Genomic DNA, 52406 nt, shown 5'->3' with positions numbered 1-52406 from the left:
TCGGCCAGGTCCTCGGCCTCGAACACCAGGTCGGTGCCGAACGGGGCCTCCTGGCCGGCCACCTTGATCGTCAGGCCAGTGATCCCGAACCCGGGCGCGAACCAGCGCTTCTCGTAGTACTCGCGGTAGTTGGGCAGGAAGCTCTTGGGCACCACCCCCAGCACACGCCCGCGGTGGATCACCACGGCGCAGTTGTAGAGCCGGCCGGTGTGGACCACCGGCGCGCCCACCAGCAGCACCGGCGCAAGCTCGCGGCTCGCCGCCGCCAGGCCCGCCAGTTCGGCGTCCACCCGCTTCAGCAGGGCGTCCTGCAGCAGCAGGTCGTCGATGGCGTAGGCGCTGATCCCCAGCTCCGGGAACAGCATCAGGTCGCAGCCGCGGCTGTGCCCCTCCCGCGCCAGCGCCAGGGTCTCGGCGGCGTTGAAGCCGGGGTCGCCCGGCGACACCCGCGGCGTGCACGCCGCCACCCGGACGAAGCCGTGGGTATGGATCGAGTAGAACGCCTTGGTCACGCGCGGCTCCGCTGCTGTCGCCCCGACTAACGCACGCCGCCGCGCCGGGCGCCATCACAGGCCTGAGGCGGGCGCTCCCCGGAAGGGGAAATGCTCACTGTGAGCATATAGCCTCGCCGGCAGCTGGCGCAAAGCGCGCCCGCCCCTACTCCGGCGCGCCGCGTGGAACCTCGCGGTACCAGACCAGCTGTTCGCTGGTGGCCAGCAGCTTGCCGTCGCGCCGCCAGTAACTGGAGCGCTCGTCCGACGTTCCGCCGCCGCCCGTGCGCCCCTCGTACTCCACCAGCAGCCAGTCACGGCCGGCCTCCGCCACCTCGGCGGCGGTGGCGTGCAGGTAGACGGTCAGCGACAGGGTCGTGGTCATCACCGTGTGACCCAGGGCGTAGAAGGCCCGTGGCGGCGAGTTGTCGGTCAGCATGCCCAGCAGCGGCTTGTCCCAGGGCCCCAGCCTGGGCCGCACCCAGGCGGTGGAATAGGAGCTGGCCTGCGGCTGGATGGGGAAGCTCTCGGCCGTCCGCCGCTCGAACGCCTGCGCCCCGAAGTGCCGCGCCCCGCCCGGGCTCATCGGCGCCGGCAGGCTCTCCGGCTCCGGCGCCTGCGGCATACGGGCGAACAGGAAGGCTGGCGTCGACGGCCGCCTGGCCATGGTCACGATCGCCTGGACGCTGACCCCCTCGGCGCCCGCCGGCCGCAGGTCCACCTCCCACACGCCCACCGAGCCGCCCTGGCGCAGCCGCCGGGTGCGCACCTCGATCTCGCCGGCGGTCAGGGCCGCCACATAGGTCAGGGTCACCGACAGCGGCTCGCCCGTGGCCTCCGGCTCGGCCGCCACCACGCTCAGCGACAGGCCGATGGGATAGCCGCCCCACAGCGGCCCGTTCGGGTTACGCCACTCCGGCCCGGCCACCGTCGTCCAGCGGCCTGCGCCTTGGGCGGTCAGCGGGAAAAGCTCTTCAGTCAGGTCGTGCGACGCGCTCATGGCCCGGGCTCTAGCGCGCCGACGCCCCGTCAGGGAAGCCGCTCGGCGCCGCCCCCGTCGCGGCGCTCGAAGGCGATCAGGTCGCCGGGCTGGCAATCCAGCGCGTCGCAGATCGCCTCCAGGGTCTCGAACCGCACGCCCTTGGCCTTGCCGGTCTTCAGGATCGACAGGTTGGCCAGCGTGATGCCCACCTTCGCCGCCAGCTCGGTCAGGGTCATCCGGCGCGCGTGCAGCATGTCGTCCAGCTTGATCAGGATGGGCATCAGATCATCGCCTGCAGGTCGCCCCGCAGACGCGCCCCCTCGCGGAACACCCCGGCGAGTACGAAGGTCAGCAGCACCGCCAGCCAGCCGGCCAGCGGGAACTCCCACTCCATGGGCGCTCCGCTGGCCCGGACCTGCGCCGCCAGCACCCCGAACCCCATGTGCAGCAGCTGGATCATCAGCAGGCACCAGGCCACCGCCCGCAGCCGCTCGGCGTTCTCCGGCACGAAGGGGTCGCCGTCGCGCACCGTCTCGGCCATCGCCAGCAGCCGGGTCAGCAGCGCATGCACCAGGGCGAACATCGGCGCCCCGACCAGCACCATGGCGCGCAGGGCCGGCAGCAGCCGCTGCACGTCCACACCCGGCATGTGGGTGCGGTAGTACTGAACGAAGAGGTCCTCGCGTACGAAGCTCAGCCCCAGCAGCAGGAAAAAGGCCGCGGCGGCGGCGATGTTTGCTCCGCGGCAGAGCCGCAGCAGCGCCCGGGTCAGCCCGAGGGTGGATCGAAGGGTTTCCGGCATCAGGGCCTCCCGCCCGACAAACTATTGTCCGACGATAAGTCGCTTACTGTGCGGCGGCAATTACTTTATTGTCCCACGATATCCTGCGCGGCCCTAACCGTCGAAGCCGACGAAGGTCGCCGCCTCGTCCACGCGCTTGCGCTCCGAGACCACGGCATTGGCCGGGAAGGTCTCGTCGGGCCAGCCCAGCGCGATGGCTTTCATGATCACCTGGTCCGCCGCGATCCCGGCGTGCTCGCGCACCACCGGCGACTGCATGATCCCCTGGCTGTTGATCACGCAGCCCAGGCCCCGCGACCAGGCCGCGTTGACCAGCGCATTGGTCACCGCCCCGCAGTCGAACGGGCTGTCGTCGCTGCCGTCCAGCGCGCGGTCATAGGTGACGATCACGCACACCGGCGCGTCGAACTGGCGAAAGCCGCGCATCACCCAGTCCTGCCGCCGCTCCGCGTCCTCGCGGGCGATGCCCATGGCCCCGAACAGCTGCTTGGCCACCGCCACCTGCCGCTCCCGGTGCGCGCCCGCGAAGGCCGGCCCCGTGCGGAACTCCCGCGACTGCGGCACGCCCGCCAGCATCCGCTCGGTGTTGCCCGCCCGGATGCGCGCCAGCGGCTCGCCGGTCACCACATAGAAGTTCCACGGCTGGGAGTTCATGGACGACGGCGCCCGCATGGCCAGCGCCAGGATCTCCTCGATCAGCGCCCGCGGCACCGGATCGGGCTTGTAGCCGCGGATGCTGCGCCGCCCCAGGACGACCTCGTCGTACTCCATGCCGCTCCCCCTTCGTGGGCCGCCCGCCGGCCCAGGCCCCCTGCCTAGCGTCCCCGCGCGCCGCCCGCCAGCGCCGGACGCGCCGCGCCTGACGCCCCGTCAGCGCCGGGCCGTCAGCTCTGACCGTCGGCGCTGAACCGTCAGCCGCCCTGCTCGTCCACCTCGATGATCACCGGCTTGCCGCGCGACAGCGGCTCCCAGCCGGCCGCCACGGCCGAGGCGATGGCGCGCGCCACCAGCTCCACCCGCACCTCCTGGGGCTTCATCTGCGGCGAGCCGAACCTGGGCCTCGTCCCCACCGGGAACTCCAGCACCGCCTCCCGCTGGCCCTCCGCATGGCGCACGGCGATCGCCATCCCGTGCCGCTCGGCCGGATCGCTCGACCACCGCGGGCTGCGCTGCAGCCGCCACACATAGGGCTCCCCGCCCACCTCGATCGGAAACTCATCCGCCTGCTTTCGCGCCATGGCCGACGAGTTAGCCCAGCCCGCCCCGCCAGGCCACCGTCAGCCGCGGGAGCTGGGTGTCGTCACCCGGACCCATTTGCTAAGGCTCCGGGCTCCGGGCCGTCCCAGCCATGTCGCCCCGGCGTCCAGGCGCGCTCCGGCTTGGTGCCCGCCAGAGAACAGGAAACCCGATGAGCTTCTCGCTGCACGCCGCGACCATCCCGCCCTACCTGCAGATCCTCGGCTCGGTCGCCCGCCTCGTGGACCGCGCCGAGGCCTGGTGCGCCGAGACCAACACGCCGGCCGAAGAGATCATCAACGCCCGCCTGATCGCCGACATGCTGCCCTTCACCTATCAGGTGAAATCCACCGCCGAGCATTCCATCGGCGCGGTCCAGAGCGTCCGCGAAGGCTTCGCGACGCCCAGCCTGGCGATGCCGCCTTCGACCTTCGCCGAGCTTCGCGACAAGGTCGCCGCCGCCCGCACAGACCTGGCGTCCCTCGAGCCCGCCGAGATCGACAGCTTCGTCGGCAAGCCCGTCCGCTTCGAGTTCAAGGCCCTGAAGCGCGACTTCACCGCCGAGAACTTCCTCATCGGCTACGCCCTGCCCAACTTCTACTTCCACGCCGTGACCGCCTACGACCTGCTCCGGGCGCGTGGGCTGCCCCTGGGCAAGCGTGACTTCCTCGGCGACCTGCCCGCGACGTCAGGGTAAGTCCGGCGGCCCCGCTGCGGACCGCCGCGAGAATCGTCGAAGGCCCCCTCAGAGCTCGCGAAGGGCGCGCGCAATGCGCCAGAAGCGGACATTGGCGCCGCGTCCAAAAACAGAACATTCAGCCTGCTTAGCGTGACGCCTCTCACCTGCTCCGGCCGACGTCAGCGGCGAGAGTGAGTGCGCGATCCAGGTTTCAAGCGGTCATGGGACACTCCCGTCGAAGCTAAGTTGCTCGCTAAGCGCCTCGCCGAGCTCCAGCCCGTCACGGATCAGCGCGTAGTAGGTGTGATGGGCCCAGCGATCGAAATCGGCGGGAACAGCGTCGGTCGGGACGGAGCGCTCGGCACCGAACGCCTCGGCGCGTCGGCGGACCCGCTTCAGAATCGGTTCGCGTCGCGGGTCAGAAAGGATCCGGACGGTGTACGCGTCGGCGGGACGATCGACGGTCACTTCGACTGTCAGAGCCACGTCGCCTCGTGCTGTGTCGCAGAGGGGGCTCGGAGCCTTCGCAACCCGAAGCGGACTCCCGTCCGCTCGACGCACGGCCCCGGCATCCCTCTCCCGCAGACTCTCGGAGAGAGCCTGGCGCACGCCGGCCGAGGCCACGCCTGGGGCGAGCTGGTGAACGGGCCCGGTTGTGGAGAAGCGCTCCGAGACGCAGAGCCTAGCTTCCTTCGAGAGATGAACCCTTGCGGGATTCAGAGGAGAGGCCGTCGCACAGCCGGCAGCCATCGCGCCCCAGGCGACGACACTCGCCATGGCAACAGCGCACCTGATGGGCCCTGGACCTGCAGGAAATGGGCGCAAAGAGCCTCCTTCCAGCCAGCAGCCGGCTTGGATGGACTGGTGGAACGCCGGCATGTGACTGCGGCGGATCCGGAGGACACGGCCAGCTTTGCCGCTGCGAGCGAGAACCCCTCAACACAAGCTTCAGTTGCGATCTCACACTGTGTGATGAGCAGCGGGAGGACTGTCAGCTGGGTTTGGGAGTCGACATATTCCGCTCAACTTGACGATGAGGTCGGCTAGCACGAACCCAGCTAGCAGGCGCCTGGTGATGGCTCACGCGGGCCGTCGCCAGACGCTATCGCCTGCGCCGGACCCACAGCTTCATAGTTGGCCGAGAGCTCCCAGGAGTCCCGTCATCTCCACAAGCGTCCCGACCTCGAAGAGGATGCCGTCACGCGTTGCGCGCCACATGATCCGCACACGACGCCCGGTGAATACGCCGCCCCAGGAAAGTTTCGCTTCACCGTAGACCTGGTCCCCGGTGGCGCCGACGTTCGTGATGCGTCGGACGTCAAAGCCTTCCTGGGCAAGGTAGGATTCCAGGCCCGCCTCGGGTCCGCCGATCGGGAAGGTCGCCAAGACACGCCGCCGCACGACCGTATCGTCGGTGGAGCTGTAGTTCGGCGGAAGATCGCCCGCCACCAATCGCGAACGCGGCTTGGCGGTGCAGGCGGTGGGCAGCGTCAGAGCGGGAGCTACAGCCACCAGCGCCACCTGCCGACGGGTCAGGGTCAAGGACATCGCCCTATCCTGCACGTCATGAGGGCGGATTGTGGCGCGTCTCTACAGAGCCAGGAGCGGACCTTCCGCCCGCGCGCGGCCACCTCACCCCACCAACAAAAACGGCCCCTTCCGGGGCCGCAGTCTCAGAGCCTGGCGCTCAATCGTCCCGGTGGACCCGTTCGCGGCGCTCGTGGCGCTCCTGGGCTTCCAGGCTGAGGGTGGCGATGGGGCGGGCTTCCAGGCGGGCTACGCCGATCGGCTCGCCGGTCTCCTCGCAGTAGCCGTAGGAGCCGTCCTCGATGCGGCGCAGCGCCTCGTCGATCTTGGAGATCAGCTTGCGCTGGCGGTCGCGGGTGCGGAGCTCAAGAGCCCGGTCGGTTTCCGACGAGGCCCGGTCGGCGAGGTCCGGGTGGTTTTCAGTCTCGCTCTGGAGATGCGTGAGCGTCTCGCGGGATTCCTTGAGGATATCCTCTTTCCAGTTCAGGAGCTTCTGCTTGAAGTACTCAAGCTGACGCTCGTTCATGAACTCCTCGTCCTCGGAAGGACGATACTCAGGCTTGTCTGCCAGCACTGCGGCCGCCTTCATGAAAACCTCAAGCCCCCCTAAAGAACCGAGACACGCGACGGGCTTATAACAAAGAGAACACCGGTTTCAATGACCCCGGATTCCAAAGCGTGATTACGCCGCACGCCTCGCCTGTTCAAGCTTGGCCATCTCGACCGCCGCCCGCACCTCGATTTCCTCCAGCACCGCCTCCAGCTTGGGGTCGTCCGTGGCGGCGCGCTCGTCCCGCAACGCGCGGGTGAGCCGCTCCAACTGATGCGCGGAGAGGTTGCCGTCAAGCAGGCTGACCTTGATCTCGTCCAGCACGTCAAGGATCCGCCCGGCCCGGGTGACCGCCCGGCGCTTGCGCTCCAGCGGCCCGCCAACGTCCTGCAGGGCCAGGAGGGCGTCGACGCCCATCAGGCTGGAGGTCGCCGAGACGCCCCGGCTCTCCGCCGGCCCCTGCGCCTGGCCGACGCCGGGCAGCCGGAAGCCGCTTCCCCCCGAGGGCCTGGCCTTCCCCGGCCCGCCCGCTTGGCTGATCCCACCTGGTCCGATGACCTTCATCCGCCCCGACCCACCAACACGGGCCCACTCCGGCCCACGGCGGCAGAGTCGCGCTGCGTCGCTTGCGGTATGGTTAATGCCGGGCAATTTCTGCCGGGGCCGCGGAGCGCCGGCCGCCCGGCCCAGCCTCACCGCTGAATTTCCTGCGCTTTTCGCCCCCGGCGCAGTTGGCACGGCTGTCGCAAGGCGCCGCCGGACGCAGCTTCACGGTTAACCATGATCCGCCTCCTCCGCCTTCTCGTCGCGACGCTCGCCGTGGCGGGCCTCTGCGCCCCGCCGGCCTACGCCAAGAGCCGCATCAAGGACATCGTCGAGTTCGAGGGCGTGCGCGAGAACATGCTGGTGGGCTACGGCATCGTGGTCGGCCTGAACGGCACGGGCGATGCGCTCCGCAACGCGCCCTTCACCAAGCAGAGCCTGGAGGCCATGCTGGAGCGGCTGGGGGTCAACACCCGCGACGCCAACCTCAACACCAAGAACGTGGCCGCGGTGATGGTCACCGCCAAGCTGCCGGCCTTCGCCGCGGCCGGGGCGCAGATCGACGCCACGGTCTCGGCGCTCGGCGACGCCAAGAGCCTGCTGGGCGGCACCCTGCTGGTCACCCCGCTGCTGGGCGCCGACGGCCAGGCCTATGCGGTGGCCCAGGGCACGGTGCAGACGGGCTCGATCAGCGCGTCGGGCGCCTCGGGGTCGACGGTGTCGAAGGGCGTGCCCACCGCGGGCCGCATCGCCGGCGGGGCGATCGTGGAAAAGGAGATCGGCTTCCAGCTGGCCAGCATGGACCAGCTGCGGATGACCCTGCGCAACCCCGACTTCACCACCGCCCGGCGCATCGCCGATGCGGTCAACAAGAGCTACCCGGGCTCGGCGCTCGCCGAGAACCCGACCATCGTCGCCATCCGCCCGCCCGCCGGGCGCGACATGATGACCTTCGTCTCCCAGGTGGAGAACCTGACCGTCGACCCCGACGCACCGGCCAAGGTGGTGATCGACGAGGTGGCCGGGGTGATCGTCATGGGCGAGAACGTGCGCGTCTCCACCGTGGCCATCCAGCAGGGCAACCTGACCATCACCGTGCGCGAGAGCCCGGCGGTCAGCCAGCCGGCGCCCTTCGCCCGGACGGGCGAGACCGCGGTGGTCCCACAAAGCGAAGTCGCCGTGGATGAAGAGACCGGCCGCCAGTTCGTCACCCTGCGCGAGGGCGCCTCGCTCTCCAGCCTGGTGTCGGGGCTGAACGCGCTCGGCGTCACCCCGCGCGACATGATCTCCATCCTGCAGACCATCAAGGCCGCGGGCGCCCTGCAGGCCGACATCGAGGTGATGTGATGGGTCCGGTCTCCGTCGCCCCTGCCCTCCTCCAGCCGGCCGCCGGCGCCGGGGCCGCCTCGGCCGCCGAGCTCGCCAAGCGCGGCGAGATCCGCGAGACCGCCCGGAAGTTCGAGGAGCAGTTCCTCTCGATCATGCTGCAGCAGATGTTCGAGGGCGTGGAGGTCTCCGCCCCGTTCGGCGGCGGCCAGGGCGAGGCCATGTTCAAGTCGTTCATGACCGAGGCCATGGCCAAGCAGATGACCCGCGCCGGCGGGATCGGGCTGACCGACCAGGTGGCCCGCGAGATGCTGAAACTCCAGGGACTGAGCTAGAGGACTTCGACCATGGCCCTTGCCGCCAACAGCCCCGCCGACCGCGTGGAGCAGCTGATCATCCTGACCGAGCGGCTCACCGAGCTGATCGCCTACGAGTCCCAGGCCTTCGAGAACCGCCGGCCGCAGGACGCCGCCGCCAACATCGAGGAGACCGGGCGGCTGGCCAACCTCTACCGCCACGAAAGCCTGCGGGTGCGCGCCGAGCCGGCGCTCGTCCAGTCCGCGCCCGTGGCGCAGCGGGAGCGGCTGATCCAGGCGACCAAGGCCTTCGACGCCGTGCTGGCCCGCCAGGCCCGCGCCATCGAGGCCGCCAAGCTGATCACCGAGGGCCTGGTCCGCGCCATCGCCGACGAGGTCGCCGCCAGCCGCCAGCAGGCCTCCGGCTACGGCCCCGGCGCGACCCTGGCCGGCCAGCCCGCTTCGACCGCCACCGCCATCACCCTCAACCGCCGGGCCTAGTGCATGGTGTCGTGCACGACCTCGAGCTTGTTGCCGTCGGGATCGAGCAGGACCGCGCCGTAGTAGTCCGGGGCGATGTCCGGGTGTGGGCCGGCCGCCCGCAGCGGGGTCGCGCCGCGGGCCAGCGCCTGGGCGTACACCGCGTCGACCGTCTCGCGGCTGTTGGCGGTGAAGGCGATGTGGGCGCCCTGCCCGGCCACCGGCCCCTCGGCGACCGGGTAGAGGAAGAAGGCCGAGCCGACCTCCGGCCGCCCGTAACCCAGCTCGCCCGGCTTCTCCGACAGCAGCCCGGCGCCCAGCGGCCCGAAGAAGGCGTCGTAGAACCGCCGCCCAGCGGCGAGGTCGCGGACCCCGACCGACAGGTGATCAAACATGCCATGGCCCTCCTGAAGCTCCGCCGTGAGGTGGGCGCCCGCGGCCTCGTTTTCAACGATTCAAACGCTTGTTTGACGCAGCGTCACCATGTCATGGTGAGTACGACGCCGAAGCCCTTTCGGCGTCCTGCGTTCTCAGGGCGGGGTGAAACTCCCCACCGGCGGTAATGTCCTCCAAGCCTCGGCGAAGGAGGAACGAGCCCGCGGGCGCCCTCCGGAGCCTCGGCGAAGGAGGGGACGAGCAGACCCGGTGTGATCCCGGGGCCGACGGTCATAGTCCGGTTATGAGAACTGTCGTCGCGTGACGGGCGGACTCCGCCCGCGCGCTTCGGCGTCTCCCTGAGTCGTGGTCCCTCGAACCCGGTCAGGGAGAGAACCATGACCCAAGTCGCTTATGAACTGCCCACCGCCAACGGCGCCTACCGCGCCGCGCGCATCGCCTTCGTCCACTCGCTGTGGCACGCCGACATCGTCCGCGAGGCCCACGCGGGCTTCATGGAGGAGATCACCGTCCTCGGCTTCCCGCCCGGCGCAGTCGATCTCTTCGAGACCCCAGGCGCCTTCGAGATCCCCCTGCACGCCCAGACCCTCGCCCGCACCGGCAAGTACGCGGGCATCGTCGCCGCGGGCTTCGTGGTGGACGGCGGGATCTACCGGCACGAGTTCGTCGCCGAGACGGTGATCCGCGCCCTCATGCAGGTCCAGCTCGCCACTGAGACCCCGATCTTCTCGGTGGTGCTCACCCCGCACCATTTCCACGAGCACGACGTCCACCAGCGCTTCTTCCACGGCCACTTCCGCGTGAAGGGCCAGGAGGCGGCGCGGGCCTGCGCGGGCACGCTGGAAAGCCTCGCCAAACTGGCGGCGGCGTGATGGAGGCGATGATGAACATCCCCGCCGGCTTCGAGCCCCACGATCGCAAGAGCCCGCTGACCGAACCTTGGGAGCCGCTCTACCGCCGCACCAGCGGCGACAGCGTCGTCCTTGGCCTGCGCGCCGCCGACCCCCACACGAACAGCCGCGGCTTCGTGCACGGCGGCCTGATCTCGGCGCTCGCCGACAACGCCATGGGCCTCTCCTGCGCCCGTCGGCTGGGCCTTGAGACCGGGCTGGTGACGGTGAACCTCAGCGTCGACTTCCTCGGCCTGGCCCACAAGGGCGAGTGGCTGGAGTTCGACACCATGTTCGTGAAGCCGGGCTCCACGCTCTGCTTCGCCCAAGCCTTCGTCACGGCCGACGGACAGCCCTGCGCGCGGGCCAACGCCGTGTTCCGGGTCATCGCGCGGAGGGCGGCGGCATGACCTGCTACATCGTCGGCCGCATCGCCATCCACGACCGCGAGGCCTACGGCCGTTACGCTGCGGGCTTCATGCCCGTGCTGAAGGCGCACGGCGGCAGGCTGATCGTGTCCGAGGAGAACCCCGAGCCCATGGAAGGCGAGTGGGACGGGCGCAAGCTCGTGGTCCTCGCCTTCCCAGACCGGGCAGCCGCGCTCGGCTGGGCCAACTCGCCGGAGTACCGCAAGATCGCCGAAGACCGGTTCGCCGGCTCGGACGCGATCGTCCTGCTTGCGGAGGGCTTCGGCTAGCCCAACGCCAGGACGCGATGGATCCCGACCGCCGCCAGGAAGTCGGGGTCATGGCTGACCACCAGCAAGGCTCCATCGTAGCCGGCGAGCGCCGCCTCGACGGCCGCGATGGAGTCCAGGTCGAGGTGGTTGGTCGGCTCGTCGAGGATCAGCAGCTGCGGCGGCCGCGCGGCCATCAGCACACAGGCCAGCGCCGCCCGCAGCCGCTCTCCCCCGGAGAGCTCCGCCACCGGCTTGTCGGCCGCCACGTTGCGGAAGAGGAAGCGGGCGAGCGCGGCCCGCGCGGCGTTGTCGGACGCCTCCGGGTTGAGCCGCTGGAAGGCCTGGACGAGGGTCTCGTCCGCCCGGAGCAGGGCGGTCTGCTGGTCGAGGAAGGCCGTGGGAACGCCTCGGCGCACCCGTCCCGCGGTGGGGGCGAGTTCGCCGGCGGCCAGCCGGATCAGGGTCGTCTTGCCCCTCCCGTTCGGACCGGTGACCGCCACCCGCTCGGCGCCCACGATCTGCAGCGACACCTCCTGGAGCACCGGGGCGCGGCCAGGCCAGGCGAAGGCCACGTGCTCGAGCGCCAGCACCGGCTTGCCGGTTGGCAGCGCGCAGGACGGCAGGTCGAACGCCAAGGTGCGGACCTGCTCCACCCGCGCGCGGGCCTGCGCCAGCGCCTCGGCCGCCTCGTCGCGAAGCCGCTCGCCGAGCACCTGGCCGCGGCCGGCGCTCTCCTCCGCCCGCCGCTTCAGACCTCCCAGCAGGATCCGTGGGGCCGAGCCCGAGCGGGCGTATCGGCGGCCGGCCGCGTCGCGCCGGGCCTTGCGCTCGGCGACCGCCTGCGTCTCTCGCGCCACTCGCTCGACCGCGCGCCCGGCCTCGTCCAGCGCCCGCTCGGCCACGGCCTCTTCCGCCGCCTTGCGTTCGGCGTAGAGGTCGTACCCCCCGCCGTAGACCTTCGCACCGAGGCTGGTCAGCTCGACGATGCGGTCCATCCGGCGCAGCAGCTCGCGGTCGTGGCTGACCACCACGGCACCGCCCGTCCAGCCGCCCAACACCTCCGCCACCAGGGCCCGGGCCTGGGCGTCGAGGTTGTTGGTCGGCTCGTCCAGCAGCAACAGGTCAGGCTGGGCGGCGACCAGGCCGGCGAGGCTTGCCCGGGTCACCTGTCCCCCGCTCAGGGTGGCCGCGGGGCGCGCCACGTCGAGGCCCGGCAGCCCGACGTCGGCGAAAGCCGCCGCGAGCCGGGGCTCCAGCCCCCAGTCGGCCTCAGCGAAGTCAGCCTCGTCGCCCTCGCCCGCCTCGATGCGGGCGAGCCTGGCGAGCGGTTCGGCGACGCCCAGCAGGTCGGCGACGCTCGCACCCGGCGGCGGTTCCAGAATCTGGCGCAGCACGCCCAGCCGACCGCGGACGGTGACGGTCCCTGACGTGGGCGCGATCTCGCCCAGGACCAGCCGCAGCAGGGTGGTCTTGCCGACTCCGTTGCGGCCGACCAGCCCTGTGCGATCGGCGCCGAAGCTGAGGGTCAGGTTGTCGAGGAGGGTGCGGCCGTCAGGCGCGCGGTAGGTAAGCGAAACGAGAGTGACGAATGCGGGCATCGGAGACCTGAGCGGCGTGGACGTTCGGGACGAGGCAGGTGTCCGTCGCGTGACGCATGGGTCTCAGGCTCCTTCGCAAGGTCGCGCCTTCTACGCCACGAACGCCGTTCCGGCAATTGCCGGGCGCCCTGATCTCGGCCAGTCTCCTCGCGCATGGCTAGCTACCGACGCCGCCTGGAAGGCGACCTGGAGCGCTGGATCGCGGCCGGGCTGGTGCCCGCCGCGAACCGCGAGGCCATCCTGCAGACCGTCGCGGCGGACCGCCGGCTGGACGCAGCGACGGCGCTGTCGGCTATCGGGGCCTTCCTGGCCGGCGCCGCGGTGATCGCCTTCGTCGCGGCCAATTGGTCGGACATCCCGCGCCTCGTCCGCTTCACCTTGGTCCTGGCCGCTTTTTTGGCCGCGGCCGGCGGCGCGGCCTGGGCCGCGCGCCGCGGGCGCGAGGTGACCAAGAACGTGCTGCTGAGCGTCGCCGCCCTCGTGTTCGCCGCGGCCATCGGCCTGACGGGCCAGATCTTCGACATCGCCGGCCGGCCGCAAGACGCCCTGCACGGCGCGGGCCTGGCCGCCGCCGCCCTGGCGCTGGCCGGGCGCTCGTCCTGGACAGCGGCCGCCGCGGTGCTGCTGATCGTCGCCGGCGACGGCTATGGACAGGCGAGCCTGGAGCCGCGGCTGTGGCTCCCCTGGACCCTGGCCGCCGCGCCCGCGGCCGCGGGCCTGTCGCTGCTCTGGCGCTCGGGTCCGCTCGCCCAGGCGGCCGGTTTCGCCGCGCTGCTGGTCGTGCCGCTCGCCGACCTGACCGGCCAGCCGCGCGCGGTCTATCTGCTGTGCGCCCTGCTGTTCACGGCGTTGGCCGCGGGCGCCCGCCTGGTCCGCCCGCGCATGGAAGGGCCTGCGACCGTGCTCTACGGCTGGCTGGTGATCGGCGCGCTAGGATATTTCGCAGCCGCCGGCCTTGGGCTCGACGACACCCGCATCCTTCACCCGGTGGCCTGGCTGGCCCTCTCCGGCGCGGCGGTCGCGCTCGGCCGCCATGATGGCCACGCCGTGGTCACGGCGGCGGGGGTCGTGAGCCTGATCGCAGCCGGCCTCGTCCTGCTCTTTGACCTGGGCGTCGGCCTGCTCACCGCCGCGGCGGTTTTCGCCGGGCTCGCCGTGGCGGCCCTGGTCGTCGCCCTCGCCCTGCGCCGCAGGAGCCCCGCATGACGACCGGTCCGGCCGCGCGTATCCTGGCCACGGCCGTGATCCTGAGCCTGTCCCTTGTCGGCCTGGTGGTCCACGAAGGCGTCGAGCGGAGCCGGGGCGTCGAGGTGGTCCTGCCGATCGCCGCCTACGATCCTCGCAGTCCGCTCTCCGGCCACTACGTCGCCTTTTCGGTCGAAGAGGTTCGGCCGGCCGGCAGCGCCTGCCCGCCCGGCCTCTCCCGGCTTGGCGAAAGCCCTCGACTGGGTTGGGTGGCGCTGCGTCGGGAGGGCGCGGCGCATCGGCTCGCCGGATGGGCCCCCGAGCGCGCTGTCGCCCGGAAGTTCGGCGAGGTCGTGCTGCGCGGGGCGGCCACCTGCATCCCGCTGGACGACGGCGTCCGCCTCCCGCTCGACCTCGGCGTCGACCGCTTCCACGTCGACCAGCGTCAGGCGCAGGCGATCGAGGCCGCCCTGCGCTCCGCGCCCGTTCTCCGGGGGCCAGCCGAGCCCGCGGCGGTGAACGCCGTGGCCGTGCGCGGCTTCGCCGTCCTTTCCGCCGGCCGCGATGGCAAGGCGCGCCTGAAGGCGCTGATCGTCGACGGACGACGCACCGACCTCGCCTGGCTCTAGCGGCTTCCGGACCTGTGTTGCGGTTGCAAGATTGAGCCCGCGGGCGGCCGGGGCGATCTCTCGCGCATGGACGCCGCCCCCGCCCTGCCCCGCCTCGAGACCATCGATTGGATCGCCGCAGCCGCCCAGCTGAACGCTCACGGCTGCGCGCCCCTTCGGGGCCTGTTGGCCCCGGAGACCTGCGCTGGCGTCGCCGGCTGGTACGACCGCCAGGAGCTGTTCCGCAGCACGGTCCACATGGCTCGGCACGGCTTTGGCCAGGGCGAATACCGCTACTTCGCCTATGCGCTGCCGGACCTTGTGACCGAGCTGCGAACCCGCCTCTACCCGCCGCTCGCGCAGATCGCCAATGACTGGAACGCCGCGCTCTCCGTGCACAGCCGATTCCCGGTCAGTCACGCCGAGTTCCTCACCCGCTGCCACGCCGCCGGGCAGACGCGGCCGACACCGCTGCTGCTGCGGTATGAGCCCGGCGACTACAACTGCCTGCACCAGGACCTCTACGGCGAGCACGTCTTCCCGCTGCAGGTCGCCATCCTGCTGGACGAACCCGGCCGTGACTTCGAAGGCGGCGAGTTCGTGCTGACCGAGCAGCGGCCACGCATGCAGTCCCGCGTCGAGGTCGTCCCGCTTCGTCAGGGCGACGCCGTCGTATTCCCGGTTCGGGAGCGGCCAGTCGTCGGCGCCCGCGGGGCTTATCGCGTCAAGCTGCGGCATGGCGTCAGCCGTCTTCGCGCCGGCCGCCGCCATACGCTCGGCCTCATCTTCCACGACGCCGCCTGACCCAGGAGCGACCGATGTCGTACATAGTCTCCGGCCTGCCTCTGGGCGCCTTCCAGCCGCTGTTCGGGCTGGCGGACGCGGCCCTGGCCCAGCGCGGCGTGATCCGCATGAGGGCGGACGCCCGACCGGGGTTCCCATGCCGCATCACCCTCGAGGACGCCGCGCCGGGGGATACCGTGCTGCTGCTGAACTACGAGCATCAGGCCGCCGCCACGCCCTATCGCTCGAGCCACGCGATCTTCGTCAACGAGTCCGCACGAGAGGCCGCGCGGTACGTGGCCTCCGTTCCACCAGCGCTCGCAGTCCGGCCGATGATCTCCCTCCGGGCCTTCGATGAAGCGGGCATGATGGTGGACGCGGCGCTGGCGCCCGGGGCGGAGTGGGACGAAGCCATCCGGCGCCTGCTCGCTGCGCCGGGCGCCGCCTACCTCCATGCGCACAACGCCGGCCGCGGCTGCTACGCCGCCCGGGTGGACCGCGCCTAGCCCAGTGCGAGAGGCGGGGCGCGGCGAGACGCCCCGTCGCCGGGCGCGTCCAGGCGGCCTAGACGGGACGGGAAGAGAGTCATCCGGAGAAGTCTCCTTGCGTATTCTGAAGATCCTGGCGGCGGCCGCAGCCCTTGTCGCCCTGCCCGCCACCGGCGCCCTCGCCCAATCGGGCTCGTTCGCCCTCGGCGCCAACCTCGGCACGCCGGGGGTCGGCGTCGAGGCCCAGTTCCGCGTCAGCGACAGCCTGGTGGTCCGCGGTGGCGCCGACTGGCTGAGCTACAGCCGGGACGAGACCTATTCCGGCGTCGAATACGACGGCAAGCTGAAGGCGGCGACGGCCGGCCTGTTCGCCGACTGGCATCTGGGCGGTTCCGCCTTCCTGGTCTCGGCGGGCGCCTACCTCGGTGATCGCAAGGTCGAGCTCGACGCCCAGCCGGCCGGACCGGTGAATATCGGCGGCGCAACGTTCACGCCGGCTCAGGTGGGCCGCATCGACGGCAAGGCCAAGATGTCCAAGGCGCAGCCGTTCGTGGGTCTCGGCTTCGACAACACCTTCACGAGCGAGGGCGCCTGGGGCTTCCGGGCGCTCGCCGGGGTGTCCTTGTCAAAGGCGCCCGACGTCAGCCTGCGCGCCTCGGGCGGCACGCTGTCGAACGATCCGACCTTCCAGGCGCGTCTGCGGCAGGAAGAGGCCGACCTCCAGGACGACGCCGACGACTTCAAGTACTATCCGATCGTCCAAATCGGCGTCACGCGCCGCTTCTAGGGTCGTCAGGCGCACGGGCGGCTCGACCCCGCCCGTGCGCTGCGGCTACGGTCGCGCTCTTGCCAGAGCTGGAGCCGTCCGTGTCCCCTCGTACCGCCGCACTCGCCGCCGCCCTTATCGCCTGCGCCACCTCCGCGACTGCGCAGGGCCGGTCCGACCGCAGCCTGCACGAGGGGCTGACGGTGCTGGACACCCATTTCGACACGCCCGCCCTGTTCAGCGTCGAGGGCTGGCGGATCATCGACCGGCATGATGTCCGCAAGGACGGCAGCCAGGTCGACTACCCGCGCATGGTGGCGGGCGGCGTCGACGGCGGCGTCTTCGTGGTCTTCACCGCTCAGGGCCCTCGGACCCCCGAGGGCCATGCCGCCGCCCGCGACTTCGCCCTGGTCCGGATCAACGAAATCCGCGAGATGGCCGCCCGCTACCCGGACAAATTCCAGCTGGTGACGACCGCGGCGCAGGCGCGCGCGCTGGCCAATACGCCGAAGAAGTTCGTCTTCATCAGCCTTGAGAACAGCTACCCGCTTGGCCGCGACCTGAGCCTGATGAGGACGTTCCACGCCCTCGGCGCGCGCATGATGAGCCCGGTGCACACCACCAACAACGACCTAGCGGACTCGGCCACGGACAAGTCGGAGCACGGCGGGCTCTCGCCGCTGGGCCGTCAGTGGGTGGCCGAAGCCAACCGGCTCGGCGTGCTGATCGACGCGAGCCATGCCTCCGATGCGGCGACCGAGCAGATGATCGAGCTCTCAAAGGCGCCGATCATCCTCTCTCATACCGGCGCCAAGGCTGTTTTCGACCATCCCCGAAACATCGGCGACGACCTGATGCGCAAGCTTGCCGCCAAAGGCGGGGTCATCCAGCTGAACGCGTTCTCCAACTATATGGTCACCGTGCCGCCGAGCGCCGAACGTGACCGCGAGCTGGCCGAGCTGAACCGCAAGTTCGGCGGGCGGCCGAAGACCGCCGGCCAGATGCAAGCCCTCACCGCCGAGCGGAACGCCATCCTGGCCCGCTACAACACCCCGCGGGCGACCTTCGACGACTTCATGAAGCATCTGCTGCACGCCATCGAGGTGGCGGGGATCGATCACGTGGGCGTCAGCGGCGACTTCGACGGCGGCGGCGGTCTGACCGGGTTCGAGGACATCCTCGACTTCCCGAAAGTGACGGCGGCTCTGCGGGCCAGGGGATATTCCCGGGAAGACATCGCCAAGGTCTGGGGCGGCAACGCCCTGCGGGTGTTCGAGCAGGCCCAGGCCGCGGCGCAAGCAAGCGCCGGTCGCTGAATGTTCGCCCTGCTGCCACCGTTGTGGCAGCAGCCCGCGGCGCCCCGACGCAGGTTCTTTGTTCCGCTTGCGTTCTGGTGTTATCTACGAGTCGGATAACTACATTTGCCAGCTCGCCCGGGGGACCTCTCTGCGGGCGCTCAGTGTTTCCGAGACAAGATGGCCGACCAGACGAACATGATCCGTGTCCGCGGGGCGCGTGAACACAACCTCAAGGACGTGAACGTCGACATCCCGCGCGGCGAGCTCGTCGTGCTGACGGGCCTGTCGGGCTCGGGCAAGAGTTCGCTCGCCTTCGACACCATCTACGCCGAGGGCCAGCGCCGTTACGTGGAGAGCCTGTCCGCCTACGCGCGCCAGTTCCTGGAGCTGATGAGCAAGCCGGACGTGGACCTCATCGAAGGCCTGTCCCCCGCCATCTCGATCGAGCAGAAGACCACCAGCCGCAACCCGCGCTCGACCGTGGGCACGGTCACCGAAATCCACGACTACATGCGCCTGCTCTGGGCGCGTGTCGGCGTACCCTACTCGCCGGCCACTGGCCTGCCGATCGAGAGCCAGACCGTCAGCCAGATGGTCGACAAGCTCACGGCCCTGCCGGAGGGCACCCGCCTTTACCTGCTGGCGCCCGTGGTGCGCGGCCGCAAGGGCGAGTACCGCAAGGAGATCGCCGAGTGGCAGCGGGCCGGGTTCCAGCGCCTGAAGATCGACGGCGAGTACTATCCGATCGAGGACGCGCCGGCGCTCGACAAGAAGTTCAAGCACGACATCGACGTGGTCGTGGACCGGCTGGTCACCAAGGCCGGCCTCGAAGGCCGCTATGCCGACTCCATCGAGACGGCGCTGAAGCTCGCCGACGGAATTGCGGTGGCCGAGTGGGCGGACAAGGATCCGGGCGAGGAAGAGCCCCGCCGGTTGATCTTCTCCGAGAAGTTCGCCTGCCCCGTCTCCGGCTTCACCATCAGCGAGATCGAGCCCAGGCTGTTCTCGTTCAACAACCCCTATGGCGCTTGCCCGGTCTGCGACGGCCTGGGGGCCAAGCTGGCCTTCGACGCCGACATGGTGGTGCCGGACAAGGACCGCAGCCTGCACAAGGGGGCGATCTCGCCCTGGGCGAAGGGGCCTTCGCCGCTCTACACCCAGACGCTGCAGGCGCTGTCGCGGCACTACGGCTTCTCAATGGACGTGCCCTGGCACAAGCTGCCGGACAGCGCCAAGCAGGTCATCCTGCATGGCTCGGGCGGCGAGAAGATCCGCTTCATCTATGACGACAACGCCCGCAAGTACGAGGTCAACAAGACCTTCGAGGGCGTGCTGCCGAATCTCGAGCGCCGCTGGCGCGAGACGGACAGCTCGTGGGTCCGCGAAGAGCTCGGCCGCTACCAGTCCGAGACGCCGTGCGAGGCCTGCGCCGGCTATCGCCTGAAGCCCGAAGCCCTGGCGGTGAAGATCGCCGGCAAGCACATCGGCGAGGTCAGCCACCTGTCGATCCGCCACGCCGGCGAGTGGTTCGAGGGCCTGAGCGGCGCCCTCAGCGACAAGCAGATGGAAATCGCCCGCCGGATCCTGAAGGAGATCAACGACCGGCTGCGTTTCTTGGTGAACGTCGGCCTGGACTACCTGAACCTGTCACGGGCTTCCGGCACCCTGTCGGGCGGCGAGAGCCAGCGGATCCGCCTGGCCAGCCAGATCGGCTCGGGCCTCACCGGCGTGCTCTACGTGCTGGACGAGCCCTCCATCGGCCTCCACCAGCGCGACAACACCCGCCTGCTCACCTCCCTGAAGGGGCTGCGCGACCTCGGCAACTCGGTCCTGGTGGTCGAGCACGACGAGGAGGCCATCCTCACGGCCGACTACGTCATCGACATGGGCCCGGCGGCCGGCGTGCACGGCGGCGAGATCATCGCCCAGGGCAAGCCCGACGAGGTGATGGCCAACCCCAGGAGCCTCACCGGCCAGTACCTGTCTGGCGCCCGGGAGATCGAGGTGCCGGAGGACCGTCGCCCGATCTCCAAAAAGAAGGTCATCCGGGTCGTCGGCGCCACCGGCAACAACCTGAAGAACATCACCGCCGAGATCCCGGTGGGCACCTTCACCTGCATCACCGGGGTGTCCGGGGGCGGCAAGTCCACGTTCACGATCGAAACGCTCTACAAGGCCGCCGCCCGCCGGCTGCACAACGCCTCGGACGCGCCGGCTCCCCACGACCGGATCGAGGGCCTGGAGAACTTCGACAAGGTCATCGACATCGACCAAAGCCCGATCGGGCGCACGCCGCGGTCGAATCCGGCCACCTACACCGGCGCCTTCCAACCGATCCGCGACTGGTTCGCGGGCCTGCCGGAAGCCAAGGCGCGGGGCTACGGCCCGGGCCGGTTCTCGTTCAACGTCAAGGGCGGCCGCTGCGAGGCCTGCCAGGGCGACGGCCTGATCAAGATCGAGATGCACTTCCTGCCGGACGTCTACGTCACCTGCGACGTCTGCCATGGTCATCGCTACAACCGCGAGACCCTGGAGATCATGTTCAAGGGGAAGAACATCGCCGACGTGCTCGACATGACGGTCGAGGAAGCGGCCGAGTTCTTCAAGGCGGTGCCGCCGATCCGCGAGAAGATGGAGACCCTGAAGCGGGTGGGCCTCGGCTATGTGAAGGTGGGCCAGCAGGCCACCACCCTGTCCGGCGGCGAGGCCCAGCGGGTGAAGCTCTCCAAGGAGCTGTCCCGCCGCGCCACGGGGAAGACGCTCTACATCCTCGACGAGCCGACCACCGGCCTGCACTTCGAGGATGTGAAAAAGCTGCTGGAGGTGCTCCACGAGCTGGCGGACCAGGGCAACACGGTGGTGGTGATCGAGCACAACCTCGACGTCATCAAGACCGCCGACTGGCTGGTGGACTTCGGTCCGGAAGGCGGCGACGGCGGCGGCGAGATCGTCGCCCAGGGCGCCCCCGAGCAGGTCGCCGAGAACCCGCGCAGCTGGACGGGCCGCTACCTGCACGAACTGCTGGAGCGCCACCGCCAACGTCGCGGCGCCCGCAAGAAGAAGCTGGCGCGCGCCTAGGCGAAGTTCCGCGCCAGAACTTCCATGGGCATGGGCCCGGCGGCGAGCACGGCCTCGTGCCAGTCCCGCACGTCGAACGCGGCGCCCAGGCGGCGCCGCGCCGCCTCCCGCGTGTTGAGCAGCTCCAGGCGTCCGACCATGAAGGCGCAGGCCTGGCCGGGGTAGACACAGTAGCGGTCGATCTCCCGCTGGGCGGAAGCCGGCTGCTCGCCGGCGTTCTCCACCATCCAGCGTGTGGCCTGCGCCCGCGACCAGCGCTTGTGGTGGATGCCGGTGTCCACCACGATCCGCGCGGCCCGGAAGAGCGCCGACTGCAGGGCCCCGATCTCGCCGAACGGGTCGTTCTCGTAGGCGCCGATCTCCACGGCCACCTGCTCTGCGTAGAGGGCCCAGCCCTCCACGTAGGCCGAGTACTGGGCGAACTGCTTGTAGAGCGGCTGGTCGGCGCCGCCCGCTCGACGGAACACCGCGTGCTGCAGGTGATGGCCAGGGTCACCCTCGTGATGCAGCAGGGTCTTCAGCCGCCAGGTGGGCCACTCGGCCGTGGTCTTCAGGTTGATGGAGATGATGCCGGGCCGGGAGCCGTCCGCCGGGGGACCGTCGTAATAGGCGCCCGGCGCCCCCGCCTCGATGGCGACGGGGATCCGGTCAACCGTGACGTCCCGGTCCGGCAGGGTGCGGAAGGCCCGCGGCAGCAGCCCATACAGCCGGGGGAGGTGCTCGCGTGCGAACTGCAGGATCTCGGCGCGTCCAGCGTCAGTTTCCGGCTTCAGCTGGCGCGGGTCGCGATCCAGCGCCTGGATGCGCGCGCCGACCGGGCCCTGGGTAAGCCCCTGGGCGCGGAGCCGGAGGTCAAGCTCCGCCCGCAGCGCCTCGAAGGTCTCGAGCCCGAGGCGGTGCATCGCTTCCGGGGACGTCGCCACCGTGGTGTTGGAGCGCAGCGCCAGAGCGTACCAGGCGTCACCATCGGGAAGGCGCCAGACGCCAGCCTCGCCCGAGGCAGCCGGTCGAAGCGCCTGGAGCGCGGCCATCTGCCGATCCAGGGCAGGGATCACCTGCCGTTCCACGGTGGCGCCCGCGGCGGCGGGCACGTCGCCCAGGCCCGCCTGAGTGGCGCGGCGGGCCGGCGACTCCAGGAGGCTCTGAGCGGCGCTGGCGCGGAGGTCAGACAGCTGGCGAAGGGTGCGGTCGAGCACGAAATCCGGCGGCGCCACGCCCGTCGCGGCATCCGCCCTGATGCTCGCCACCTCCCCGTCCAGCACGGTGGCGAACGCCGCAAGACGCGCGAGGTAGAGATCGGCGTCCTCCCGGGTGGACATCGGCGAGCGAGCGAACGCCTGCGGCTGCCAGTAGTAGGCGCCTGCCATCTGATTGACGACGTAGGGTCCCGGCCGCAGGGCGTGGTCCTGAAAGCCGTAGCGGGCGCCCACCTCGGCCAACATCTCATAGGCGAACGCAGCGGTGTCGTAGTCCATCCGGCGGGTCGGACTGAGCGCGGCAGGCTGGAGGCGGGCAAGCTCTGACCGCCAACGACGCGCGGCGCTCACTTGCGCAGCCTTGCCCGCGGGCGACCGGTCGTCCAGCCGGCCGCGGGCCGCCCGACCTCGCGCGTCGCTCAGGATCGAGGCGGCGGCCTCGGGCGACAGGGCCAGGTGCTCGTCCATGTGGCGCGAGAGCAGCTGGACCAGCGCAGCATCCTGCGCGCCGCGCGCAATGGCCGGGCCCGCCAGGGCGGCTGCGCCGCCGCCGATGAGGAGTGCGCGGCGGCTGAACATGAGCTTACTCCGGACCTAGGCGCGCAGGGGCGATCGCCCTAGCCTAGCTGCCAAGAACATCAGAGGGGAGCAACCCAGTGATCCTTTACGGCGCGCCGATGCCGGCTCCGAACCCGCGCCGGGTGCGCATCTTCCTGGCCGAGAAGGGCGTCGACCTGCCTGAGACGCCGCTCAACCTGATGAAGCGGGAGCACAAGAGCCCCGAGCACCGGGCGCGAAACTCGCTGGGCCAGGTGCCCACGCTCGTTCTGGACGACGGGACCGCCATTTCCGAGACGGTCGCCATCTGCCGCTACTTCGAGGAGGTCCAGCCCGATCCGCCCCTCTTCGGGACGACGCCCGTGGAGAAGGCGCTGGTGGACATGTGGGTTCGGCGGATGGAGTTCACGGTGATGGGCCCGGTCGGCGCCTTCTGGCGGCACGCCCATCCGTTCACCGCCTCTGTGATCACCCAGTACAAGGACTTCGGCGAGTCGAACCGCGAGGCTTACGCCGGCGCCTTGAAGTGGCTGGACCGGGAGCTGGGGGAGCGGCCGTTCGTGGCGGGCGCCACCTACACGATGGCTGACATCTGCGCCCTGACGACGGTCGACTTCGCCACCTGGATCGGCCTGCCTGTCCCCGAAGAGCTGGCGAGCGTAGGGGCGTGGCACGCGCGGGTCTCCGCGCGGCCGAGCGCTCAGGCCTGAGACTGCGCCGTGAAGGCGCGATAGGCCGCCACCAGCGGCGTCTGGCTGATCACCCAGAGCACCGGGGCGAACAGGAAGTCGATGACCAGCTGGGCGATGTAGAAGCCAGGCCGCTCCTGCATGGCCTCGGCATCGGCGCGCAGAAGCAGGCCAAGGTCGTCCCAACCCGAGACGGCGCCGGAAACGATCGCCAGCAACAGCCAGGCCAGGATCAGGATCATCGCCAGGAAGCAGCCGGCCAAGACAGCCATGCCAAGCAATGACCAGGCGTGGCCCCGGGTGAGCCGCCAGGAGGCGGCGAAGCCGATCTTGCGTTCCGCCACCGTGATCGGCCCGGCCAGCGACAGGCGCAGGGCGATCCAGATCTGCAGCGCCAGCAGAACAAGCACCGCGGGAATCCCGAACATCGGCCCGCCGGCTCGTGCCGACAGTCCGGTGACCGCGAACGCGGTGGCGGATACGATCAGCAGGATCCCCAGCGTGCCCAGCCAGACCGCACCGAGGCGCAGCTCGTCACGCCCAAGCCGCAAGTGGAACAGCCCGGGCGGATCGTCCCGCAACAGCATGCGGAACAGGGCCGCCACGATCACCACCGGCAAGGCCAGCATGGCCAGCGCCAAGACGATGGCGGCGATCGCACCGCCCGCCGCGCCGGCTCCGGCCGCGTTGGCCGCCGAGGCGAAGGCGGCGATGGCGACAAGGACGCCGGCCAGGACGCAGGCCGCGATGAGGCCGAGCAGGTTGAAGAGGGCCCAGCCCAGCACCACCCGCCAGCTCCGGCCAAGGACGCGGAAGCCTTCGACGGCGGCGTCACTGGCCGAGAACCGGCTCACCGGTGCGTCACCGGCTGGCCGGTGATCTGCTGATAGGCCACCGCGAAAGGCGCGTAGATCATCACGATCTGCAGGACGTAGAGCAGGAACTGCATGACCACGGTGGCCACCCCGGCGACCACGGTGATGACGCTCAACTGCCCCTCCAGCGCTTCGCGCCCGCCGGCCATCCAGACGACCGCGGCGCCTGCGAGGCTGATCACCAGCCAGATCATCACATAGAAGATGGCCGCCAGCAGCATCATGCCCAGCAGCGGCCACATCCGGCCGCGGGTCATCGCCCACGCCTCGCCAAATGCAACCCTGCGGCTGGCGAAGGTCATCGGCGTCACCATGGACAGCCGCGCCCCCAGCCAGGCGGTCAGCGCGAGGACCACCACAAGCAGGAGGATGGAAAACAGCGAGCCGGTCTCCCGCACGAGCGTCAGCGCCACGATGGCTGCAAACAGGCACACGAAGCCGATGGAGAACAGCAGGAGGTTGACGGCCGTCAGCCGGAACTCGTCCGAGCCCACCCGCAGATGGGCGAGGCCGGGCTCCTCCGGGCGCATGACCAGGCGATAGATGCCGGCGATCAGAACCGACATCAGTGTGGCTACGACCAGCAGGACGAGCAGGAACGCCGGCCAGGACTCCGTCAGGATCGAGGCGACTGCGTCGACCTTTTCGGAAGCATCGACCAGCCGCATGGCCTCAGCGAAACGTGGTCCCAAAGCCACGCCCATAAGTCCGCCGATCACCAGGATGCCCAGAAAATAGACCCCCGCCCAGGCCAGCATGGTGCCGGGTCGCGAGCGGATCAGGCGGAAGCCCTCCAGAGCGGCTTCACTCGCCGAAAACTGGTTCATTCTCGTCCCTTGGCCGGACACGTTCAGGTAAACGAGTCGCCGGCCCTCCGGCTGCAACCTGTTCTCCGCCGCACGCCCGCGCAAGGCCCCGCTCGCGAAGGGGGACGATCGTTGCTAGTTAGCCACGCATGACGACAGCCCCTGTACACGTGGTCGGCGGCGGACTGGCCGGATCGGAAGCCGCCTGGCAGATCGCAGAATCCGGCGTGCCGGTGATCCTCCACGAGATGCGTCCGGTCCGCGGCACCGACGCGCACCAGACGGATCGCCTTGCCGAACTGGTCTGCTCCAACTCCTTCCGCGCCGATGACTGGTCCGGGAATGCGGTCGGCCTGCTGCACGCGGAGATGCGCCGGCTGGGCTCGATCATCATGGCCTGTGGGGACGCCCACCAGGTCCCGGCCGGCGGGGCGCTGGCCGTGGACCGCGAGGGCTTCTCGGAAGCCGTCACGGCCCGACTGCAGGCCCATCCCCTGGTGACGATCGCCCGAGAGGAAGTCGCCGGTCTTCCGCCGGCCGACTGGGACAGTGTCGTGGTGGCGACGGGTCCCCTCACCTCACCGGCCTTGGCGGATGCGATCCTTGAGCTCACCGGAGAAGGCCAGCTGTCCTTCTTCGACGCCATCGCCCCGATCGTGAACTTCGAGTCCATCGACATGTCGGTGGCCTGGCGCCAGTCGCGCTACGACAAGGAAGGGCCCGGCGGCGACGCGGCGGCCTACATCAACTGCCCGCTCGATCGGGAGCAGTATGACGCCTTCATCGACGCACTGCTGGCGGGACCGAAGTCCGAGTTCAAGGACTGGGAGCATGTCCCCTATTTCGACGGCTGTCTGCCGATCGAGGTGATGGCGGAACGGGGGCGCGAGACCTTGCGCCATGGGCCGATGAAGCCCGTCGGACTTACCAACGCCCACAAGCCGGACCAGAAGCCCTGGGCGGTCGTGCAACTGCGACAGGACAATGCGCTGGGCACCCTGTGGAACATGGTGGGCTTCCAGACCAAGCTGAAGCACGGCGCCCAGACCGAGATCTTTCGGATGATCCCCGGGCTCGAGAAGGCGGTGTTCGCCAGGCTTGGGGGCCTGCACCGCAACACCTTCCTGAACTCGCCCCGGCTGCTGGACCGCCAGCTCCGCCTGAAGGCGCAGCCGAGGCTGCGGTTCGCTGGCCAGGTCACTGGGGTCGAGGGCTATGTGGAGAGCGCCGCTGTCGGGCTCCTGGCTGGCCGCCTGGCGGCCGCCGAGCGGCTCGGCCGGCCGATCGAAGCCCCGCCGGCGACCACAGCGCTGGGCGCGCTGGTGAACCACATCACCGGAGGCCACCTCGACGGGGGCTCCGGCTCATTCCAGCCGATGAACATCAACTACGGTCTGCTGCCGCCCCTGGAAGCCCCCAAACGGGATGCTGAAGGCAAGCGGCTGCCGAACAAGGAGCGTGGTCGGGCCAAGAAGCGGTTGATGGGCGAGCGCGCCCTGGCGGACCTGGACGCCTGGCGCACCGGCGCACCGGTCCTGGAGGCCGCGGAGTAGTCAGAGCCGCCCGCGCGCGACCGCCCAGGTGAGCCGAAGGCGGCGGGTGAGCTCCGAACCGCCATGTCCGATCAGGGCGGCGTGAGCGACCGCCGGGAAGGCTGCGACGCTGACGGTCGTTACGCCCTGCCGGGCGCGGACGAGCAGCGTGTGGGCCGCTGGCGCCAAGGCCGCTTCGGTCCGCGCGCGGCGGGCCAGGGCCCAGGCGGACCCGGCTTCGCGGGCTCTCGTCGGCTCGCCGGCTGGATCCAGGATCATCGCAGCCAGCTCGGCCGCGCGCCCCCCGGTGTCTCCCGCCCAGGCCACAGCCTCGTCCACCGACAGGGGGCTCGGGTCGAGTTCGCGGTAACGCGCATCGAGCATGGCCTCGAGCGGGGCCCGCGGCAGGGCGTGGCGCCGGACCGCAGTCGCGAGGGCCTGGGCGCCGGGGTGTCGCCGCACCGGCCGGTTCTCGAAGATCTCATCCAGCACCTCGCCCCACCAAGCGAGACGGATCTCGCCCAGCAGGGGGTTTGAGGCCACCTTCGGCGCGCGGGCGAGCTCGTGGTCGAAGGCATAGATCGCGATGACGTCAGCCCGAGCTGCAGCGTCACCGATGAACCGGCTGGAGAGCCAGCGGTCGGGATCGACGCGGCGGACCATCTGGTCCAGCTCGCCGGCCTGGGTTGAGAGAAGGTCCTCGCTCATCCTCGCTCCAACGAAAAAGGCCCGCCCCGAGGGGCGGGCCTCTCCGCAGATTTGGTCGGGCTCAGCCGTAGACCGTCTGGGTCATGGTCATGGAGGTGAGCATCGGGATCGAGAGCAACAGATTGGTGCGCGAGAACAGCATGGCGGTCCGGCCGGCCTTCGCCTTCGCGTCGGCGTCCGCGTCCACGATCCCGAGCGCGATCTTCTGGTTCGGCCAGATGAACGCCCAGACGTTGATGAACATGATGATCGCCAGCCACATGCCGAGGCCGAGCAGGGTGAAGCGGTCGTCGCCGGCCGAATAGCCGCCGAACAGGCCGAAGGTCAGCGCTTCATGGGCGTAATCCGCGCCGCGGCTGTAAGCGAGGAGCAGGCCCATCAGCACGGTGAGCAGCGCGCCCCACCGGAACCAGAACAGCGCCTCGGGCGCGATGTACTTCGAGATGCCCGGCTTCAGTTCGGCCGGGACCTCCGGCATTTTCCGGATCTGGACGAAGTTGAAGTAGTAGAGCAACCCGATCCACAGGATGCCGAAGAAGGTGTGCAGCCAGCGGAAAACGGCCTGCCAGAAGGTCGCGTCGAGACCCTGCGGGCCCTGCGAATAGGCAGCGACCATGATCAGCGCGAGGATCACGCTGACGATCATGGTGTTGCGGAAATTTGAAAGCAGCCCAGCCATCTTGTAGCCCTCGAATCCTACCTGGAGCGTCAGGTATAGGGTCGTTTTGCCGCAGGCGCAAAGCGGCCGCTGCGGAAGGATGTGGCCTAGACCGCGATCAGCGCGGCCGCGAGGCGGCGGCCTTCAGCGGTCAGCACGTTGTAGAGCCGGGCTGCCGACGGCGTGTCCATGAACTCCAGGCCGATGCCGGCGCCCTGCAGCGCCTCGCGCACGGTCCGCGGCGGCGGAGCGTTGCGTGGACCAACGCCCAACAGCAGGAATTCGACCTCGGCGCGTCCGGCGGCCAGCACCGGCTCAAGGCTCGCCACGTCGAGCCCGCCCAGCGTCGCCACCTCCCACCGGCGCGCCTCGTCGCGCAGGATCAGCAGCGACCCCTCATGCCGCTCCCCCGAGAGGCGGAAGCCGCCGCCGCCGTAGGCGTCGATTGTGGGCGCATCGCGGGCCACGGCCAGTCTGCCGTTACGGCCGGACGTCGGCCGGCTTCAGCGGCTGGGCCTCTTCCTCGCCGCGCTTGACGCCCCAAAGCAGGATCACAGGCGCTGCGACGTAGATCGAAGAGTAGGTGCCGATGATGATGCCGAACACCAGCACCATTGACATCCCAAACAGGGTCGGACCGCCGAACACAGCAAGGCCGGCGAGCGCCAGCACCGCCGTCACGCCGGTGATGATCGTGCGCGACAAGGTCTCGTTGATGGAGATGTCAATAATCTCACGCAAGGGCATGCGCTTATACTTGCGCAGGTTCTCGCGCAGGCGGTCGAAGACCACCACCGTGTCGTTCATTGAGTAGCCGATGACGGTGAGGATGGCGGCCACCGTCGTCAGGCTGAACTCCAGCCGGAAGAAGGCGATGACGCCGAAGGTGAGGATCACGTCGTGGAACAGCGCGACGACCGCGCCAATGCCGAACTGCAGTTCGAACCTGAACCAGATGTAGACCAGCATCAGCAGGATCGCGAGGCCCAGCGCCATAAGGCCGCTGGTGAACAGCTCGCCGGAAACCTTCGCCCCGACCACGTCCGGCGAATCGAAGGTGACTTGCCCCAGCGCGCGGGCCAGGGCCGCCTCGACCTGCTGCACGACCTGATCCGGGTGAGCGCCGGGAGGGGCCTGGTAGCGCACCATGGCGGCGGTGCCGTCTCCGAAGCCCTGCACCTGCGGGTCGCCGAGATTCAGGCCCTCCATGGCGGTGCGGGCGGCGCCGAGGTCCACCTGCTTCGGCGCGGTGGACAGCTCGATCACCGTGCCTCCGGTGAAGTCGATGCCGCAGTTCAGGCCGCCGCAGGGAGGCTCGAACGGCATCAACGCACGGGCGAGCGAGGCGATGACCGCCAGCGCCGAGAGGAGAGCGGCGAATTTGGCGAAGCGGACGAACTCGAAGTTCGTCTTCACGGGCAGGATCTTGATCAGGGGCCACATGGGTCAGGCCCTCCCTAGGCGATCGGCAGGGACTTCGGCCGGGCGGTGCGGAACCACACGGCCAGGAGCACCTGGGTGATGAGGACGGCGGTGAACACCGAGGTGATCACGCCGATGGAGAGGGTCCAGGCGAAGCCCTTCACCGGGCCGGCCCCGAACTGGAACATCAGCAGCGCCGCCAGCAGGCTGGTGAGGTTGGCGTCGATGATGGTGCTCATGGCCCGGGAGAAGCCCGCGTCCATGGCCGAGATCACCGAACGGCCCGCTCGGACCTCGTCACGCATGCGTTCGTAGATCAGCACGTTGGCGTCGACGGCCACCGCCAGGGTCAGGATCAGGCCGGCGATGCCGGGCAATGTGAGCGTCGCCTGGGTCAGGCTCATGGCGGCGACGATCAGCAGTCCGTTGACCAGCAGCGCCGCGATGGCGATGCCGCCGAACAGCAGCCCGTAGGCCAGGATCATGAAGGCCACGATCGCCACGAAAGCCACGCCCGTGGACACCTGGCCCGCCTTGATCGAGTCGGCGCCGAGTTCGGCGCTCACCGTCCGCTGTTCCTCGACGTTCAGCGGCGCCGGCAGGGCGCCCGCCCGGAGCAGCAGGGCGAGATCGTTGGCGGTCTCGGTGGTGAAGTTGCCTTCGATGAAGCCCGAGCCCCCGGTGATGGCGCTTTGGATGACGGGCGCGGAGATCACCTTGCGGTCGAGCACGATGGCGAACCGCTTGCCGATGTTCTGGCTGGTCACGTCGCCAAAGCGGCGTGCGCCCTGGCCGTTGAAGCGGAATTCGACGATCGGTGTCTGGTTCTGCGGATGGAAGCCGGCGTTGGCGTGCACCAGCATCTCGCCGGTCACCACGGAGCGCCGTTTCACCACCACGAACGGTTCGCTCGGATCGTCCTGCGGCAGGAGCTCGGAGCCGGGCGGTATGCGCCCAGCGGCGGCTTCCGCGGGCGTGACCGAGTCATCCACCATCTGGAAGGTGAGCTTGGCTGTCTGGCCGATCACGTCCTTCAGGCGGTCGGGATCGCTTTCGCCAGGGGCCTGAACGACCACCCGGTTGACGCCCTGGCGCGTGATGCTCGGCTCCCGGGTGCCGAGCTCGTCCACGCGTCGGCGGATGATCTCGATGGATTGGTCGACCGCCCGGGCGCTCTCGGCCTCCATCGCCTCGGCGGCGAAGCTCAGGCGAAGCCGCTGGTCGGGCGCAGTAGCGACCACCACATCGCGGCCGCCGGTGGTGCCGGCGAGCGGCGTGCCGACGGAGTTGCGCAAGGCGCGGGCGGCGGCGTCGACCTGGCCCGGATCGGTGATGCGCACGTTTACGCCGCCACCGGTGACACCGAGGTCGGTGAAGGCGATCTCCTCGTTGCGGAGGTTCTGGCGAACGTCCTCGACGAGGTTGGTCAGCCGCTCACGACGCAGCGCGTTGGTGTCGACCTCGAGCAGCAGGTAGGAGCCGCCCTGGAGATCCAGGCCGAGGTTCAGGGTTTGCCGGGGCAAGAAGACCGGCAACCTGGCGCGCATCTCCGCAGGCAGGGCGTTCGGGAGCGCAAACAGGGCGCCGAAGATCACCGCCAGAACGACGAGGAGGACCTTCCAGCGGGAAAGCGTAAGCATCGGAGGGTTCGGCTCAGACCTTGGCGTCGTTCGCGGCCGACGGCTCGCCGCGCGTGCGGACGTCGGCGATCATCGACTTGACCACCTTGACCGTGACGCCGGTGGCGACCTCGAGGCCGACTTCCTTGTCCTCGACCCGAACCACCTTGCCGATCATGCCGGAGGACAGGACCACGGTGTCCCCACGCTTCAGTCCGCCGAGCATCTGCTGGTGCTGCTTCATGCGCCGCTGCTGGGGCCGGATCATCAGGAAGTAGAAGAGCACGACCAGGCCGATGAGCGGCAGGAACTGGATCAGCATGGCCTGCGGATCACCGGCAGGCGCGCCGGCGGCTTGGGCATAGGCAGGGGTGGCGAACATGGCCTCTCCGGAATCGGGCTGGCGGGCGACCCTTAGGCCCCCGTCGAAGTCGGCGGAAGCTATGCGCTGTGTCCCCGTTTTGCAATGGAACGGCCCCGCCGCTATGGCTCCCGGTGATGGACCCCGAGCTGAAATCCGCTCTCGAGCGCATAGCCCAGGCGCTTGAGCGCCTCGCTCCGCCGAACGCCGCTCCGCCGAGCTTCGACGGCGCGCGCCTGTTCCGGCACGATCCCGGAACGGGCGCCTTCCACCCGGCGCCGGATTACCCGCTCGGATTGGATAGCCTCGTGGGCGTGGAGCGGCAGAAGCAGCGCTTCCTGGCCAACCTGCAGCGCTTCGCCGCGGGCTTGCCCTTCAATCACGCGCTGCTTTGGGGCGTTCGCGGAACCGGCAAGAGCTCGCTCGCCAAGGCGGCCTTCATGCAGGTGGCCTCCGATTCGCCGACCCTCAGGCTGGTGGAGGTGGACCGCGACCAGGTCACCGCCCTGCCCGCACTTTTCGACCAGTTACGCCCCAGACCGGAGCGGTTCGTCGTGCTCTGCGATGACCTTTCGTTCGAGGAGGGCGCGCAGGCGGCCAAGGCCTTGAAGTCGGCGCTCGAAGGCGGCGTCTCCGGCCCCCCTGCGAACGTCCTGTTCGTCGCTACCTCGAACCGTCGGCACCTGATGCCGCGCACCAGCACCGAGGACCGCGGCGCCCTGGCCGCCGCCGAGGACGCCGAAGAGGAGGTCAGCGTCTCGGACCGCTTCGGACTGTCGATCGGCTTCCCGCCCATGGACCAAGCCACCTACCTGGCCGCCGTGCAGGGTTACGCCGACCGCTTCGGTCTGGCGTCACCGGAGCTCGATCGCCGCGCCCTTCAATGGGCGCAGCTGCGGGGCGGCCGTTCTGGCCGCGTCGCCTGGCAGTTCATCCGCGACCTGGCCGGGGAGTTGGGCAAGCCCCTCCCCCTCTAGGCGGCCCTACTGGGGCAGCACCAGCTGGGGATCAATGGGACGGGCGCGGTCGAGCGGCGACGGGGCGAAGCGGACCTCGAAGTGCAGCTGCGGCTCGGGCACGCCGCCGGAGGAGCCGGCCAGCCCAATCTGCTGACCCTGGGTGACCTTCTGCGTCATCTTCACGTCCACCCGTGACAGGTGGCCGTAGGCCGTCACCCAGCCATCGGCGTGCTTGATCAGCACGAGGTTGCCGAAGCCCGGCACCTGGTCGCCGGCATAGACCACGTCGCCGGCGGCGGAGGCCCGCACCGGGTCGCCCGTTCGGGCTCTGATGTTCAGGCCGTCGTTGCGCTGGTTGCCCGGCTTGGGCCCGAACCCAGAGACCACGTCGCCCTGCAGCGGCCAGATGAACCGCCCGCGCCCGAGCTGCGAGATTTGGGCGTCGCTGACGGGCCCCGTTATCGTTGGGCCGGCGACCGGCGGCGCGCTAGGCGAGGTGTAGGGCTGCGGACGCGATGGCGTGGACGGCGCCGGCCGAGGCGCCGGCGCAGGGCGCTGCGGCGGCGGGGTCACGGGCCGGCTCCCGGGGGGCGGGCTGTAGGGCTGCGGGCGCGATGGCAGTGGCGGGACCGCCTCCGGGGGCGTGGTGCGGACGGGCGGAAGGCTCGGCGACACGCTGGGCGCAGGTGCGGGCGGGATCGCCCGCGGCGTCTCCTCGACCGGCGCGGGGCGCTCGACCGGAACCCGCGTCGTGGAGGTGATCGGACCGCGGTCGCGGTAGCCCTCGGGAAGGCGGAGCCGCTGGCCGGACTTGATCGTGCCGTTGCGCGGCAGGCCGTTCTCGGATCGCAGTGCCGCCGCGGTCACCGAGAACCTGCGCGCGATCAGGTCGATCGTGTCACCCGAGCCCGCCACATAGGCTTTCTGGGTGCTCGCCGGCCCCTTCAGATCGTCGCCGGGCTGGATGTTCGAGCCCTTCAGCTTGTTGTCCTTGCGGAGCTGCTCGACCGTGGTGTCCAGCTTGCGCGCGATCTCGGTGAGGTTGTCCCCCTTCTTCACCGTGTAGACCACCGGCTTGCCTTCCACGTCGATCACCCGGCCGGTGACGCTGCGGGTCGTGACGGTGCGGGTGGCCGGGGCAGGCTCGGAGACGGCCGGGGGCCGAGACGCGGCGGCGGGCGGCGCCGCTGCCGGCCGCTGGACGGGCGTAGTCGGAGCCGCCGTTCCCCGCGAAGGCGGGGTCGTCGACGGATCGTCAACGGCGACCCGGGTGGTGGTCACCGTCGGGCCGTTGTCGCGGAAGCCCTCGGGAAGGCGCAGGCGCTGGCCGACCTTGAGGGCCGGATTGCGCGGCAGGTCGTTCTCTTCCGACAGCGCGGCAGGCGTGACACCGAAGCGGCGGGCGATCCCGTAGAGGGTGTCTCCCTGCCCCACCACGTAGGCCTTGGCCTCGGTGCTAGGCCCCTTCAGCGTCTGGCCGGGGCGGATGTTCGAGCCCTTGATGCCGTTGTCGTCACGCAGTTGTTCGACCGTGGTGTCGAGCTTTCGCGCGATGCCGATTAGGCTGTCGCCCTTCTTCACCTCGTAGGTGGTCGCCCGGCCCTCCACGTCGACAACGCGGCCAGCGACGCTGCGGGTTGTGACCGTGCGGTACGTGGGCTCGGCGCGGGGCGCGGGCGCGGGCGCGGCGGGCGGCAGTTGTTCCAGCGGCCGCTGCTCCACCGGCGCAGGCCGGGTTTGCGGGAGCGGGGCGTCCTCGACCGCTGGCGGCGCCGGCTGGAAGGGCGGTGCGGCCGGCGGGAGCTCGGCCGTGCGGGTGGGGAAATTCGGGCGCAGGGGCTCGGCCGGCTGGGTGGCGCAGGCGCCGAGCGCGCTGGTGGCCAACAGGGCCAGGACCGTTCGCTGCAGGGAAAGCGTCATCGCCGCTCCGGTGTCGTTTAAGCAGAATCAGTTTCGGGGCGCCGAGGGATAGTGGAGTGGGCCGGACGCCACGGCCAACCCGCAAACCGCCGCAGACTCACAGCTCCTTGGCGACGCCGTCGAGCAGGGGCACGAAGCGGACGTCCAACAGGTCCTCGACCTGGAAGCCGCCCTCCCCGTCGCCGGTGTAGCGGCGCAGGGTCTGGACCGGCCCGCGGCCGATCGGCGCCACAAGAATCCCCGTCGGCTTGAGTTGCGCCAGCAGAGCCTTGGGCTCTCCCGGCGCCGCCGCCGTGACCATAATGCGGTCGAACGGCGCCTGTTCGGGCCAGCCTTCTCCGCCGTCCCCGAACTTGGTGATGATGTTGGTCAGTCCCAGCTGCTTGAAGCGGCCCTCGGCCTCCTTCATCAGCGTCCGGTATCGCTCGATGGTGTAGACCAGCCGGGCGACTTTGGAGAGCACCGCCGTCTGGTAGCCGGAGCCGGTGCCGATCTCGAGCACGCGGTCGCGCCGTTCGATCTGCAGGGCCTGGGTCATCAGGCCGACGATGAAGGGCTGGCTGATCGTCTGGCCGCAGGCGATCGGCAGGGCGGAGTCCTCGAAGGCCCGCTCGCGGAACAGCTCGGGCGTGAAGATTTCGCGCGGCGTCTTCTCGATTGCGTTGAGCACCTTGGCGTCATTCACCCCCTGCTGCTTCAACGCCAGGACCAGGGTCGCCATGCGGATGTCGGCGGGGGTTTCGGGCTTGGCCATGGTCAGGCCCTGGGCGGTGGGCCGCCGAGGCGGCTCTTCAGGGCGTTCACCGTAGCCATGTGCGACAGGTCGATATGCAGCGGGGTCACCGAGATGCGGCCTTCGTAGAGGGCCCTGAGATCGGTGCCCTGGGCGGGCTTGGATGGGGTCTGCCGGAAGCCGACCCAGTAGTACTCGCGCCCGCGCAGGTCCATGCGCTTCTCGGCATGACGGACGTGCACGTCGCGAAAGCCCTGGCGCGTGACCTCGACCTCTCCGACCTGATCCGGCGGCAGGTTCGGGAAGTTCACGTTCATGACGACGTCGTCCGGCCAGCCCAGCTCCACCAGGCGCTTCACGATCCCGGGGCCGAACACCTCGGCCGGCTCGAAGAACTCGTCCCGCGCGTCGTAGCCGCCCATCTGCGAGAGCGCGATGCCCGGCACGCCGAGCGCCATGGCCTCGATGGCGCCGGCCACCGTGCCCGACATGGTGACGTCCTCCGCGAGGTTTGCGCCGCGGTTCACCCCCGACAGCACAAGGTCGGGCTTCGCGCCCTGCACCAGCTCATGGATGCCAAGCATGACGCAGTCCGTGGGTGTGCCGGTGGTGGAGAACCGCCGCTCGTCAAGTTGGCGCACGCGGATCGGATCGGCGAGCGTGAGGGCGCGGCTCGCGCCCGACTGCTCGTACTCGGGCGCGCAAATCCACACATCGTCAGAGATCGCGCGGGCGATCTTCTCCAGCGCCACCAGGCCGGGGGCGTGGATGCCATCGTCGTTGGTGAGGAGGATCCGCAAAGGTCAGGCCTCACCGCCGATATGGGTGAGCCCCGGCAGGTAGCGGTGCAGGGCCTGCGGGAGGGCGATGCGGCCGCCCTCGTCCTGGTAGTTCTCCATGATCGCCACCAGGGTGCGGCCTACGGCGAGGCCGGAGCCGTTGAGGGTGTGGACAAAGCGCGTGCCCTTCTCGCCCGCCTTCTTGGCGCGGGCGTCCATTCGGCGGGCCTGGAAATCCCCGGTGTTCGAGCAGGAGCTGATCTCGCGGTACTTGCCCTGGCTGGGCAGCCAGACCTCGAGGTCATAGGTCTTGCGAGCCCCGAAACCCATGTCGCCGGTGCACAGCAGCATGGTGCGGAACGGCAGCTCCAGGCGCTTCAGCACGGCCTCGGCGCAGCCCACCATCCGCTCGTGCTCCGCCTCGGACTGATCTGGCGCAGTCACGGAGACGAGCTCCACCTTGTAGAACTGGTGCTGGCGGATCATGCCGCGGGTGTCGCGCCCCGAAGCGCCCGCCTCGGAGCGGAAACAGGGGGTCAGCGCCGTGAAACGGAGTGGCAGCTCCTCCTCGGCGACGATCTGCCCCATCACCAGGCTGGTGAGCGGCACCTCCGCGGTGGGGATGAGCCAGCGGCCGTCGGTCGTCTGGAAGAGGTCCTCGGCGAACTTCGGCAGCTTGTCCGTGCCGTAGGCGGCCGCGTCATTGACCATGAGCGGCGGCGAGACCTCCAGGTAGCCATGCTCCTGCGTCTGCAGGTCGAGCATGAACTGGCCAAGCGCACGCTCCAGCCGGGCGAGCTGGCCCTTCAGCACGCTGAAGCGGGCGCCGCTCATGCGGGCGGCGGCCTCGAAGTCGAGCAGGCCCAGCCCCTCGCCCAGATCCACGTGATCCTTGGGCGAGGAGATCGCGAAGGGCTCGCCCCAGCGGCGGACCTCGACGTTCTCGTCCTCATCGGCTCCGACGGGCACGTCCGGCGCAGGGATGTTCGGCAGGGTCTCGAGCACGCCGCGGAGATCCTCGCCGACCGTGCGCTCGACTTCCGCCTGCTCTTCAAGGGTGCGTTTCAGCGTCTCCACGTGCGCCATCAGGCGCGTGGCTTCGTCCTCGTTCTTCTGGGCCTTCGCCTGGCCGATCTTCTTGGAGGTCTCGTTCCGTTCGGCCTGGGCGGCCTGCAGGCTGGTCTGGGCGGCGCGCAGGCGCCCGTCCAGGTCGAGGATCCGGCCCACAAGCTCGTCGCCGGACAGCCCCTTCGACGCCCACGCCTTGCGGTAGAGCTCGGGGTTCTCGCGAATGGCTCGGATGTCGTGCATGGCGGCCGCTTGAAGGGAGTAGGCGGTCTTCCTAGTGCGCGTCGGCGGGCGGGCCAAGGCCCTAGACGGCCACCACGTCCCGGCCCGCCTCATCGCGCCGACGGCGGCCTTCGATCAGCCGGACGCACCAGATCGAGAGCTCGTACAGCAGGATGATCGGCACCGCGAGCATGGTCTGGCTGATCGGATCCGGCGGGGTGACGATGGCGGCGACCACAAAAACCGCCACCACGGCGTAGCGCCAGCCGGCCCGCAGCATCTTCGAGGTGACCAAGCCTGCGGCGCCGAGCAGGGTCAGCACCACGGGGAGCTGGAAGCAGAGCCCGAACGCCAGCAACAGGGTGGTGACGAGGGTCAGGTAGTCCGACACCTTGGGCAGCATCTGCACGGCGATGCCGCCCGCGCCGACCATCTGCTGGTTCAGCGAGAACGACAGAACGAACGGCAGGATGACGAAGTAGACGAGCGCGCCGCCCAGGGCGAACAGCACAGGCGCGGCGAGGAGGAACGGGATGAAGGCCTTGCGCTCGCGCTTGTATAGCCCCGGCGCAACGAACGCGTAGACCTGCCAGGCGAGCACCGGGAACGCCAGGACCACCGCCCCGAAGCCGGCGAGCTTCAGCTGGGTGAAGAAGAACTCCAGCGGGGCGGTGAAGATGAGGCCGAGGTCCTCGCTATTGGCGGTCGGCACCGGCTTCACCCCGATCATCACCAGCAGCAGGTCGAACGGACCCGGATGCTGGCCAGCGTGCTGGGCGGCAAACAGCCGGGCCGCCGTCTCGAACGGGTGGAGCAGGATCTGGAATATCTGCTTGGCGAAGAAGAAGCAGACGCCGAAGGCCAGGACCACGGCGGCGACGCAGATGATCAGCCGCTTGCGCAGCTCCACCAGGTGGTCGAGCAGGGGCGCGCGGCTGGCCTCGATCTCGGCCTCGTCGGGATGAAGGTCGCTCACGGGGCGCCGCCTTCCGCCGCCTTCTTCGCCCGCGGCTTGCGGGCCTTGGCCGGCGCGGCAGCCTCGGCGCCTGCGGCGGGCGCCTTGCGGGCCCGAGGCTTGCGAGCCGGTGCAGCCTCCGGAACCGGGGCGACCGCCGGCTCGGACTCCGGCGCGGTCGGCGGCGGCTCCCACTGGTGGCTCATGGGCGGGTGCAGCTGGACGCCGACATCGTTGAGGCTGGCGTTGATGTCGTCGAACGCCTGGTTGACGTCAGCGGTGGGGGCGCCGGCGAACTGGCCGCGGCGCATGGCTTCCACCTCCTTGCGCAGCTCGTCGAGCTCGGACTGGCGGGCCATCTCGTCGAAGCTGGCGCGGAACTCGCTCGCCATGCCGCGCAGCTTGGCCACGAACTGGCCAAGCTTGCGGAGCAGGACCGGCAGGTCCTTGGGGCCGACCACGATCAGCGCCACGATGGCGATGACGAGGTATTCGGTGACGCCGACGTCAGGGAGCATGCCGGAGGCCTAGACGGGAACGCCGGCCGCGATCAAGCGCGCCGGCGTCCGAAGTTCAGCAAAGCGCGTGGCCGGTCAGCCGCGCGTGGTGTCCGTCTCGCGCTCCTTGGGGAGCGGCTTGGCGTCGGCGTGGTGCGTGTCGTCGCCGTCCTTCAGGCCTTCGCGGAACGCCTTGATGCCCTTGGCGGCGTCGCCCATCAGGCCGGAAAGCTTGCCGCGGCCGCCGAACAGCAGCGCCACGACGACCAGCACGATCAGCCAGTGCCAAATGGAAAAAGAGCCCATGATCGGCCAACTCCTTGGTAGGCCCGCCCCCGGCGGGACCTGCTTCTTGCGCTATATAGTCCGTCCGCTTCAGGCGCGCCACGGCCACGCGTGTGGCCTAGCGACCCGGCTCGTCGTCCGCGAGGAAGTCGATGTGGAACTGCGGGGCCTCGCCTTCCAACTCCAGCGGATCCTCGTCGGGTGACGGGGCGTCCGGGTTGGGGACGGTGAAGTCGGGGGGGAGGTCCATGGCGAGCAGGCCGGCCGCCTTCATCTCGGCCATGCCGGGCAAGTCGCCGAGGCTGGCCAAGCCATAGTGCTCCAGGAAGGCGTCGGTGGTGCCGTAGGTGACCGGCCGGCCAGGCGTGCGGCGGCGGCCGCGCATGCGCACCAGGCCAAGCTCCAGCAGGACGTCGAGGGTGCCCTTGCTGGCCTGGACGCCACGCACCGCCTCGATCTCGGCGCGGGTGACTGGCTGGTGGTAGGCGATGATGGCCAGGGTCTCCTGGGCGGCCTTGGAGAGGCGGCGAGGCTCGTCGCGCTCCTCGGTCATCAGCCAGCCGAGGTCCTGGGCGGTCTGGAAGCGCCAGCGGCCGGCGACGGCGACCAGCTCCACGCCCCGCCCGGCGTAGCGGGCCTGCAGGGCGGCGATGGCGGCGGCCACGTCGGCGCCCTCCGGCAGCCGCCGGGCGAGATCCTGGTCGCTCAGCGGACCGGCGGCGGCGAACAGCAGGGCCTCCACCTCCCGCTCGGTCTGGGCGGGGTCGAGGCTCACGGGCGCAGCTCCGCGCGGCGCTTGAGGTAGATGTCGGCGAAGGCTTCCAGTTGGCGAGCCTCGAGCGCGCCTTCCTTGACCAGCTCCAGGCTGGCCGACAGCGTCGAGGCCACGAAGGAGGCGCGACTGGGCCCCTGCCCGCCCGAGCCCAGGGGCGCGACGCCGGTGAGCGGGGTCCAGCGATCAAGGTCGGGCAGCAGCTTGCGCAGCCGGTCGCGAGCGTCTTCCAGCGGATAGGCGGCCGGCGGACGCGGCGTGTAGTGGCGGCTGGTCTCCTTCCGCCGCTGCTCGATGTAGGCGCTCATCAGACCGTAGAGATCGCCTTCGACCTTGGTGGAGGGGATCACCTTGATGGCTTCCGGGTCGCCGCGGCCGAAGATATCGCGGCCGAGCTGGGGCCGTTCCTTCAGCGCCTCCCCGGCCTTGCGCATAGCGTCGAGCTTGGCGAGGCGGAAGGCCAGGCGGGCGGCGATCTCCTCGGCGGGCGCCTCCTCTGGCTTGGCCTTCTCCGGCCGGGGGAGCAGCAAACGGGACTTCAGGTAGGCCAGCCAGGCCGCCATGACGAGGTAGTCGGCGGCGAGCGAGAAGCGCAGCCGCCGGGCCTGCTGAACGAAGATCAGGTACTGCTCGGCCAGCTTCAGGATGGAGAGCTGGAGCAGGTCCACCTTCTGGCTGCGGGCGAGCGCGAGGAGGACGTGCAGCGGGCCTTCGTAGCCCTCGATGTCGATGACCAGGGCCTCGCCGTCCTCGGCCGCCGTAGCGGCGGCGGCGAAGTCGAGGCTGGGCTGGAAGCCGCCGCTCATGCCAGGGCTCCCTGTAAGGCCGCCTCGAAGGACGCGCGGGCCGCGGCGGCCTCGAACGGCTGGGGCAGGCGCAGGCGGGCCAGCGCGGCCTCGGCCCGTTCCGCAGCGCGGCCGGAGAGCGGGCGCAGGCCATGGGCGAGCTCGCGCACCTCGCTCATCCGACCCGTGCCGTGGAGGACGACGTCACAGCCGGCCTCGAACGCGGCGTCGGCGCGGCCGGAGAGCGGGCCGGACAGCGCCTCCATGGCGAGGTCGTCGCTCATCACGAGCCCCTCGAACCCAATGGCGCCGCGGATCACCTCGTCGAAACACCTGCGCGAAGTGGTCGCCGGCCGCTCAGGATCGATGCTGGCGTAGACCACGTGCGCCGTCATCGCCATCGGCAGGTCGGCGAGCTCCCGGAACGGCGCGAAGTCGCGGGCGGCGAGCTCCTCGCGGCCGGCGTCCACCACGGGCAGCTGGCGATGGCTGTCGGCGCGGGCGCGACCGTGGCCCGGCATGTGCTTGAGCACCGGCAGGACACCGCCCTCCAGGAGACCCTCGGCGGCGGCGCGCCCCAGCGCGGCGACCTCCCCCGGGGTCTCGGCGTAGGCGCGATCGCCGATCACCTCGTGCGAGCCCGCCTCCGGGAGGTCGAGGACCGGCAGGCAGTCGACGCTGACGCCCACGGCCGCGAGGTCATGGGCGATGAGCCGGGCGCCCAGGCGGGCGGTCGGCGCGCGCTTGTCCGCCGGCAGCCGTCCGTAGGTGCGGGCGGCCGGATAGCTCGGCCAGTGCGGCGGCTTCAGGCGGGCCACCCGGCCGCCCTCCTGATCGATCAGGACCGGCGCGTCCTCACGGCCGACGGTCGCGCGCAGGTCGTCGGTGAGCCGGCGCAGCTGGTCCGGGGCCTGGATATTGCGCCCGAAGACGATGAAGCCCCACGGCTGGACCTCGCGGAAGAAGGCGGCCTCCTCCGGCGTCAGCGCGGGGCCCGAGCAGCCCAGGATGGCTGCACAGGCGCTCACCGGACGAAGCAGCTCTTCCCAGCCGCCTTGAGGCGGTTGCAGAAGGCGACGGCCTGGGCCCGATCCGCGAAGCCGGTCACCGCCGTGCGGAAGAGCACTGAACCATCGCGCTCAATGCGCTCGACGCTCTTGCCCTTGCCGGCGCCCAGGCCGGGGGCGGCGGCGACCGCCTCGTTCCAGGCCTTGTCGGCGAGCGCCTGCGAGGAGACGGCGCCGATCTGCACCGCGGCGCCGCCGGCGGCCGCCGCCTTGGGTGTGGGAGCCGGCGCCGGCGCCGCCTTGGGAGCCGGCGCAGGGGCGGCGGGGGCGGGCTGCGCCGCCTTCGGGGCCGGGGCCTGGGCCGCGGGCAGGGCCGGACGCAACGGCGAGGCGGTGGTCACCGGCTGCGTCGGCGCGGCGGCCGGCGGAGCGACGACCACGGGAGCCGGCGCCGGGCGGGGCTGCGGCTGTTCCGGCGGAGGCGTGAAGGTGGGCGGCACGGCTTCCGGGGGCTGCCCCGCTTCGGAGCGGTAGATCTGCAGGCCGGCGGCCGGATCCTGCGGCTGCTCCTCGGCGGGGGCCGCGGCCTTCATCTCGGTGACCGGGGCGCCGACGGTCTGCGGCGGCTGGCCCGCCTCCCGGACGCCGGAGCGGTAGAAGATGACGATCGCGACGACGAGGGCGACCAGCACCAAGGCCGAGATGATCAGGGTGAAGGGGATCGGGCGCGCGCCTCGCACCGGCTGGCGCGCGTCGAAGGACAGCGGCGCGTCGGTGGTTGGGGGCGTGTAAGCGCCACGGTCGTGGTCGGACATCGAGGGCTCCGAGGATCACAGGGCGGGACCCGCCGCAGGGCGAATCACGCGTCAGGCCTCAGTCTAGCCAACCCTTACCGGAGGGTGACTGCGGCGCAGGCGCAATTCCTGTGGGCGGCCGCAGGCGGAATTGCGGCGCCTCGCCGGCCTGCCTCAGGCCAGGACGTCCAGGTGGAAGAGCTTGCGATGCTCCTCGATCGCGAAACGGTCGGTCATCCCGGCGATGTAGTCGCAGACCACCCGGGCGCGGCCAGCCTCGTCGCGCGCCTTGGCGCGCTCCCCCCAATCGGCGGGGAGCACGTCCGGCTCGTGCATAAACAACTGGAACATCTCGGCCAGGATTCGCCGGGCCTGGCTGCGAGTGCGGTTGACCTTCCAGTGCCGGTACATGCGCTCCATCAGGAAGGCGCGCAGGGCGGACAGGTCCTCGACCATGTCGCGTGAGAAGGCGACGACCGCGTGATCAAGGTTGCGGACGTCCTCGGCCGACCTCAGGCCCTCGGCCCGGCGGCTGGTCTCGGCCATGACGTCGTCGACCATGGCGCCGATCATCCGGCGGACAGCCTCCAGGCGGATGATCCGCTGGTCACAGTCGGGGAACTCCGTCATGGCGGAGCGCACGTGCGGACCGATCAGCGGCACGTCCAGCAGCTCTTTCAGGAAGAAGAGACCGGCCTCCACCCCGTCGTCCACGTCGTGGTTGTTGTAGGCGATGTCGTCGGCGAGCGCCGCCACCTGGGCCTCGGCCGAGGCCCAGCCGGAGAGCTTGAGGTCGTACTCGGCGTCGAACTCGGCGATGGCGCTCCACGAGGGCTTCTCGAGCTTATCGACCACCGGTCCGTTGTGCTTGATGACGCCTTCCAGGGTCTCCCAGGTGAGGTTGAGCCCCTCGAAGCGCGGGTAGCGGCGCTCCAGCTTGGTGACCACCCGGAAGGTCTGCACGTTGTGGTCGAAGCCGCCGTAGCCCTGCATCTGGACCTGCAGCTCGTCCTCGCCGGCGTGGCCGAAAGGCGGGTGCCCGAGATCGTGGGCCAGCGCGATGGTCTCGGCGAGGTCGGGGTCGAGCCCCATGGCGGTGGCCAGGCTGCGGGCGATCTGCGCCACTTCCAGGCTGTGGGTCAGGCGGGTGCGGAAGTGGTCGCCCTCGTGCGCCACGAAGACCTGGGTCTTCTCCTTCAGGCGACGGAAGGCTGTGGCGTGAATGATGCGGTCGCGGTCCCGGGCAAAGGGCGTGCGGGTGCGGCTCTCGTCTTCGCGGACCTTGCGGCCGCGGCTGGCGGCGGGGTTCTCGGCGAAGGGGGCGCGGGTCGGGAGCGTGGCGGCCATCAAACCATTTCAGATACTGGCCTCTTGGTCGAAGCCGCAGTGGACCTCATATAGGCTAAGCCGGACAAACCTTTAACACCGATGACCACGACCCAACTCAGCGCCCCCGCCACCGCCGACGTGTCGCTCTCCGAGAGCGCCGCGCGCCGGCTGCACGCCCTGAGCGCCGTCGAGGGCCGGCCCGTGATGCTGCGCGTGGCGGTGGAGGGCGGCGGCTGCTCCGGCTTCCAATACCAGTTCGACCTGGTGGAGGCGGCGCAGGACGACGACCTGCGGGTGGAGCGCGACGGGGCCGCAGCCCTGGTGGACGAGGTCTCCCTGCCCTTCCTGAAGGGCTCGGTGATCGACTTCGTGGACGAGCTGGCCGGGGCGGAGTTCCGGATCCGGAACCCGAACGCGAAGAGCAGCTGCGGCTGCGGGGTCAGTTTCTCGATCTAGGATCATAACCCTCCGCCCCCTTCCTCCTCGATGGAGGAAGGGCTGGGGATGGTGGTGTGCGCAGTGAGATGAAGGCTAGGCGCGGGCGGGCTCGGCGCCCACTTGCGCCGTCTACGGCCGTTCGACGCGAACACCACCACCCAACCTTCCTCCATCGAGGAGGAGGGCTTGAGAAGTCGGGAGCGCGCCTACGGCCTGCCCTCTCCACCACCGGCTCTCCGGCTTCGCCTCGGCCGGCGGTCCCCCCTCCCACCTCGTGCGAAACAAAGGGGGTCAGCGCGTCAGGACCGCGCCGAGCTTGTCGAGGAGCCACGACGTGCCGTGTTCGCGGCTGCCGGCGTCGTCGTAGCCGTCGAGGAAGGCGCCCTGTTCGGTCATGACGAGGCGGGTCCCCTGCCCCTGGGCGTGGAACTCGATGGTGGCGAGGGAGACGGAGAGCTTCAGCCCATCCACGTACATGTCGTAGCCATAGATGATCCGGCTGTCGGGGATCACCTCAAAGTAGCGGGCCTGGAAGTCGGAGACCTTGCCGCCGGCGTGCCTGCCCCACAGACGCTCGGCGCCGCCGGAGCGGAAGTCGAGCGAACGCTCGTAGATTTCCGTCCCCTCCGGGCCGTCGAACCAGGCGGCCTTGGCCTCGGCGGTGGCCCAGGCTGCAAAGGCGCGGGCCGGCGGAACCGGATAGATCCGCTCCAGACAGAAGGTGGCGTGAACGACGTTGCGATCGGTCATGCGGGGTCCTTGGGACCGTTGGGATCGGCGGCGAGGTAGTCGCCCAGGCGGTCGAGGCGGTGCGACCAAGCCGTCCGGCGGTCGTGGATCCACTGTTCGGCGCGGCTGAGCGCGGCGGCGTCGAGGTGGCAGGTGCGAACACGCCCGATCTTCTCGGAACGGACCACGCCCGCCGTCTCGAGGACGGCAAGGTGCTGCACGACCGCCGGCAAGCTTATGCGGAACGGCCGGGCCAGGTCGCTCACCGAGGCGGGCCCCCGGCTCAGCCGCTCGACGATCGCCCGGCGGGTGGGGTCGGCGAGCGCCTGGAACAGACCGTCGAGGTCGGCGGTCACGCCGCCTTCCGACCCGGGAACATGTGCATGACCGGTTCGGCCTCGCGCAGCGTGCGGGCGAAGGAGGGGCGGGCCTCCAGCCTGCCGAGATAGGCGCCAAGCACCGGGTGGCTGCCGCGGAACGGCAGGACCTTGTCGGCGTAGAACAGCGACGGCGCCGCGGCGCAGTCCGCCAGGGTGAAGGCGTCGCCAGCGGCCCAGCTGCGGCCGGCGAGCTCCGCCTCCAGATAGTCGTAGCTGCGGGCCAGCAGGGCGTCGGCCATGGCCACCCCCACCGGATCCTCGCCGCCTCGGAAGTTCTCGGCCACGATGCGCGAGGTGGGCTCCATCACGTACTGGTCGAACACGCGGTCCAGCAGCCGTACGCGCAAAGCGGCGTCCACGTCGGCTGGGATGAGGCCGGCCGACGGTGCGTAGCGGGCCTGGACGTACTCGACGATGATGCTGGTCTCGGGAATGGCCCGCCCGGCGGCGGTGTCCTCCAGCACGGGCATCTTGCCCATGGGCCACAGCGCGTAGAAGGCGGCGCGGGACGCCTCGTCCTGCAGGTTCACCGCGCCCAGCTGGAACGGGACCTCCATCTCGTAGAGCGCGATCTTCGCCTTCCAGCAGAACGACGACAGCGGATGCTGGTGGAGGACCAGGGTCATGGGCGCGCCTCACTTAAGTTATGACTTAAGTATCAGCGCGGTCCCGGCGCTGCAAGCCATTGAGCGCCGGGCCGTGGCCCTCTAGCTTCCGCGCCGTCCCTGCCGGAGCCCCGCATGCGCATCGCCACCTGGAACGTGAACTCGGTCAACGCCCGCCTGGAGACGGTGCTGCGCTGGTTCGAGGAGGCGAAGCCCGACGTGGCGTGCCTGCAGGAGCTGAAGTGCATGGACGAGAAGTTTCCCGCCGAACCCTTTGAGCGGCTTGGCTATAATCTCGCCGTCCATGGACAGAAGACCTACAACGGGGTCGCCATCCTCTCGAAGGCGCCTCTGGAGGACGTCCGCCGTGGCCTGCCCTTCCTTCCGGAACATGGGGACGAGACCGACGAACAGGCGCGTTACGTGGAGGCTGTGATCTCCGGCCCCCGGCCGGTCCGCGTCGCCTCGATCTACCTGCCGAACGGCAATCCCATCGGCACCGAGAAGTTCGCCTACAAGCTGCGCTGGATGGAACGGCTGAACGCCCACGCCCGGACGCTGATGGCCTATGAAGAGCCGCTGGTGCTGGCCGGCGACTACAACGTGATCCCTGAACCCCGGGACGCGGAGTACCCGAACAACTGGTCGGACGACGCCCTCTTCCAGACGGAGAGCCGCGAGGCGTTCCGCGCGCTCAAGTGGCTGGGGCTGTCGGACGCCTACCTGGAGGCGGACGGCGCGCCTGGGGCCTACACCTTCTGGGACTACCAGGCCGGCGCCTGGCAGCGGAACAACGGCATCCGCATCGACCACGCCCTGCTCTCTCCCCAGGCCGCCGACCTGTTGCTGGGCGTCTCGATCCACCGGGACGTGCGCACCTGGGACAAGCCCTCGGACCATGTGCCGCTGGTGGTCGAGCTGGACGCCTGAGCGCGCCCCCTTCCGGGGACTCACAAAACAGGCTTAGCCTCAGCGCATGGACGAGCTTGCGCGACTGATCGTGCTGCTCGCGGTTGCGGGCGCGGCCCTCACGGTGCTGGGGACCATCGCCATCCGGCTGTCCGACGAAGAACGGCGGATCCGCCGCAGCCTGAAGAAGGTGCTGAAGGCCGACCCGCACGCCTTGCTGGTGGCGCGGCGGCGCGGCCGCGGGGTCGGCTTCAACTTCGGCTCCAACATGATGGCGGTGGCCTGGGACGCCGGGGCCTGGTGCCTGATCTACGAGGTGGACGAATTGCTCGGGGCGGAACTGGTCATCGACGGCCAGGTGGTCGCCCGGGCGCATCGGGGCGAGCCGCGCAAGGCCCTGGAGCTGCTGACGGGCGCCGATAAGCTGGTGCGCCTGCGCCTGGTGTTCGACGACGTTCGCCATCCCGACTTCACCCTGGACCTCTGGCTTCCGGAGGACGAAGGCCGCAAGGGCGCCCTCACCGCGCCGGAGGCGGTGCAGGAGGCTAACCGCTGGATCGCCCGCACCGAGGCCGTCGTGCGGAAGCCGCTGCCGCCGCGCCGCGAGGCGGCTTCGGCGCCAACCGCCGCCGAGCCGGCGCAGACCGCCGCGGCCGCGCCTGCCGCATCGGACCCGGTGGAAGAGGCGACCCCGGAACGTCCGGGCGCCAGGCCGGCGACCCCAACCCCGACGGCGGCTGCGAAGCTGGAAGCGGAGCTTGAGCTGGATCCTGGGCCCCTGCCGCCGTCGGTCAGGCCCGCAGCGCCTAGCGACCTGCCGCTGTTCGCCGCCCGCGACGTGCCGCCCTGGGAGGACGACCCTGCCGATCAGGAAGCTAAAGTTGACAGCGTAAATCGATAGCCCCAGATTGGGCTGCGCAGGAGCGTTCCCATGCTGAACCTTGTCGCCGCCGCGGCCTTCTTCGTCCTGATCCACCTGGCGATTTCGGGGACGCGGGTGCGTGACGTGCTGGTCGCCCGGATCGGCGCCGGCCCTTACATGGGGCTGTTCTCGCTGCTCTCGCTGGGCGGCATCGTCTGGCTGGGCTGGGCGTTCGCCGGCACGCGCGCCACCGACGAGGCGCTGCCAATGTGGGGCATGTCGGCCGCGACGCATGGCCTGCAGTTCCTGCTGCAGCTGGTCGCCGTGCTGTTCATCGTGGTGGGTCTCACCACTCCCAACCCCACCAGCGTGCGCCAGGAGGCGGTGCTTGACCGCCCCGAACCCGTGCGGGGCATGCTGCGGATCACCCGCCATCCGTTCCTTTGGGGCGTGGCGCTGTGGGCGATCGGCCACCTGCTGGTGAACGGCGACGCCGGCAGCCTGATCCTGTTCGGCTCGATGCTGGCGCTCGCCCTGTTCGGCACCGCGAGCATCGACGCCAAGCGCAAGCGCGCGCTCGGCGCAAAGTGGGACCTGTTTGCGGTGCAGACCTCGAACATCCCGTTCCTGGCGATCCTGCAGGGGCGGCAGCGGCTGGCGCTGCAGGAGATCGGCGCCTGGCGGATCCTGGCGGCTGTGGCGGTCTGGGTCGGCCTGATCCTGGCTCACCCCTACCTGTTCGGGGTCGGCGTTCTCTACTGATCGAGGGCGAAGGCCACCGCCGCCTCGCAGTGGGCGACGGCGCTGTCCACGGTCGGCAGGACCATCTCAGCCGGGTCGAGCAGCAGGCCGATTTCGGTGCATCCGAAGATGACGCCGTCAGCCCCGGCGGCCTGGCCGCGGGCGATGATCTCCAGCACGGCGGCCTTGGACTCCTCGCGGATCACGCCCTGGCAGAGCTCATCGTAGATGATGGCGTGCAGGCGTTCGCGATCCGCCTCGCCGGGCGCGAAGCCGTCCAGCCCCTGCCCACGCAGGCGGTCGAGGTAGAACGGCTTCTCCATGGTGAAGCGAGTCGCCAGCAGGAGCGGCCGGGTGACGCCCCTCGCCTTCAGCGCCTGCGCCGTGGCGTCGGCGATGTGGATCACCGGCACGCCCCCGGCTTCCGCCACCTGCGGAGCGTTGATGTGCATGGTGTTGGCGCAGATGACCAAGGCCTCGGCGCCGGCGGACACCAGCCGGCGGGCGGCCTCGGCGAACTGGCGGCCGGTCTCGTCCCAGTCGCCGGCCGCCTGCAGCTCGGCGACCGGCGCGAAGTCCACCGACCAGAGGATCAGCTTGGCCGAGTGCAGGCCGCCCAGCCGCTCGCGCACCAGGCGGTTGAGCAGCTGGTAGTAGACGACCGTGCTCTCGGCGCTGATGCCGCCGATGAGGCCCAGCGTGCGCACCTCAGATGTCCGCGTAGACGTGGGTCTCGACCCGGGCGCCGGGGTGGGTCACCGCGCCCAGGTGGGCGGGGCCGACGCTCTGGGCGAACTTCCAGATGGCCCCGGAGGCGTAGTTGGTGCGGCGCGGGGGATCCTGGGCGAGCTGGTGGGCGCGGTGCTCCAGCTCGATGGGGTCGACCTCCAGCTCGATCGTGCCGGCGTCGGCGTCGATGGAGATGATGTCGCCGTCCTTCACCAGCGCGATCGGTCCGCCGGCGGCGGCCTCAGGCCCCACGTGGCCGATGCACAGGCCGCGGGTGGCGCCGGAGAAGCGGCCGTCGGTGATCAGAGCGATGTTCTCCACGCCCTGGCCGTAGAGGGCCGCGGTAGTGGCCAGCATCTCGCGCATGCCCGGGCCGCCCTTGGGACCCTCGTAGCGGATCACCAGGACGTCGCCTTCCTTGTAGTCGCGCTGCTCGACCGCCGCGAAGCAGGCCTCCTCGCCGTCGAACACCCGCGCCGGACCGCGGTGCTTGGTGTGCTTCAGGCCAGCCACCTTGGTGATGCAGCCGTCCGGGGCCAGCGAGCCCCAGAGGCCCACCACCCCGCCGGTCGGCGACAGCGGGTTGGAGACCGGCCGGATCACCTCCTGGTCGTCGCGCCACTTCACGTCGGCGACGTTCTCCGCCAGCGTCTTGCCGGTGACGGTCATGACGTCGCCGTGCAGGTAGCCGCCCTCCAGCAGGGTCTTCAGCAGCATCGGCGTGCCGCCCGCCTCGCCCATGTCCTTGGCCACGAACCGGCCGCCGGGCTTCAGGTCGGCGATGTAGGGGGTGCGGGCGCAGATCTCGGCGAAGTCGCGCAGGGTGAACTCGATGCCGCACTCGTGCGCCATGGCCGGCAGGTGCAGGCCCCCGTTGGTCGAGCCGCCGCTGGCCGCGATCACCACGGCGGCGTTCTCGAAGGCCTTGCGGGTGCAGATGTCGCGCGCGCGGATGTTCTTCTCGATCAGCCGCACCACCGCCTCGCCCGAAGCGCGGGCGTACTGGTCGCGGTCGAGGTAGGCGGCCGGCAGGGCCGACGACAGCGGCAAAGCGAGGCCGATGGCCTCGGAGACCATGGCCATGGTGTTGGCGGTGAACTGGCCGCCGCAGGCGCCTTCGCCGGGGCAGGCGTGCTGCTCCACCTGGCAGAGGCGCTCCTCGGTGATCGTGCCGGCCGAGAACTGGCCCACCGCCTCGAAGACGTCCTGGACGGTGAGGTCCTGGCCGTCCAGCCGGCCGGGCAGGATGGAGCCGCCGTAGAGGAAGACCGACGGCACGTTGAGGCGAAGCATGGCCATCATCATGCCGGGCAGGCTCTTGTCGCAGCCGGCGACGCCCACGAGCGCATCATAGCTGTGGCCGCGCATGGTCAGCTCGACGGAGTCGGCGATCACCTCGCGGCTGGCCAGTGAGGCGCGCATACCCTCGTGGCCCATAGCGATGCCGTCGGTGACGGTGATGGTGCAGAACTCGCGGGGCGTGGCGCCGGCCGCCTTCACGCCCTCGGCGGCGGCGTTGGCCTGGCGCATCAGGGCGGTGTTGCAGGGCGCCGCCTCGTTCCAGCAGGAGGCCACGCCCACCAGCGGCTGGGCGATCTCGCGGCTGCCGAGGCCCATGGCATAGTAGTAGGAGCGATGCGGCGCGCGCGCCGGCCCCTCGGTCACGTGGCGGCTGGGCAGCTTGGACTTGTCCCAGGATCCGTCCGGCTTGCGATGCATTTGTTGCGCCTCCGACTTGGCGGGGCCGTCTTAGAGGCGCGATCCGCGGCGGGAAAGGGGCCGGCCTGGGATTTTATGCCTCAGCCCGGGTCAGCAGTCCCACACGCGCCAGCCGCTCGGCCCAGGCGCCGTCGAAGGCTGGCGTCCAGTCGTCGCCCAGCAGTTCGCGGCAGACGTCCCGGACGATGGGGAAGAAGCGGGCGAAGGCCTCGGCCGACACCCCGAAGGCGTCGTGGTTCACCCGCTCCGCGGCGATGAAGTTCGCGCCGTACGCGCCGTCGAGGTCGAGCAGGCACTGGAAGGCGACCGCCAGCATCTCGCCGCGCACGGCGCCGGAGGCGTCGCGCACGAAAAGGGCCTCGGTCTCGGGCTGTTCGGCGAACAGGCGGGCGTAGATCGCCGGCGCCGGGTCGCCCACGCGCTCGGCCAGGCGCTCCAGCGACTCGGCGACGAGGTCGGGGCTCAGAGGACCTTCTCGACGGCTTCGGTGACCTCGCTGTCCAGCGGGTCGGTGCGCGGCCCGAAGGCGCGGATCGCCTCCCCGTTCTTCCCGATCAGGATCTTGTGGAAGTTCCAGACCGGGACGGCCGGCTCGCCCAGCTGCTGCTCGGCCCAGCGGTAGAACGGGTGGGCGTTGTCGCCCTTCACGTCCACCTTGGCGGTGAGGGGGAAGTCGACGGAGAAGCGGGTCTCGCAGAAGTCCTTGATCTCGGCCTCGGTCCCCGGCTCCTGGCCGGCGAACTGGTTGCAGGGCACGCCCAGCACCACCAGGCCCTTGTCGCGGTACTCGCGGTACAGCTGCTCCAGGCCGTCGTACTGCGGGGTGAGGCCGCACTGGGAGGCGGTGTTGACCACCAGCACGGCCTTGTCGCGGAAGGTGGTCAGCGGGAGCGGCTGGCCGTCGATGCGGGTGAAGGCGAACTCGTGGGCGCTGGACGTCATGGCGGGGCCTCCGGGTGTGCTTGCGCGCGACGCTAGACCCGTTACGCCGCGTCTTCCAACGCCTGTTCGACGGCCAGCGCCAGGTCGAGCGCGCGGATCGCCTCCTCAGCCGTGACCACCGGGCGCGGCGCCTCGCCCCGCACCGCCTGCAGGAAGCCCTGCACGCTGGCGCCCAGGGGGTCCCGCGCCGCAGGCGTGTCGGCGAAGTCACGGTTCAGGGCGAACGGGGTGGTGTTGCGGAATTCCCGGGTCACGAAGTCGATCTCCACCTCGCCCGAGGGATAGACGACCTTCATGCGCCGGCGACGCTCCGGCGCCCGGCGCGAGACGTCGAAGCGCGCGGTGAAGCCGTCCTCGAAGGTGACTTCGGAGCGGATCACGTCCCAGACTCCGCCCGCGCCGCGCTCGCCCTCACTCTCGGCGGTGACCGGCTCTGCGGAGGACATGGCCAAGGCCAGGTCGAGGTCGTGGACCATCAGGTCGAGCACCGCGGAGACGTCGCGGCTGCGCTCGGAGGGCGGTCCGTGCCGCAGGGCCTCCAGGAACAGGGGCTGTTCGGGGATGTCGAGCAGGCCCATGGCGCGGAACACCACCCGTTCCTGGTGGCCGCAGGCCAGCGCCAGGCCCCGGGCGGCGGCGGCGGCCCTCACCTTCTCCGCGTCGGCTAGGCTGACGGCGATCGGCTTTTCCACATAGACGGGCTTGCCCGCCTTCAGGGCGGCCAGCGCATGCTCGGCATGGCAGGTGGCCGGAGAGGCGACGGTGACCACGTCCACCGCGTCGAGGAACTCGGCGAGGTCGGTAAAGGCGCGGCCGCCCAGCGGCATGGCGACGGCGGCGGCGCGGTCCGGGTGGCGGTCGAAGACAGCGGAAAGCACTGCGCCGTCCAGGCGCGCGTACTGGCGGGCGTGGTAGCCGCCGAAGACGCCGGCGCCGATGACCCCGCCGCGGAGGGACTCACCCATGGGAAGCTCCAGTTCGGGGCGAGCGCCTAGCAGACGGCCGCCCTCGACGCCACCGCGGCGGGCGAGCTAAACAGCTGTTTGAACCAGAGCAGCGGGAGAACGACGATGGCTGAGGTGCGCGAAGTCCGCCTGAAGAGCCGACCGGTGGGCATGCCGACCCACGAAAACTTCGAGATC

Annotated in this window: 63 protein-coding genes and 1 riboswitch (2 of these 64 cut by a window edge); of the genes, 22 read left to right on the top strand and 41 right to left on the bottom strand. The window is 70.3% G+C overall.

The features are described from left to right. From VIL67_RS14365 to VIL67_RS14340, 6 genes are all read right to left on the bottom strand, one after another. Nucleotides 1-512: the start of an NAD(+) synthase gene (locus VIL67_RS14365; protein WP_332049595.1), read on the bottom strand. It extends 1534 nt beyond the left edge of the window; the window shows 512 of its 2046 coding nt (coding positions 1-512); it begins with the start codon at nucleotides 510-512; its stop codon lies off the left edge, out of view. Nucleotides 513-657: 145 nt separating this feature from the next. After that, nucleotides 658-1491, bottom strand: a complete 834-nt coding sequence (locus tag VIL67_RS14360) for a thioesterase family protein (RefSeq protein ID WP_332049594.1) — start codon at nucleotides 1489-1491, stop codon at nucleotides 658-660. Nucleotides 1492-1520: 29 nt separating this feature from the next. Further along, nucleotides 1521-1754 (bottom strand): helix-turn-helix domain-containing protein, encoded by a 234-nt coding sequence (locus VIL67_RS14355; RefSeq protein WP_332049593.1) that lies wholly within the window; start codon nucleotides 1752-1754, stop codon nucleotides 1521-1523. Further along, nucleotides 1754-2275: a DUF2975 domain-containing protein gene (locus VIL67_RS14350; protein WP_332049592.1), complete on the bottom strand. Its 522-nt coding sequence runs from the start codon at nucleotides 2273-2275 to the stop codon at nucleotides 1754-1756. Before VIL67_RS14350 ends, VIL67_RS14355 begins: the two co-directional genes overlap by 1 nt. 93 nt (nucleotides 2276-2368) lie before the next feature. Continuing rightward, nucleotides 2369-3046 carry a nitroreductase gene (locus VIL67_RS14345; RefSeq protein ID WP_332049591.1) on the bottom strand — a complete coding sequence of 226 codons (678 nt, stop codon included), beginning with the start codon at nucleotides 3044-3046 and terminating at the stop codon, nucleotides 2369-2371. A 140-nt stretch (nucleotides 3047-3186) separates the two neighbouring features. Further along, entirely contained in the window at nucleotides 3187-3513 is a 327-nt protein-coding gene (locus tag VIL67_RS14340) for a hypothetical protein (RefSeq protein ID WP_332049590.1), read from the bottom strand. Nucleotides 3514-3683: 170 nt separating this feature from the next. Here VIL67_RS14340 and VIL67_RS14335 point away from each other — a divergent pair, with 170 nt between their 5' ends. Then, entirely contained in the window at nucleotides 3684-4208 is a 525-nt protein-coding gene (locus VIL67_RS14335) for a DUF1993 domain-containing protein (RefSeq protein WP_332049589.1), read from the top strand. 201 nt (nucleotides 4209-4409) lie between these two features. On the opposite strand, the gene VIL67_RS14330 is transcribed toward VIL67_RS14335, so the two are convergent. From VIL67_RS14330 to fliX, 4 genes are all read right to left on the bottom strand, one after another. Next, nucleotides 4410-4676 carry a hypothetical protein gene (locus VIL67_RS14330; protein WP_332049588.1) on the bottom strand — a complete coding sequence of 89 codons (267 nt, stop codon included), beginning with the start codon at nucleotides 4674-4676 and terminating at the stop codon, nucleotides 4410-4412. Nucleotides 4677-5318: 642 nt separating this feature from the next. Continuing rightward, the gene (locus VIL67_RS14325) at nucleotides 5319-5738 is read right to left on the bottom strand and encodes a hypothetical protein (protein WP_332049587.1); all 420 of its coding nucleotides are present in this window, start codon (nucleotides 5736-5738) and stop codon (nucleotides 5319-5321) included. A 139-nt stretch (nucleotides 5739-5877) separates the two neighbouring features. Continuing rightward, the gene (gene dksA, locus VIL67_RS14320) at nucleotides 5878-6306 is read right to left on the bottom strand and encodes an RNA polymerase-binding protein DksA (protein ID WP_332049586.1); all 429 of its coding nucleotides are present in this window, start codon (nucleotides 6304-6306) and stop codon (nucleotides 5878-5880) included. A 93-nt stretch (nucleotides 6307-6399) separates the two neighbouring features. After that, a complete protein-coding gene (gene fliX, locus VIL67_RS14315) occupies nucleotides 6400-6831 on the bottom strand; it encodes a flagellar assembly regulator FliX (protein WP_332049585.1) in 432 nt (143 codons plus the stop codon). Nucleotides 6832-7047: 216 nt separating this feature from the next. Here fliX and VIL67_RS14310 point away from each other — a divergent pair, with 216 nt between their 5' ends. Genes VIL67_RS14310 through VIL67_RS14300 form a run of 3 tightly spaced genes read left to right on the top strand, consistent with a single transcriptional unit; the run spans nucleotide 7048 to nucleotide 8933 of the window. Beyond that, nucleotides 7048-8157 (top strand): flagellar basal body P-ring protein FlgI, encoded by a 1110-nt coding sequence (locus tag VIL67_RS14310; protein WP_332049584.1) that lies wholly within the window; start codon nucleotides 7048-7050, stop codon nucleotides 8155-8157. Next, on the top strand, nucleotides 8157-8471 hold the full coding sequence (locus VIL67_RS14305; RefSeq protein WP_332049583.1) for a rod-binding protein: 315 nt from the start codon (nucleotides 8157-8159) through the stop codon (nucleotides 8469-8471). The genes VIL67_RS14310 and VIL67_RS14305 overlap by 1 nt, the downstream gene beginning before the upstream one ends. 12 nt (nucleotides 8472-8483) lie before the next feature. Continuing rightward, a complete protein-coding gene (locus VIL67_RS14300; RefSeq protein ID WP_332049582.1) occupies nucleotides 8484-8933 on the top strand; it encodes a flagellar basal body protein in 450 nt (149 codons plus the stop codon). Here VIL67_RS14300 and VIL67_RS14295 read toward each other — a convergent pair. Next, entirely contained in the window at nucleotides 8930-9307 is a 378-nt protein-coding gene (locus VIL67_RS14295; RefSeq protein WP_332049581.1) for a VOC family protein, read from the bottom strand. The two genes, VIL67_RS14300 and VIL67_RS14295, sit on opposite strands and share 4 nt — an antisense overlap. Before the next feature lie 127 nt (nucleotides 9308-9434). Further along, nucleotides 9435-9603: riboswitch (FMN riboswitch) on the top strand. A gap of 82 nt (nucleotides 9604-9685) precedes the next feature. On the opposite strand from VIL67_RS14295, the gene VIL67_RS14290 reads away from it, so the two are divergent. From VIL67_RS14290 to VIL67_RS14280, 3 genes are read left to right on the top strand one after another with little or no spacing between them, the layout of a single operon-like run. Beyond that, nucleotides 9686-10180, top strand: coding sequence for a 6,7-dimethyl-8-ribityllumazine synthase (locus VIL67_RS14290; protein WP_332049580.1), 495 nt, complete (start codon nucleotides 9686-9688; stop codon nucleotides 10178-10180). 11 nt (nucleotides 10181-10191) lie between these two features. Then, the gene (locus tag VIL67_RS14285) at nucleotides 10192-10608 is read left to right on the top strand and encodes a PaaI family thioesterase (RefSeq protein WP_332049579.1); all 417 of its coding nucleotides are present in this window, start codon (nucleotides 10192-10194) and stop codon (nucleotides 10606-10608) included. Then, entirely contained in the window at nucleotides 10605-10895 is a 291-nt protein-coding gene (locus VIL67_RS14280; RefSeq protein ID WP_332049578.1) for a DUF1330 domain-containing protein, read from the top strand. Before VIL67_RS14285 ends, VIL67_RS14280 begins: the two co-directional genes overlap by 4 nt. On the opposite strand, the gene VIL67_RS14275 is transcribed toward VIL67_RS14280, so the two are convergent. Further along, the gene (locus VIL67_RS14275) at nucleotides 10892-12475 is read right to left on the bottom strand and encodes an ABC-F family ATP-binding cassette domain-containing protein (RefSeq protein WP_332049577.1); all 1584 of its coding nucleotides are present in this window, start codon (nucleotides 12473-12475) and stop codon (nucleotides 10892-10894) included. The two genes, VIL67_RS14280 and VIL67_RS14275, sit on opposite strands and share 4 nt — an antisense overlap. Before the next feature lie 153 nt (nucleotides 12476-12628). Here VIL67_RS14275 and VIL67_RS14270 point away from each other — a divergent pair, with 153 nt between their 5' ends. The 7 genes from VIL67_RS14270 (at nucleotide 12629) to uvrA (ending at nucleotide 20681) form a co-directional block, all read left to right on the top strand. Continuing rightward, complete coding sequence (locus tag VIL67_RS14270; RefSeq protein ID WP_332049576.1) at nucleotides 12629-13681, top strand: DUF2157 domain-containing protein; 1053 nt, start codon at nucleotides 12629-12631, stop codon at nucleotides 13679-13681. After that, a complete protein-coding gene (locus VIL67_RS14265) occupies nucleotides 13678-14289 on the top strand; it encodes a GDYXXLXY domain-containing protein (protein WP_332049575.1) in 612 nt (203 codons plus the stop codon). Before VIL67_RS14270 ends, VIL67_RS14265 begins: the two co-directional genes overlap by 4 nt. Before the next feature lie 66 nt (nucleotides 14290-14355). Further along, nucleotides 14356-15072, top strand: a complete 717-nt coding sequence (locus VIL67_RS14260; protein WP_332049574.1) for a 2OG-Fe(II) oxygenase — start codon at nucleotides 14356-14358, stop codon at nucleotides 15070-15072. A 14-nt stretch (nucleotides 15073-15086) separates the two neighbouring features. Continuing rightward, complete coding sequence (locus VIL67_RS14255) at nucleotides 15087-15557, top strand: DUF1203 domain-containing protein (protein WP_332049573.1); 471 nt, start codon at nucleotides 15087-15089, stop codon at nucleotides 15555-15557. A 97-nt stretch (nucleotides 15558-15654) separates the two neighbouring features. Then, nucleotides 15655-16326 carry a hypothetical protein gene (locus VIL67_RS14250; RefSeq protein WP_332049572.1) on the top strand — a complete coding sequence of 224 codons (672 nt, stop codon included), beginning with the start codon at nucleotides 15655-15657 and terminating at the stop codon, nucleotides 16324-16326. An 80-nt stretch (nucleotides 16327-16406) separates the two neighbouring features. Then, on the top strand, nucleotides 16407-17621 hold the full coding sequence (locus VIL67_RS14245; protein WP_332049571.1) for a dipeptidase: 1215 nt from the start codon (nucleotides 16407-16409) through the stop codon (nucleotides 17619-17621). 159 nt (nucleotides 17622-17780) lie between these two features. Further along, on the top strand, nucleotides 17781-20681 hold the full coding sequence (gene uvrA, locus VIL67_RS14240; protein WP_332049570.1) for an excinuclease ABC subunit UvrA: 2901 nt from the start codon (nucleotides 17781-17783) through the stop codon (nucleotides 20679-20681). Here uvrA and VIL67_RS14235 read toward each other — a convergent pair. Continuing rightward, nucleotides 20678-22456 carry a DUF885 domain-containing protein gene (locus tag VIL67_RS14235; RefSeq protein ID WP_332049569.1) on the bottom strand — a complete coding sequence of 593 codons (1779 nt, stop codon included), beginning with the start codon at nucleotides 22454-22456 and terminating at the stop codon, nucleotides 20678-20680. The two genes, uvrA and VIL67_RS14235, sit on opposite strands and share 4 nt — an antisense overlap. A gap of 77 nt (nucleotides 22457-22533) precedes the next feature. On the opposite strand from VIL67_RS14235, the gene VIL67_RS14230 reads away from it, so the two are divergent. After that, complete coding sequence (locus VIL67_RS14230; protein ID WP_332049568.1) at nucleotides 22534-23145, top strand: glutathione S-transferase family protein; 612 nt, start codon at nucleotides 22534-22536, stop codon at nucleotides 23143-23145. On the opposite strand, the gene VIL67_RS14225 is transcribed toward VIL67_RS14230, so the two are convergent. Both VIL67_RS14225 and VIL67_RS14220 read right to left on the bottom strand, forming a co-directional pair. Continuing rightward, nucleotides 23136-23978, bottom strand: coding sequence for a hypothetical protein (locus tag VIL67_RS14225; protein WP_332049567.1), 843 nt, complete (start codon nucleotides 23976-23978; stop codon nucleotides 23136-23138). The two genes, VIL67_RS14230 and VIL67_RS14225, sit on opposite strands and share 10 nt — an antisense overlap. Further along, nucleotides 23975-24826, bottom strand: coding sequence for a hypothetical protein (locus VIL67_RS14220; RefSeq protein ID WP_332049566.1), 852 nt, complete (start codon nucleotides 24824-24826; stop codon nucleotides 23975-23977). Before VIL67_RS14220 ends, VIL67_RS14225 begins: the two co-directional genes overlap by 4 nt. A gap of 128 nt (nucleotides 24827-24954) precedes the next feature. Here VIL67_RS14220 and trmFO point away from each other — a divergent pair, with 128 nt between their 5' ends. After that, nucleotides 24955-26358, top strand: a complete 1404-nt coding sequence (gene trmFO / locus VIL67_RS14215) for a methylenetetrahydrofolate--tRNA-(uracil(54)-C(5))-methyltransferase (FADH(2)-oxidizing) TrmFO (protein WP_332049565.1) — start codon at nucleotides 24955-24957, stop codon at nucleotides 26356-26358. Here the strand turns inward: trmFO and VIL67_RS14210 are convergent, their stop codons facing one another. From VIL67_RS14210 to yajC, 6 genes are all read right to left on the bottom strand, one after another. Continuing rightward, nucleotides 26359-27045 (bottom strand): squalene/phytoene synthase family protein, encoded by a 687-nt coding sequence (locus VIL67_RS14210; protein ID WP_332049564.1) that lies wholly within the window; start codon nucleotides 27043-27045, stop codon nucleotides 26359-26361. It abuts the gene before it with no gap. Between the two features lie 61 nt (nucleotides 27046-27106). After that, a complete protein-coding gene (locus VIL67_RS14205) occupies nucleotides 27107-27724 on the bottom strand; it encodes a hypothetical protein (RefSeq protein ID WP_332049563.1) in 618 nt (205 codons plus the stop codon). 86 nt (nucleotides 27725-27810) lie between these two features. Then, nucleotides 27811-28170 (bottom strand): Mth938-like domain-containing protein, encoded by a 360-nt coding sequence (locus VIL67_RS14200; RefSeq protein ID WP_332049562.1) that lies wholly within the window; start codon nucleotides 28168-28170, stop codon nucleotides 27811-27813. Nucleotides 28171-28183: 13 nt separating this feature from the next. Beyond that, a complete protein-coding gene (gene secF, locus VIL67_RS14195) occupies nucleotides 28184-29146 on the bottom strand; it encodes a protein translocase subunit SecF (RefSeq protein ID WP_332049561.1) in 963 nt (320 codons plus the stop codon). Between the two features lie 14 nt (nucleotides 29147-29160). Continuing rightward, nucleotides 29161-30765 carry a protein translocase subunit SecD gene (gene secD, locus VIL67_RS14190; protein ID WP_332049560.1) on the bottom strand — a complete coding sequence of 535 codons (1605 nt, stop codon included), beginning with the start codon at nucleotides 30763-30765 and terminating at the stop codon, nucleotides 29161-29163. Nucleotides 30766-30778: 13 nt separating this feature from the next. Continuing rightward, a complete protein-coding gene (gene yajC, locus VIL67_RS14185) occupies nucleotides 30779-31126 on the bottom strand; it encodes a preprotein translocase subunit YajC (protein WP_332049559.1) in 348 nt (115 codons plus the stop codon). A 116-nt stretch (nucleotides 31127-31242) separates the two neighbouring features. On the opposite strand from yajC, the gene VIL67_RS14180 reads away from it, so the two are divergent. Beyond that, nucleotides 31243-32082: an ATP-binding protein gene (locus VIL67_RS14180; RefSeq protein WP_332049558.1), complete on the top strand. Its 840-nt coding sequence runs from the start codon at nucleotides 31243-31245 to the stop codon at nucleotides 32080-32082. 6 nt (nucleotides 32083-32088) lie between these two features. Here the strand turns inward: VIL67_RS14180 and VIL67_RS14175 are convergent, their stop codons facing one another. The 12 genes from VIL67_RS14175 to VIL67_RS14120 all read right to left on the bottom strand — a co-directional run bounded on the left by VIL67_RS14175 (nucleotide 32089) and on the right by VIL67_RS14120 (nucleotide 43228). Beyond that, nucleotides 32089-33984 carry a LysM peptidoglycan-binding domain-containing protein gene (locus VIL67_RS14175; protein WP_332049557.1) on the bottom strand — a complete coding sequence of 632 codons (1896 nt, stop codon included), beginning with the start codon at nucleotides 33982-33984 and terminating at the stop codon, nucleotides 32089-32091. Between the two features lie 97 nt (nucleotides 33985-34081). Beyond that, nucleotides 34082-34738, bottom strand: coding sequence for a protein-L-isoaspartate(D-aspartate) O-methyltransferase (locus VIL67_RS14170; protein ID WP_332049556.1), 657 nt, complete (start codon nucleotides 34736-34738; stop codon nucleotides 34082-34084). 2 nt (nucleotides 34739-34740) lie between these two features. Next, nucleotides 34741-35517: a 5'/3'-nucleotidase SurE gene (gene surE / locus VIL67_RS14165; RefSeq protein WP_332049555.1), complete on the bottom strand. Its 777-nt coding sequence runs from the start codon at nucleotides 35515-35517 to the stop codon at nucleotides 34741-34743. Nucleotides 35518-35520: 3 nt separating this feature from the next. Continuing rightward, a complete protein-coding gene (serS, locus tag VIL67_RS14160) occupies nucleotides 35521-36807 on the bottom strand; it encodes a serine--tRNA ligase (RefSeq protein WP_332049554.1) in 1287 nt (428 codons plus the stop codon). A 61-nt stretch (nucleotides 36808-36868) separates the two neighbouring features. Then, on the bottom strand, nucleotides 36869-37762 hold the full coding sequence (gene tatC / locus VIL67_RS14155; protein WP_332049553.1) for a twin-arginine translocase subunit TatC: 894 nt from the start codon (nucleotides 37760-37762) through the stop codon (nucleotides 36869-36871). After that, on the bottom strand, nucleotides 37759-38259 hold the full coding sequence (tatB, locus tag VIL67_RS14150; protein ID WP_332049552.1) for a Sec-independent protein translocase protein TatB: 501 nt from the start codon (nucleotides 38257-38259) through the stop codon (nucleotides 37759-37761). Before tatB ends, tatC begins: the two co-directional genes overlap by 4 nt. 75 nt (nucleotides 38260-38334) lie before the next feature. Continuing rightward, entirely contained in the window at nucleotides 38335-38544 is a 210-nt protein-coding gene (locus VIL67_RS14145; RefSeq protein ID WP_332049551.1) for a twin-arginine translocase TatA/TatE family subunit, read from the bottom strand. Nucleotides 38545-38641: 97 nt separating this feature from the next. Continuing rightward, entirely contained in the window at nucleotides 38642-39298 is a 657-nt protein-coding gene (gene scpB, locus VIL67_RS14140; RefSeq protein ID WP_332049550.1) for an SMC-Scp complex subunit ScpB, read from the bottom strand. Beyond that, entirely contained in the window at nucleotides 39295-40101 is an 807-nt protein-coding gene (locus tag VIL67_RS14135; RefSeq protein ID WP_332049549.1) for a segregation and condensation protein A, read from the bottom strand. Before VIL67_RS14135 ends, scpB begins: the two co-directional genes overlap by 4 nt. Then, on the bottom strand, nucleotides 40098-41108 hold the full coding sequence (gene nagZ, locus VIL67_RS14130; protein ID WP_332049548.1) for a beta-N-acetylhexosaminidase: 1011 nt from the start codon (nucleotides 41106-41108) through the stop codon (nucleotides 40098-40100). Before nagZ ends, VIL67_RS14135 begins: the two co-directional genes overlap by 4 nt. After that, nucleotides 41105-41902, bottom strand: a complete 798-nt coding sequence (ftsN, locus tag VIL67_RS14125) for a cell division protein FtsN (protein ID WP_332049547.1) — start codon at nucleotides 41900-41902, stop codon at nucleotides 41105-41107. Before ftsN ends, nagZ begins: the two co-directional genes overlap by 4 nt. A gap of 153 nt (nucleotides 41903-42055) precedes the next feature. Then, nucleotides 42056-43228, bottom strand: coding sequence for a deoxyguanosinetriphosphate triphosphohydrolase (locus VIL67_RS14120; protein WP_332049546.1), 1173 nt, complete (start codon nucleotides 43226-43228; stop codon nucleotides 42056-42058). 81 nt (nucleotides 43229-43309) lie between these two features. Here VIL67_RS14120 and erpA point away from each other — a divergent pair, with 81 nt between their 5' ends. Beyond that, nucleotides 43310-43666 (top strand): iron-sulfur cluster insertion protein ErpA, encoded by a 357-nt coding sequence (gene erpA, locus VIL67_RS14115; protein ID WP_332049545.1) that lies wholly within the window; start codon nucleotides 43310-43312, stop codon nucleotides 43664-43666. A gap of 273 nt (nucleotides 43667-43939) precedes the next feature. Here the strand turns inward: erpA and VIL67_RS14110 are convergent, their stop codons facing one another. From VIL67_RS14110 to VIL67_RS14100, 3 genes are read right to left on the bottom strand one after another with little or no spacing between them, the layout of a single operon-like run. Continuing rightward, entirely contained in the window at nucleotides 43940-44398 is a 459-nt protein-coding gene (locus VIL67_RS14110; protein ID WP_332049544.1) for an SRPBCC domain-containing protein, read from the bottom strand. Beyond that, nucleotides 44395-44733: an ArsR/SmtB family transcription factor gene (locus tag VIL67_RS14105; protein ID WP_332049543.1), complete on the bottom strand. Its 339-nt coding sequence runs from the start codon at nucleotides 44731-44733 to the stop codon at nucleotides 44395-44397. Before VIL67_RS14105 ends, VIL67_RS14110 begins: the two co-directional genes overlap by 4 nt. Further along, the gene (locus VIL67_RS14100) at nucleotides 44730-45383 is read right to left on the bottom strand and encodes a glutathione S-transferase family protein (RefSeq protein WP_332049542.1); all 654 of its coding nucleotides are present in this window, start codon (nucleotides 45381-45383) and stop codon (nucleotides 44730-44732) included. The genes VIL67_RS14105 and VIL67_RS14100 overlap by 4 nt, the downstream gene beginning before the upstream one ends. A gap of 114 nt (nucleotides 45384-45497) precedes the next feature. Here VIL67_RS14100 and xth point away from each other — a divergent pair, with 114 nt between their 5' ends. From xth to VIL67_RS14085, 3 genes are read left to right on the top strand one after another with little or no spacing between them, the layout of a single operon-like run. Beyond that, nucleotides 45498-46292, top strand: a complete 795-nt coding sequence (gene xth, locus VIL67_RS14095; protein WP_332049541.1) for an exodeoxyribonuclease III — start codon at nucleotides 45498-45500, stop codon at nucleotides 46290-46292. Nucleotides 46293-46338: 46 nt separating this feature from the next. After that, complete coding sequence (locus VIL67_RS14090) at nucleotides 46339-47172, top strand: hypothetical protein (RefSeq protein ID WP_332049540.1); 834 nt, start codon at nucleotides 46339-46341, stop codon at nucleotides 47170-47172. 30 nt (nucleotides 47173-47202) lie between these two features. Further along, nucleotides 47203-47895, top strand: a complete 693-nt coding sequence (locus VIL67_RS14085) for an NnrU family protein (RefSeq protein ID WP_332049539.1) — start codon at nucleotides 47203-47205, stop codon at nucleotides 47893-47895. Here VIL67_RS14085 and VIL67_RS14080 read toward each other — a convergent pair. From VIL67_RS14080 to VIL67_RS14060, 5 genes are all read right to left on the bottom strand, one after another. Further along, the gene (locus VIL67_RS14080) at nucleotides 47889-48581 is read right to left on the bottom strand and encodes an aspartate/glutamate racemase family protein (protein WP_332049538.1); all 693 of its coding nucleotides are present in this window, start codon (nucleotides 48579-48581) and stop codon (nucleotides 47889-47891) included. The genes VIL67_RS14085 and VIL67_RS14080 overlap by 7 nt on opposite strands. A gap of 1 nt (nucleotide 48582) precedes the next feature. Continuing rightward, nucleotides 48583-50322 carry a dihydroxy-acid dehydratase gene (ilvD, locus tag VIL67_RS14075; RefSeq protein ID WP_332049537.1) on the bottom strand — a complete coding sequence of 580 codons (1740 nt, stop codon included), beginning with the start codon at nucleotides 50320-50322 and terminating at the stop codon, nucleotides 48583-48585. A gap of 73 nt (nucleotides 50323-50395) precedes the next feature. Further along, nucleotides 50396-50740 carry a globin gene (locus tag VIL67_RS14070; protein WP_332049536.1) on the bottom strand — a complete coding sequence of 115 codons (345 nt, stop codon included), beginning with the start codon at nucleotides 50738-50740 and terminating at the stop codon, nucleotides 50396-50398. A 44-nt stretch (nucleotides 50741-50784) separates the two neighbouring features. Beyond that, on the bottom strand, nucleotides 50785-51264 hold the full coding sequence (locus VIL67_RS14065) for a glutathione peroxidase (RefSeq protein WP_332049535.1): 480 nt from the start codon (nucleotides 51262-51264) through the stop codon (nucleotides 50785-50787). 41 nt (nucleotides 51265-51305) lie between these two features. Then, complete coding sequence (locus tag VIL67_RS14060; protein WP_332049534.1) at nucleotides 51306-52229, bottom strand: Gfo/Idh/MocA family protein; 924 nt, start codon at nucleotides 52227-52229, stop codon at nucleotides 51306-51308. A 105-nt stretch (nucleotides 52230-52334) separates the two neighbouring features. Between VIL67_RS14060 and VIL67_RS14055 the strand changes: the two genes are divergently transcribed. After that, nucleotides 52335-52406, top strand: partial view of an NADP-dependent oxidoreductase gene (locus tag VIL67_RS14055; RefSeq protein WP_332049533.1) — the start only. 930 nt of this gene lie beyond the right edge of the window; the window shows 72 of its 1002 coding nt (coding positions 1-72); it begins with the start codon at nucleotides 52335-52337; the stop codon falls past the right edge of the window.

Source organism: Phenylobacterium sp. (genome assembly GCF_036563385.1).
Classification (GTDB): Bacteria; Pseudomonadota; Alphaproteobacteria; order Caulobacterales; family Caulobacteraceae; genus Phenylobacterium.
Note: the sequence above shows the minus strand (reverse complement) of the source record. Positions and strands in the feature narration are given on the sequence as shown.

Excerpts from the sequence above, each read along its gene's own strand:
- VIL67_RS14360 (WP_332049594.1), bottom strand. The coding sequence starts at position 1,491 with ATGAGCGCGTCGCACGACCTGACTGAAGAGCTTTTCCCGCTGACCGCC.
- VIL67_RS14355 (WP_332049593.1), bottom strand. The coding sequence starts at position 1,754 with ATGCCCATCCTGATCAAGCTGGACGACATGCTGCACGCGCGCCGGATG.
- VIL67_RS14350 (WP_332049592.1), bottom strand. The coding sequence starts at position 2,275 with ATGCCGGAAACCCTTCGATCCACCCTCGGGCTGACCCGGGCGCTGCTG.
- VIL67_RS14345 (WP_332049591.1), bottom strand. The coding sequence starts at position 3,046 with ATGGAGTACGACGAGGTCGTCCTGGGGCGGCGCAGCATCCGCGGCTAC.
- VIL67_RS14340 (WP_332049590.1), bottom strand. The coding sequence starts at position 3,513 with ATGGCGCGAAAGCAGGCGGATGAGTTTCCGATCGAGGTGGGCGGGGAG.
- VIL67_RS14335 (WP_332049589.1), top strand. The coding sequence starts at position 3,684 with ATGAGCTTCTCGCTGCACGCCGCGACCATCCCGCCCTACCTGCAGATC.
- VIL67_RS14325 (WP_332049587.1), bottom strand. The coding sequence starts at position 5,738 with ATGTCCTTGACCCTGACCCGTCGGCAGGTGGCGCTGGTGGCTGTAGCT.
- dksA (WP_332049586.1), bottom strand. The coding sequence starts at position 6,306 with ATGAAGGCGGCCGCAGTGCTGGCAGACAAGCCTGAGTATCGTCCTTCC.
- fliX (WP_332049585.1), bottom strand. The coding sequence starts at position 6,831 with ATGAAGGTCATCGGACCAGGTGGGATCAGCCAAGCGGGCGGGCCGGGG.
- VIL67_RS14310 (WP_332049584.1), top strand. The coding sequence starts at position 7,048 with ATGATCCGCCTCCTCCGCCTTCTCGTCGCGACGCTCGCCGTGGCGGGC.
- VIL67_RS14305 (WP_332049583.1), top strand. The coding sequence starts at position 8,157 with ATGGGTCCGGTCTCCGTCGCCCCTGCCCTCCTCCAGCCGGCCGCCGGC.
- VIL67_RS14300 (WP_332049582.1), top strand. The coding sequence starts at position 8,484 with ATGGCCCTTGCCGCCAACAGCCCCGCCGACCGCGTGGAGCAGCTGATC.
- VIL67_RS14295 (WP_332049581.1), bottom strand. The coding sequence starts at position 9,307 with ATGTTTGATCACCTGTCGGTCGGGGTCCGCGACCTCGCCGCTGGGCGG.
- VIL67_RS14290 (WP_332049580.1), top strand. The coding sequence starts at position 9,686 with ATGACCCAAGTCGCTTATGAACTGCCCACCGCCAACGGCGCCTACCGC.
- VIL67_RS14285 (WP_332049579.1), top strand. The coding sequence starts at position 10,192 with ATGAACATCCCCGCCGGCTTCGAGCCCCACGATCGCAAGAGCCCGCTG.
- VIL67_RS14280 (WP_332049578.1), top strand. The coding sequence starts at position 10,605 with ATGACCTGCTACATCGTCGGCCGCATCGCCATCCACGACCGCGAGGCC.
- VIL67_RS14275 (WP_332049577.1), bottom strand. The coding sequence starts at position 12,475 with ATGCCCGCATTCGTCACTCTCGTTTCGCTTACCTACCGCGCGCCTGAC.
- VIL67_RS14270 (WP_332049576.1), top strand. The coding sequence starts at position 12,629 with ATGGCTAGCTACCGACGCCGCCTGGAAGGCGACCTGGAGCGCTGGATC.
- VIL67_RS14265 (WP_332049575.1), top strand. The coding sequence starts at position 13,678 with ATGACGACCGGTCCGGCCGCGCGTATCCTGGCCACGGCCGTGATCCTG.
- VIL67_RS14260 (WP_332049574.1), top strand. The coding sequence starts at position 14,356 with ATGGACGCCGCCCCCGCCCTGCCCCGCCTCGAGACCATCGATTGGATC.
- VIL67_RS14255 (WP_332049573.1), top strand. The coding sequence starts at position 15,087 with ATGTCGTACATAGTCTCCGGCCTGCCTCTGGGCGCCTTCCAGCCGCTG.
- uvrA (WP_332049570.1), top strand. The coding sequence starts at position 17,781 with ATGGCCGACCAGACGAACATGATCCGTGTCCGCGGGGCGCGTGAACAC.
- VIL67_RS14235 (WP_332049569.1), bottom strand. The coding sequence starts at position 22,456 with ATGTTCAGCCGCCGCGCACTCCTCATCGGCGGCGGCGCAGCCGCCCTG.
- VIL67_RS14220 (WP_332049566.1), bottom strand. The coding sequence starts at position 24,826 with ATGAACCAGTTTTCGGCGAGTGAAGCCGCTCTGGAGGGCTTCCGCCTG.
- trmFO (WP_332049565.1), top strand. The coding sequence starts at position 24,955 with ATGACGACAGCCCCTGTACACGTGGTCGGCGGCGGACTGGCCGGATCG.
- VIL67_RS14210 (WP_332049564.1), bottom strand. The coding sequence starts at position 27,045 with ATGAGCGAGGACCTTCTCTCAACCCAGGCCGGCGAGCTGGACCAGATG.
- VIL67_RS14205 (WP_332049563.1), bottom strand. The coding sequence starts at position 27,724 with ATGGCTGGGCTGCTTTCAAATTTCCGCAACACCATGATCGTCAGCGTG.
- secF (WP_332049561.1), bottom strand. The coding sequence starts at position 29,146 with ATGTGGCCCCTGATCAAGATCCTGCCCGTGAAGACGAACTTCGAGTTC.
- secD (WP_332049560.1), bottom strand. The coding sequence starts at position 30,765 with ATGCTTACGCTTTCCCGCTGGAAGGTCCTCCTCGTCGTTCTGGCGGTG.
- yajC (WP_332049559.1), bottom strand. The coding sequence starts at position 31,126 with ATGTTCGCCACCCCTGCCTATGCCCAAGCCGCCGGCGCGCCTGCCGGT.
- VIL67_RS14180 (WP_332049558.1), top strand. The coding sequence starts at position 31,243 with ATGGACCCCGAGCTGAAATCCGCTCTCGAGCGCATAGCCCAGGCGCTT.
- VIL67_RS14175 (WP_332049557.1), bottom strand. The coding sequence starts at position 33,984 with ATGACGCTTTCCCTGCAGCGAACGGTCCTGGCCCTGTTGGCCACCAGC.
- VIL67_RS14170 (WP_332049556.1), bottom strand. The coding sequence starts at position 34,738 with ATGGCCAAGCCCGAAACCCCCGCCGACATCCGCATGGCGACCCTGGTC.
- serS (WP_332049554.1), bottom strand. The coding sequence starts at position 36,807 with ATGCACGACATCCGAGCCATTCGCGAGAACCCCGAGCTCTACCGCAAG.
- tatB (WP_332049552.1), bottom strand. The coding sequence starts at position 38,259 with ATGCTCCCTGACGTCGGCGTCACCGAATACCTCGTCATCGCCATCGTG.
- VIL67_RS14145 (WP_332049551.1), bottom strand. The coding sequence starts at position 38,544 with ATGGGCTCTTTTTCCATTTGGCACTGGCTGATCGTGCTGGTCGTCGTG.
- VIL67_RS14135 (WP_332049549.1), bottom strand. The coding sequence starts at position 40,101 with ATGAGCGGCGGCTTCCAGCCCAGCCTCGACTTCGCCGCCGCCGCTACG.
- ftsN (WP_332049547.1), bottom strand. The coding sequence starts at position 41,902 with ATGTCCGACCACGACCGTGGCGCTTACACGCCCCCAACCACCGACGCG.
- VIL67_RS14120 (WP_332049546.1), bottom strand. The coding sequence starts at position 43,228 with ATGGCCGCCACGCTCCCGACCCGCGCCCCCTTCGCCGAGAACCCCGCC.
- erpA (WP_332049545.1), top strand. The coding sequence starts at position 43,310 with ATGACCACGACCCAACTCAGCGCCCCCGCCACCGCCGACGTGTCGCTC.
- VIL67_RS14110 (WP_332049544.1), bottom strand. The coding sequence starts at position 44,398 with ATGACCGATCGCAACGTCGTTCACGCCACCTTCTGTCTGGAGCGGATC.
- VIL67_RS14100 (WP_332049542.1), bottom strand. The coding sequence starts at position 45,383 with ATGACCCTGGTCCTCCACCAGCATCCGCTGTCGTCGTTCTGCTGGAAG.
- xth (WP_332049541.1), top strand. The coding sequence starts at position 45,498 with ATGCGCATCGCCACCTGGAACGTGAACTCGGTCAACGCCCGCCTGGAG.
- VIL67_RS14090 (WP_332049540.1), top strand. The coding sequence starts at position 46,339 with ATGGACGAGCTTGCGCGACTGATCGTGCTGCTCGCGGTTGCGGGCGCG.
- VIL67_RS14085 (WP_332049539.1), top strand. The coding sequence starts at position 47,203 with ATGCTGAACCTTGTCGCCGCCGCGGCCTTCTTCGTCCTGATCCACCTG.
- ilvD (WP_332049537.1), bottom strand. The coding sequence starts at position 50,322 with ATGCATCGCAAGCCGGACGGATCCTGGGACAAGTCCAAGCTGCCCAGC.
- VIL67_RS14065 (WP_332049535.1), bottom strand. The coding sequence starts at position 51,264 with ATGACGTCCAGCGCCCACGAGTTCGCCTTCACCCGCATCGACGGCCAG.
- VIL67_RS14060 (WP_332049534.1), bottom strand. The coding sequence starts at position 52,229 with ATGGGTGAGTCCCTCCGCGGCGGGGTCATCGGCGCCGGCGTCTTCGGC.